The following is a 57,671-nucleotide window of genomic DNA, read 5'->3' on the forward strand; positions in this document are numbered from 1 at the left end:
TCGTAATTTGAGAGTCGTAATTTGAGAGTCGTAATTTGAGAGTCGTAATTTGAGAGTCGTAATTTGAGAGTCGTAATTTGAGAGTCGTAATTTGAGAGTCGTAATTTGAATGCGATTTTTGTTGTTAAGTTTGTTTTTTTATTTGATAATCAGTATACTAGTCCTCGTAAACTATTATATTGGAACATTATGAAAACACATAGGAATTTAGATGTTTGGAATAAATCAATACAATTAGTCACGGATATATATATGGTTACGAAGGCTTTTCCTCGGGAGGAGGTATATGGTTTGACCAATCAAATAAGGAGATCGGCTATATCAATTCCATCAAATATCTCAGAAGGATCAGCTAGGAAAGGATCTAAAGAATATATTCAATTTTTGTATATAGCCTTAGGTAGTAAAAATGAGTTGGAGACACAGGTTATTATTGCTTTTAATCTTGATTTTATTTCATTAGAGCAGCAAGAGGATCTGCTGTTTAAAATCGAAAATATTGGAAAAATGTTGAGTGGGTTGATAAAATATGTAAAAAGTAAGGAGCTTTAATCTTTCCTGACTTTCGATTACCAACTTACGACTCACGATTTTCGAAAAAAAAACCCGCAAAAAGCGGGTTTTTATATTAAGTAAGATAAAGCAGATTTGACAAACGTTTATTTTATTTTCGTGATGATAGCTGAAAAAGCTTCAGGGTGGTTCATAGCTAAATCTGCAAGAACTTTACGGTTCAATTCGATGTTGTTAGCTTTTACTTTCCCCATGAATTGTGAATAGCTTAAACCGTGAAGTCTAGCTCCAGCGTTTATACGCATAATCCACAATGCACGAAAGTTTCTCTTTTTTTGTTTTCTATCACGGTAAGCGTAAACCATGGCTTTTTCAACCGCGTTTTTAGCTACTGTCCAAACGTTTTTACGTCTTCCAAAGAAACCTTTGGCTTGCTTCAATATTCTTTTTCTTCGTGCTCTTGAAGCAACTGAATTTACTGATCTTGGCATATTTTAAATGTATTTTTGTAGTGGGCGGTTTTTTTCAAACACTTCTAAAGTTTTCTTTGCGCCACTCCAGGGTTATTAAATGATGTTAACCGTAAACAACGATTAGATTAATCTCAATTGTTGTTTAATGCTTTTCATATCTGATTGGTGAACCAAACCAGAATGTGTTAAAGCTAATTTACGCTTTTTAGATTTTTTAGTCAAAATGTGACTTTTAAAAGCATGTTTTCTCTTAATCTTTCCAGAACCAGTCACTTGAAAGCGTTTCTTGGCACTAGATTTAGTTTTCATTTTAGGCATTTTGTTCCTAGGTATTTGTGTTTATCTTACTTAATTATTTTGAAAATCCCGAATCGGAATTTTATTTTTTCTTTTTAGGAGCGATGAACATAGTCATTCTTTTTCCTTCCAGAACCGGCATGGATTCAACCTTACCAAATTCCTCCAAATCTTGTGCTAATCTCAGCAATAGAATTTGTCCTTGATCTTTATAGATGATAGAACGTCCTTTAAAGAATACGAATGCTTTTAATTTAGATCCCTCTTTAAGGAATTTAACCGCATTTTTCTTTTTAAATTCATAATCATGTTCATCAGTCTGAGGTCCAAAACGAATCTCTTTTACCGTAATCTGTGTAGATTTGGCTTTAAGCATTTTGTCCCGTTTCTTTTGCTCATAAAGAAATTTTTTGTAATCTATAATCTTACAAACGGGAGGCGCTGCATTGGGTGAAATTTCAACCAAGTCCAATTCTTGTTGCTCAGCCATCTGTAATGCTTGAGATGTTTTGTAAACACCTAATTCAACATTCTCTCCGACAAGTCGAACTTCAGGGACTCTAATTGCACTGTTAATACGATGCAAGTCTTTCTTTTCTACTCGGGGTTTCATCCCTCTATTATTTCTTATTGCTATGGCCTTATAATTTTAGTGCTTGTTTGACAAGCTGGTTATACTTTATTTAAAACGGTTGAACAGAACGGTTTACTTCATCTTTTACAAGTTGAATAAATTCTTCTATTTTCATCGTCTGATTTGACTTTCCATCATCTCCGTGTCTACGCACAGAAACCGTTCCATTTCGCTCTTCTTCTTCTCCTACAATCAGCATAAACGGGTACTTTTGAACTTCTGCCTCTCTAATCTTTCTACCAATCGTTTCATTTCGGTGATCGTTCAGGGCGCGAATTTCGTCATTTTCTAGCAAATCTAAAACTTTTTTAGCATATATTTCATATTTCTCACTCAAAGACAGTATGATAGCCTGATTCGGCATCAACCAAAGTGGGAAATTTCCTGCTGTATGCTCTAAAAGAATAGCGATAAAACGTTCCATTGAACCAAAAGGGGCTCTGTGAATCATCACCGGACGGTGCAATTCATTGTCAGACCCTTTGTAAGTCAAGTCAAAACGCTCCGGTAAATTGTAATCCACCTGAATGGTTCCCAATTGCCAGTTTCTTCCCAAGGCATCCTTAACCATAAAGTCTAACTTAGGACCGTAGAAGGCAGCTTCGCCTGTTTCAATCACATAATTTAAACCTTTGTCTTTGGCGGCATTGATAATCGCTTGTTCCGCTTTTTCCCAGTTTTCTAAAGAACCGATATACTTATCTGGTGTGTTCAAATCACGTACAGATACTTGTGCTGTAAAGTTCTCGAAGCCCAAAGAGCTGAAAACGTATAAAACCAAGTCTATTACTTTTTTGAACTCTTCGTCCAATTGATCTGGAGTACAGAAAATATGGGCATCATCTTGAGTGAAGCCTCTCACACGGGTTAAACCGTGTAATTCACCAGATTGCTCGTATCTATAAACGGTACCAAATTCAGCATATCTCTTTGGTAGGTCTTTATACGACCAAGGTTTGGTATTGTAAATCTCACAGTGGTGAGGACAGTTCATCGGTTTTAATAAAAACTCTTCTCCTTCTACAGGAGTGTGGATCGGTTGGAAGCTGTCGGCACCGTATTTGGCGTAATGGCCAGAGGTAACATACAATTCCTTTTGTCCGATATGTGGTGTTACTACTTGTTCGTAACCCGCTTTTTTCTGAGCTTTTCTCAAGAATTGTTCCAGACGATCGCGCAAAGCAGCTCCTTTAGGTAACCACAACGGTAAACCTTGACCTACTTTTTGTGAAAAAGCAAACAATTCTAATTCTTTACCTAGTTTTCGGTGATCGCGTTTTTTAGCTTCCTCTAATAGGGCTAAATACTCTGTTAAGTCTTTTTGTTTTGGAAATGAAATCCCGTAAACACGTGTTAACTGTTTGTTTTTCTCATCACCTCTCCAGTAAGCCCCAGCAATGGAAAGTACTTTAAAAGCTTTGATGATTCCCGTGTTTGGAATATGACCTCCACGACATAAATCTGTAAAAGTAGCATGGTCACAGAAGGTAATTGTACCGTCTGCTAAATTTTCGATCAACTCAACCTTGTAAGGGTTTTCTTCTTTTTTATAAAAATCTAATGCTTCTGCTTTAGTAGCAGAGCGCATAGTGAATTCGTGTTTTCCTCTAGCGATTTCGAGTACCTTATCTTCAATTTTTTTGAAATCGGCATCGGTTACTTTGTTGTCTCCAAAATCTACATCATAGTAGAATCCATTTTCAATGGCGGGTCCGATGGTTAATTTGATACCTGGATACAATTCCTGTAAGGCTTGTGCCATAACGTGAGAAGTAGAATGCCAAAAAGCTTTTTTACCCTCAACATCATTCCAGCTAAATAAAACTAAACTACCGTCGGTCGTCAGTGGTGTGGTCGTTTCGATGGTGGTACCATTGAAGTTTGCAGAAATGATATTTCTGGCTAAACCTTCGCTTATACTTTGTGCAACATCAAAAGGAGTGCTTCCTGAAGAAAACTCCTTCACTGAACCGTCTGGTAATGTAATTTTTATCATAATTAACTTTAAAATAATATAAGGTGCAAATATACTGTTTTTACTCTATCCGTACAACTTTATAGCGCAGCAAGATCGTTGATTTAGCGTCAAAAATAAGTATTTTCTACCTTTGTAGGTGTTATCGATTTAATTTTCTAAAAGAAAACTTAAAAAAACGGTCAAATTCAAGGCTGTTTTGTTTTTAAATTGTTATTTTACGACCTAATTTTACAGGGCTTTGAACGAATTTTCTATTATAATTTACGATAGGTCTCATTTTGAGGAATGGAATAATTTTATTGCCAAGGCAAAAAATGCAACTTTTTTGTTTCATCGGGATTTTATGGAGTATCATCAGGATCGATTCACCGATTATTCATTGATGGTTTATAAGAAGGATATTTTAGTGGCTGTTTTACCTGCTACGGTTGAAAAAGACGTGTTGACCTCGCATGCAGGCTTGACTTATGGCGGTTTGATTTGTGCGTCAAACATCAGGTCTCAGACTTTTTTTGAAGCTTTTGCGACGGTGTTAGAATTTCTGGAACAGCGTCAGATCAGCAATCTGGAAATAAAGGTAATACCGGTAATGTATAATACTGATTTCGCCGATGAACTCGAGTATATTTCTTTTGTGACTGAAGCGACTTTAAGGCGTCGTGATTTGTTGTCGGTAATCGATTTGGCAAAACCGACCAGTTTTGGAAGTAATAAAAAGTCTGAAATAAAGAAGGCGATCAAGAATCATTTGACCGTGTTGGAAACGGACGATATGAGTGATTTTTGGGAGCAAGTATTAGTTCCGAATTTGGAGCGTAAATATCACAAATCACCTGTTCATACTTTGGAGGAGATTCAAATATTGAAAGGTTTTTTTCCGAATCAAATTCGGCAGTTTAACGTGTACGCTGATCGGATTATCGGCGGAGCTATGGTTTTTGAAACGGAAACTACAGCACATGTTCAATACATTGCTGGAGTGGATGGCTATAATAATTTGGGAGGACTGGATTTACTCCATGCGCATTTGATCGAAAACGTATTTGCCGGTAAGCAATTTTTTGACTTCGGTATTAGTAATGAGGAAGAGGGGCGAAAGCTGAACAAGGGTTTATTGTACTGGAAGGAAGGGTTTGGTGCTAGAGCTGTGGTTCAAAATTTTTATAGAATTAAAACTACAAACCATTTAAAATTGAAACAGCTATGGATTTAATTCCGTTTTTAAACTTACAAAAGATCAATCAGCCTTTTGAAGTAGCTTTTTTGGATAAGACGAAGCAGCTTTTTGAAAAAGGATGGTTTGTGCTTGGTGATGAAGTCATGAGTTTTGAACATGACTTTGCCAAGTATTGTCGGGTACCTTTTTGTGTGGGAGTGGGAAATGGCTTGGATGCCTTAATGTTGATTTTCAGGGCTTATATAGCTATGGGGAAACTGCATAAGGGAGACGAGGTTATTGTTCCTGCGAATACGTATATAGCTAGTATTTTGGCTTTGATTCACAACGATTTAGTTCCAGTGTTGGCAGAACCGGATTTGGATACCTATAATTTGTCTTTAGAATCTGTTAAGGAGAAGATAACCGATAAAACCAGGGCTATTTTAATGGTGCATCTTTATGGGCAGATTTCTGAAGCTCAGGAGATGGTTGATTTTGCACGTGAAAATCATTTGCTTTTAATCGAAGATGCTGCCCAAGCACACGGAGCTGTTTTTGGAGAACACTTTGCGGGATCAATTGGCGATGCTGCTGGATTTAGTTTTTATCCCGGTAAAAACCTTGGAGCCTTAGGAGATGCGGGTTGTGTAACGACTCACGATGCGCTACTTGCCGAAAAAATTAGAATTTTAAGGAATTATGGTTCAGAAATTAAATATCAAAATAAATTATTGGGTTTTAACTCGCGTTTAGACGAGATTCAAGCAGCTTTTTTAAATATTAAGCTACCTTTTTTAAACCAACACAACCACGAACGTCAAATCATCGCTCACCGATATTTGACAGAAATCGATAATTACAAGATTATTTTACCCAAAGTAGTCGATAGAAAAGCGCATGTTTTTCATCTGTTTGTAGTGCGGGTTTCTGATCGAATTGCATTTCAGAATTTTTTATTGAAAAACGACATACAGACCCTGATACATTACCCTATACCGCCGCATCATCAAAAAGCGATGGCTTCCTATCGAAAAATGCATTTACCCGTGACGGAGCTTATCCATCAAGAAGTGGTTAGTATACCGATGAGTCCGGTGTTGACAGAGCAAGAAGTGAGTCACATTATCGATGTTATAAACAGTTACTAACTATTGAATGCTTTTAGAAAAATAATATCCAGCAAGCTTTTTCAGGTGAGTATTTTAAATAATATCAACTTGTTGATTCGCATGTTGACCGGTATAATAACCGCCAAATTAATTGCGGTTTATGTTGGGCCCGCCGGAATGGCTTTGATGGGGAATTTTCGGAATTTCCTAACTTCTCTTGAGTCGGTATCTACCTTGGGATTTCAAAATGGAATCGTCAAGTATATTTCGGAATACCGGACGGATGAACAGAAAAAGTCTCAGTTCATAGCGGTTTTGGTGGTAGCTATTGCGATTTTCTCGCTGTTGATTAGTGGGGTTTCTTTTGTTTTTCGGCAACGGTTAAGCGATTATATCTTTGATGAAGGATTGTCCTTTTCGTTTTTATTTGTTGTTTTGGCCTGTGTTTTTCCCATTCAAGCATTTAATATTGTTTTTATATCCATCATCAACGGTTTAGAGCGTTATAGAACCTTGATGACGATCAATATCGTTGGCAATTTATTGGGGTTTGCTATAAGTGCTTTGTTGGTGTATTATTGGACTTTAAACGGGGCGTTGTTGGCACTGATGTTAGCACCTGCTTTTGTAGGGTTGATTTCCTTTGTCGGTATTCGGAAGGATTTAATAAATAGTCTAAAAATAGACCGCAGATCGTTTAACTTTCAACTGCTGAAACCTTTATTTGTCTATTCGATCATGGCGTTGTTTACGGGTTTTGTAGCACCGCTGGTGTCTTTTTATATACGAACATACCTCATTGATCATCAAGGTATCGATGCAGCGGGTTATTGGGAAGCAACCAATAGGATATCCAATTTTTATATGATGTTTATAAATTCGCTGATTGCGGTATATTTTTTACCCAAATTGTCTTTGGGGAATCGCGAAATTATTAGAAAAGAAATCAAGTACTACTTCATTTGGATATTGCCGATCTTCGCATTGGGTTTATTGATGATATATCAATTTCGAACTGCGGTAATCACGCTGTTGATGTCTGAGGAATTTTTAGCGGTATCGTATATCTTATCCTGGCAATTACTGGGAGACTTTTTCAAAGCGGTCTCGTTGATTTTTGGTATACTGTTTTATGCTAAAAGGATAGTCATTGCTTATCTGATTACGGAAAGCTTATCGTTTCTGACTTTGGTAATGTCGAGTGTTTTTCTGATTGATCATTATGGTATTGAAGGAGCTACGATGGCGCACGCCTGTACTTATTTTATTTATTTAGGACTTTTGATCTTTTATTTTAGGAAAAAGATTTAGTTCTTTAGCTATTGATTGCAGTAGGTGTGGCGGTTATTGTAGATATTGAAAATCGCCCAGATAGCTGTGTTGTTTAATAAATTAGTTTTTAAATCATGAATATTCGCATTATAGATCTTCCGAAAATCGAAGATCCACGGGGGAATCTTTCGGTTATCGAAAAGGATATTATCCCCTTTATGATTAAACGGGTCTATTATTTGTACGATGTTCCATCAGGAGCGGAACGGGGAGGGCATGCGCATATAGAGCAAAGTGCCTTTTTAGTTGCGCTTTCTGGCAGTTTTGATGTAATTCTTCACGACGGGATCATGGAGCAGACTGTTACTTTAAATCGCCCAAATAAGGGCTTATTGATACCTCATGGAGTTTGGCGTGAACTAAAGAACTTTTCGTCGGGTTCGGTGTGCTTGGTCGTATCTTCGGACGAATTTGATGAAGCGGATTATATACGCGATTTTGATTTGTTTTTAAAATCCAAGTAAGGACGCGGACTTGTTGTTTGTGAAGAATTTTTGGAGTATGTCCGTTGTAGTTATTTTATTTATTAATGTTTTATAATTGTCCATTTCATTGTGTTATTAGGAATTAAACCTTAAATTTGAAATAGGATTTTGAATAATCAGAAATTTTTAATTAAAACATTTGGTATGGCTACAGAATTAATTAAAGCAAAAGAACTTTATAAAATTGACCCAGTTTTTGGGCAACTATCGTTTGATGATCACGAAGAAATTGTGTTTTGTTACGATAAGGATAGTGGATTAAAAGCTATAATAGGGGTTCATAATACGGTATTAGGTCCAGCTTTGGGTGGAACCAGAATGTGGAATTATGCTAACGAATGGGAGGCATTAAATGATGTGCTGCGATTGTCTCGCGGTATGACCTACAAGTCCGCCATAACCGGTTTGGATTTAGGAGGAGGAAAAGCAGTTATTATCGGAGATTCCAAAAAGGATAAAACTCCTGAAATGATTAAGAAATTCGGAGAATATGTAAACTCTCTGGGTGGGAAATACATCACGGCAGAGGATGTCGGTTCAACTACTCAGGATATGGATATGATACGTGATGTCACTCCCTATGTCACTGGGATTTCGGAGTCTAGAGGTGGATCTGGAAACCCTTCGCCAGTTACGGCTTACGGTGTGTTTATGGGACTTAAAGCTGCGACTAAACATCAATTCGGCAGTGATGCACTGCAAGGTAAAAAAGTATTGGTACAAGGTATAGGACATGTGGGAGAAACCCTAGTGGATTACCTGACTAAAGAAGGAGCGGTAGTTCAAATTATCGACATTAATGAAGCTAGAGTAAAAGAGGTCAGCGAAAAGTATGGCGCTAAAATCTTTACGGGTGCTGATATTTACAGTGCAGATGTGGACATCTACTCGCCGTGTGCGTTGGGTGCAACAATCAACGACGATACCGTTATTAAAATCAAGGCTAAGGTGATTGCTGGTGCAGCAAACAACCAATTGGCCAATGATAAGGTACACGGTCAGATTTTAAAAGATCGCGGCATTTCTTATGCTCCTGATTTTTTGATTAATGCCGGTGGAATTATCAATGTTTACGGTGAAATCGTAGGATATGGAAAAGAAGAAGCGATGCGTAGAACTGAAAACATTTACCACACTACTTTAGAAATCTTCTTATACGCAGAAAAGAATAATATAACCACGCAACAGGCCGCTATGAAAATAGCTCAGGATCGAATCGATGCGAGAAAAAAGGAAGCGAAAAAATAAAATAGATAATATTTTTTATTAGGAAAAGCACCATTGATAGCAATGGTGCTTTTTTATTAAATAGTTTTAACGATACGGGATATTCAGAAAGCAAAATGAGTTTATTTTTAATATTTTATTTATAATTTAAGTGTTTTTGTTATTGTAATGCTGTTTTTTAGATTGTTTTTTTAGTTTATTTTTAGTAAAAACAAGTATTTTTAATGATTTATTATTTTAATTACTTTGAGCTCATTGATCAGTTTATATAATTAAATCGTTTTTTAGTAAAAATATATTTCCAGTTTAAAAAAAACTTGTAAAGCGTTATATTTAAAGGTATTAACTTTAAAATTATGTTTTATGAAAATCAAGATTTTATTATTAGCCGTGTTTACCAACACTGTTTTGTTTGGGCAAAATCAGCCTTTAATCAATAATACATTTCCAAGTGCAGGAAATGTCGGGATTGGTACCCTTATGCCGACGGCAAAATTGGATGTCTTAGGTAATATCAAGACTGTAAATATGGAGGTGCAGGGTGACTTCAATAATAATCGGGCGTATTTGTCTATTGGCTCTTTATTGGGATCTTATGGTCGACGCACATTTAATTACTACCATAGGCCTAAATCTTGGACGAATGAAGGTTTGAATTCATTTGCAGCATTTGAGCTAGCTGATGAAAATAACGTAAATCGATTTAGGTTAGATATGGTGAGTAATAGTCATACAGCTATTGTTCTGAGACATCGGGATGGCAGTGAGGCGATAAAACTGTCTGAAGGGACTAGCTTTGGCGATTACATCCATATGCCAAATAGTAATTCTCGTATTGTGATCGGAGGATGGGGAAGTGATTTTCCAGGAAATAATCTGATTGTTCGCAGTGGTGATACCAGATTAGAAGAAAATGTGTATGTCGGTAAAAGCATGGGCATTGGAACTAATAATTTCTTCGATGGTTCTACACTATATAAATTATCGGTGAAGGGGAAAATTCGCGCAGAAGAGGTTAAGGTGTATACTACTTGGGCCGATTATGTTTTTGACGATGCTTACTTTCTAAAACCCTTAGAGGAAGTGGAAATTTTTATTAAGAAAAACGGACACCTTCCCAATGTGCCATCGGGTGCTGTCATAGAAGAAGAAGGATTAAACTTAGGAGAGATTTCTAAAATCCAGCAGGAAAAGATAGAAGAACTGACCTTGTATATTATTGAGTTAAACAAGGAATTGAAACAGCTTCGTAAAGATGTTGATTCTAAATCAGTGAAGCTATGAGATGGGAAAAATTACTATTAATGGGGGTTTTTCTATTGACTTTTTTTGAAGGTTATAGTCAATCCTATATGGTTTATGAGGAAATACAGCGCCGTAAATCCGCAGTTGATATTAGATCATTTGAGCAACCTTTTTTAGTAGCTAGAGATGCAAGGCATTTAGTAACCGAATTTAAAAAAGTACTTTTCGATACGGAAGATTTGCAATTGTATGAATACCAAACCACAGACTTGCTTAATAAGGAAATACTAGGTATTGTAAAGTTTAAAATTGCTTATCGCAAGCAAATATTTGATATAGAGGTTTTTGAAATGTCAGACGGATTAGATGATTTGGTAGTAATAAATGGAAATGGTGATGAAGTGAAAGTAGATCTTAAAGTAAAGGTATTTCGGGGAATCTTGGCAAATGAGGAGAAAAGTTTAGTTTCGCTGACTTTTTTTGAAGACCAAGTTAGTGGATTTATCTCTTCTCCAACTTATGGAGACTATAATATAGAAAAACTATCAAATAACTCGCTAATTGCTATTTACCCAGTAGATAATATCAGTGTAATAAATGATTTTAAATGTGGTGTAGTCGAAGAGTCCGTTCATAATAAAGTTCCTGCCACTGACGACATTTCTGCTCGTGATTCAAATAAATGTGTCAACTTATATTTTGAAACGCGATTCGATATATTCCAAGACTGGAAAAGTATATCTAAAGTAGTTGAATATGTAGTTGTTTTATATACCCAAACGGAATCTTTATTTTATAACGATGGGATTAGGACAAAACTTTCCACTATTAGAGTTTGGGATGTTCAAGATCCGTATGGTATAGGGTTTCAAACCACGTCCGATTTGTTGACTCGATTTAATGCTATTCGAACTGTTTATAATGGTGATCTAGCACAGCTCTTAACCTATGAAACATCGGGAGGTAGGGCTTTTGTGGGTGGTTTATGCCAGTCGTATAGTCATAGCGTTTCTGGTGTGCGTAAGAATACAGCCGTTTTTCCTAATTATAGTTGGAATACAATTGTTATTTCACATGAGTTTGGACACCTTCTCGGATCAGAACATACCCATGGATGTTATTGGGGTTTTAGTGGTAAGGATGTTATTGATGGTTGTGGACAAACAGCTGATATCATACAATATAATGAAAATTGTGGAGAGGCAGGGTATAATTATATCGGGCTGCTACCTCCTAAAGGTGGGGGAACAATTATGAGTTATTGCCATGTTTTAGGCAATGTCGGAATAAGTTTAAATAATGGATTCGGATGGCAACCGGGTAATGTAATCCGTAATAAGGTATACTCGTCACCTTGTTTGAGATCTTGTAATAATTGTCCGGAGAACCTAACCATTACGAAAAGAGTTAATCAGGGGCAACAAGATTTTTCTAAAGCTGGAGTCTTAACTGCAAGAAATATTGTTGCTGGAACTGCTGTGTACACGGCTTCTGATTACGTAGTGTTAACACCGGGTTTTCACGCAAGAGAAGGGTCTGTATTTCAAGCCTACATAATGGATTGCAATACTAGTACTTCTAGTGCATTCAAGGAGGTTGTGTTTGATGAAGGTACTTTAAGCCAACAAGTAGAATCTAAAAAACTAATTTTATATCCGAATCCTACAACAGGCACTTTTTATGTCACTTATCCTTTTGAAGAGCGCTATAGTTACTATATTGAAATATATGATATTAAAGGAAAAAAAGTTTTAGAACAAAAACTGAATAAAGACAATAATAAAGTATTTTTAAATCAATCTTTTAAGGGGGTGTATTCTATTCGTTTTTATGAAAATGACAAGGTAATTATCGATAAGATTATTCTGAAATAACTATTAAAAGACCAACTCGTAGAGTTGGTTTTTTTTTAATTTAAATCTCTTGATATCTACTGGATTTTATTTGTTAATTTGATGCGATTAAGAAAAATGTAAATAGGGTGATGAAAGTTTTTTAAATTTAAAATATGGGGAATAGGATCGCTGTTTTAATACCTTGTTATAATGAGGAAAGTACCATTGAAATCGTTATACAAGATTTTCAAAAACACCTTCCAGAGGCTTCTATATACGTTTGTAATAACAATTCAAGTGATCTTACTGGGGTTGTTGCAGAGACGTTAGGAGTTAAAGTTTTGTTTGAAGCCAAACAGGGGAAAGGTTATGCTGTATCAAGACTATTTAATAGTATTGAGGCAGATTTTTATGTTTTGGTAGATGGAGATGATACCTATCCCGCGGAAAGTGCGAGACAAATGATTTCTATTTTAGAAAAATCAAATGCAAATATGGTTGTTGGTGATCGCTTATCCAATTGTTCCTATAAATATCAAAACAAAAGAAAATTCCACAATTTTGGAAACTCATTGATGAATCGGCTAATCAACACTTTTTTTAAATCTAATATAAAAGATATATTAAGTGGATACAGGGTCTTTGATCGGGCATTTGTTCAAAATTACGCCTCTTTTGCTAAGGGGTTTGAAATTGAAACAGATTTAACCTTGTTTGCTTTAAATTATGATTTAGAGGTAAAGGAAGTTCCCATCGATTATCGAGATCGCCCAGAGGGTAGCTTTTCCAAATTAAACACTTATAGTGATGGAATCAGAGTAATATTTACTTTTTTCAATTTGTATAGACTTTATAAGCCGCTCTCCTTCTTTTCAATAATAGCTTTGTTTTTGTTGGTTATAGGTTGTGTTTTAGGTAGTTTCCCTGTATATGAATACATCCAATTTCGTTTTGTTTATAAAGTTCCTACTGCAATTTTAGCTCTTGGTTTAGTTATAATGGCTGCATTGCTCTTCTGTTGTGGTTTAATCTTAGATTTAATTACAAATATCGATAGAAAAAACATGAAATTAAAAATGAAGAAATATGCTTTTAAATTTTAGAAACTACTCTTTTTTTACTGCGGTCTTCATTTTATTTACTGTGGTGTTTTACACGAATTTTTTTGGTCGCCTAGATGGTGATTTTAAGAATTTTCAACGGGATTCAGAATCATTAATTATCGGAAGATTAGCATTGTCAGAAAGAGAAGGTGTGTTTTATGAAAACGGTCTACCAGGGTGTTACAAGGATTATCTCACAGATCAATATCGTATTTTCGAAGATGGAATTTACGCAGATAAAGAAGATTTTGATACCTATAATAGCCAGAATGGAGGACAGGGAATCCTCTTTTCTATTTTGAATAAAATATCCCCATTTTCTAATTCCGAAAATCTGGTTGGGTTTTATATGATTACAGCTACTTTATTAGCGCTGTTCTTTACTTTATTTCTGTTTTGGGTGAGAAGCAAGTATGGTTTTTTAACGGTCTTAATTAGTCTCTGCCTACTGTTGTTGTCGGATTGGATTATTGTTTTTAGTAGAAATCTCTGGTGGAGTTTATGGTCTTTTTATCTGCCGTTTATTTTTATGTTGTTATTCCTAAACAAAAGAATATTTCGATTGACTCAAAACATCAGTTATTCGAAACAAATCTACCTATGGTCCTTTCTTTTGGTTTTTATTAAATGTCTGATTACAGGATTTGAGTATATTACTACGACTTTGATTATGTCTATAACTCCCTTTGTCTATTATGCACTTTTGGATAGATGGTCGTTAAAAATTTTTATAAATAGATTATTATTTTCATCCATGGGTTTTTTAACGGGTATACTTGGATCCGTTTGTCTGCTTATTTTTCAATTGATTGGAAAGAAAAATTTAGAAGCAGCTAATGGATTTATTTATTTAAAAGATACGTTTTTTAGGAGAACATACGCTAATTCGAGCAGTTTCTCAACACCTTATAAAGAGTCGTTAGACAGTTCGGTTTGGGCAGTTTTAGATCAGTATTTATCGGGTAATGCTTTTATCTTCAATAAAGCAAATGATTCCATTGCGATTAGTTTTTTAGAGGTTATTTTCGTTTTTGCGGGCTTTTCTTTATTGTTTTTGATTCTGTTATTTTTTAACAGGTTAAATAGTAGTCAAAAGACTAAAGGTCTGGCTTTAATGTATACGATGTGGTTTACAATTTCAGCCCCATTGTCCTGGTTCGTAATTTTCAAAAGCCACTCTTATATTCATACTCACATGAATTTTATTGTATGGTACATGCCTTTTATGTTATTGGGTTTTGTTTGGATTGGGTATGTAATTTCTTGTATAATATCTGGTTTTTTACGAAAGGTCAAACTGTATAAAAATAAGGCATTAACGACATAGCGTTAAGAGATGTAGTTTAGTTTTTAATAGGAGGAGCTTGATTAATAAGAGGTATTCCCCTTTTTTTGTATTTTGGTGTAATTCGTAATGAATTCGTTTTAATAAAGCAGTATCTTCCGTTTTAGATTGATTTAACTTTAGGGCTTTTTTGAGAATATAATAGGTAGAAATACTTAATTTATGCGCAAACAAATCCTTCTTTGCAAAACTAGCTCCGAGTGAGTTTTTTAAGTAGCGCTTTTTTACCCAAATTTCATCGGTATAATAGATTTTATAAGTGCGTGATGCTCTTATCCAGTAGTCTAGATCTTCATAAAACAAAGTCTCATCGTAGCCGTCTAGTTTTTCAAATATTTTTCTATTGTGTAAAGCCGTGACAGAACATATACTTGAACCGCCTGCTAATATTTCACTATAAATATTACCGGAATTTCTTTTTTTTAATACTTTTTTGTTGGAATCAACAGGAAAAAAGTAGGATATAAAATCCCCCTTCTGATCTATATTAATAGCATTGGCATATATAAATGCCGTATGATCTAAATCGGTCTGTAGAATATTGGAGATCTGTGATTTTACGGTGTTTTCAAATAGAAGATCATCACAAGCTAAATCTATTAAGAAAGATCCTTTGGATTTATGGACAGCTAAGTTGAAGCTTTTGGTATTGCCAAGATTACGATCATTTTTAATAAATAAAACATTAGGGTTTTTTATTAACCAACGTTCGATTACTTTTACGGAGTTATCAGTGCTAAAATCATCAACGATTATAATTTCAATATTTTTATAACTTTGTGCTAATACGGAATTTAATGTCTCGAGGACGTAATCTTGTTGATTATAACACAGGCAGATAACAGTAACCCAAGGAAGAGCTTGCATAAAAAACGGTATTTGCTCAAAATTAGAGAAAAGATCATGAAATTACAAAATAAATATAAGATTGCCTTGGTCGGTTTTCGCTTAAGTGGTGGCGGTTCTGATCGAGTGATGGCGAATCTTTCAGTTTATTTTGATCAAATGGGAATCGAAATTCACATTGCTACGGTTATAGATCAACTGGGTTATGAATATAAGGGAGAGGTTTTTTCGACATCTTCCTTAAAAAGGAATCGAAATGGCTTAATAGGAAAATTTAATAGGGTAGTAGGATTATATCAATTTTTTAGAAATAATAAGTTTGACTATATTATAGATTTTCGATTTCGTACCAAAGGAATACAAGAATGGATTATTGCTAAATACCTCTATAACGCTCCTGCTATTTTTACTATTCACAGTTCAAAAACAGATGAGTATATTCCTCAAACAAAATGGCTAGCGCAAAGTATGTACGCTGGAGCATATCGAATTGTTGCAATAACTAATGCGATTAATGACAAAGTCTTTCAAGAACAGCAACTGGCCAATTTATCTACCATTTATAATCCCGTCGATTTTGTTTCAATCGATCGTTTGATGATGGAACCAATCGATTTAGATTTTCAATATATTATTGCCGTGGGGCAGTTGGAAAATCCCATCAAACAATTTGATCATCTGATAGAAGCTTATTCTAATTCCTGTCTAAAAGATAGGCAAGTGCATTTAGTAATTTGTGGTAGTGGTCATGGGGTGTCAAAACTAGAAGATCAAGTTAGACGGTATAATTTGGAGCACTTTGTGCACTTTATCGGTTATCAATCCAATCCCTATAAGTATATGGAAAAGGCTAAATTTCTGGTATTGTGTAGTCAATTTGAAGGATTGCCGATGGTTTTGATTGAAAGTTTAGCGTGCCATACTCCAGTGGTTTCATATGATTGTGAAACAGGACCTCGTGAGATAATTATTCCCGAAGAAAATGGTATTCTAGTAGAAAATCAAAATAAAATCATGTTACAGCAAGCTTTGGATCGCTTTGTAAATGATCGTGAATTATATAATCATTGTAAGCGAACTGCCCGGGAATCTGTAAAAATATTTGAATTGGAGGCTGTGGGAAAACAATGGATTAATTTAATGAACTTAAAATGAAAATAGTCTATTTATCTACCAAAATATCCGATTCTGGGGGAACTGCTAAAATAACATCTTTAAAAGCGAATAATTTCATTGAAAAATGGGGTTTTGAAGTGTCTATTATTAGTACAAATGATGAGACCGAAACGCCTTTTTATTCGTTTGATTCACGGATTAAATTTTATTTCTTAAAAAGTAAAATGACCAATTTATTCGCTTTAATTCCGTTCTATAAACGAGTGCAAAAAATCATCAATGAAATAAATCCGAATGTAGTCATTGTCAACGATAACGGTTTTAAAGCTTACTTTTCTACACTTTTTTTGTTAGGTCGTCCCTTATGGTTTGAAATTCATGGATCAAGAGCGTTTTTATATAAAAATAAAAATAATCGCGTAAAAAACTTTTTTATTACTTGGATTTCTGATCGATTGTATACAAAATTTGATCGCATCATCTTGTTGAATGAAGAAAGCAAAACAGAGTGGCACCATGCAGTGGTGGATGTAATTCCTAATTTCATTGAATCCACTAGTGAATTATCTATGGAATGTGATTCTAAAGAAATTATTGCTATTGGTCGAGTCTCTGCTGAAAAAGGATACGATCGAATGCTAACCATCTTCGAAAAAATATCTTCAGATTATCCGGATTGGAGTTTACATATTTATGGAAAATATGAAGATCAATTGCTGCTTGAAGGTCTATTGGCTCGAAATGCTAAACAAGTTTTCTTTCATGGTGAAACAAGTAACATTTCTAAAAATATTAGAAATTCTGCATTTATGATACATACTGCCTACAAGGAGGGTATGCCCATGGCTTTGTTAGAGGTTTTAAACAATGGTAGAACCGTGGTGGTCTTTGATGTTCCTTTTGGGATTAATGAAATTGTGAGAGATCAGTATAACGGTTTTTTAATTGTCGATGGAAATTTAGCTGAATTTGAAGAAAAAATTAGACTATTGATTCGAGATGAGAAACTTCGTGCAAGTTTAGAAGATAGAGCGAAAAAGTCTTTAGTAGATTACCAACTGGAACCAATACTTGCAAAGTGGAAGAGGTTATTTGATGCGTTGTAGAGAGCAGAAATAGCCCAATTTATAAAGGTCATACAAAAATAAAGAAGGAGTGTCGGATAATAGATTTTTTTCAAAATACCGTTGGCTTTTTGAAAATAACCAACTGCTGCTTTGTGTCAGGTAAAGATTATCTAAAATTCCATATGTCCTTAGTAGAGAAGTGTCTTGCTTAGTGATCTGCTTTTCCATTAGAAGACCATTTAAAGTTTGAAGAGCCTGTTGCGTTTTGTTTAAAAAAGCGAGGGAAGACTCTACTTTTAGATGAAATACGGAGTTTTCGATATGATAAACTTCGATCTTTCGTTTTTGAAGGTTTTTAAAAAAAATAAAATCTTCATAACCGTATTCCTTAATATCTCGATCAAATCGAAGGTCTTTTAAGGTTTTCTTGTTGAAAAATATATTGGAACACAAGGAATAGTTATAAGGTCTTTTTTGACGAATAGCTGTAGGTATGGCTTCTCTTGATTGACCATAGATCCAACGTAAACTCTTGCTTTTAGCTTGATCTGCTTGTTGATAGCGAAGTCCTCCTGATAATATCTTTTCTTGGTGATACAGTATACCATCTAAATATTTCTTTACAAAATCTTTTGAAACAGGTAGGGTATCACAATCTAAAAGCAGATTATAATCATATATGGATTTCTCTATTAGAAAATTCCTAGAATTACTCAATCCCATGTTCTTAACTTGTATGTGGTAGTAGCAATTTGATAGTGATTCAATTTTGCTGTAGGGATACGGAACCGTTGAGGCATCATCAGAACAGATAATTTCAAAATTAATACCCAATTGTACACATTCTTGATGTAATCTATCGACTAAGGGATAGACATCATAATTGTAGGTTGGAATTAAAATTGACAACATATTTTAAACCGTTCGTTGAACTACTTCAAATAATTTTCCATCTTCACATTTTAAAGTTTTAGCTGGATACTTTAACAGCAAAGCATAATCGTGGGTTGCCATAATAATGGTTCGTCCGTTTTGATTAATTTTCTGTAGTACTTCCATGACTTCAACGCTGGTTTGGGGATCTAAATTACCAGTAGGTTCGTCTGCTAAAATCAAGTCCGGATCGTTGAGAAGTGCACGGGCTATGGCTACACGTTGTTGCTCACCACCGGAAATTTGGTGGGGCATTTTTCGAGCATGTGATAACATACCTACGCGATCTAAAACCTCTTCGATTCTGCGGTGCATCGCTTCTTTTTCTACCCAGCCCGTCGCTTTTAATACAAACAACAAATTGTTGTAGATATTTCGATCGGGAAGAAGTTTGAAATCTTGAAATACGATGCCGAGTTTTCTCCTTAAAAAAGGAATATCGTTTTCTCTAAGTGTTACTAAGTCGTAGTCTACAATAGTCCCTGTACCTTCTTGTAATTTCAAATCGGCATAAAGCGTTTTCATAAAACTACTTTTACCAGCTCCGGTTTTACCGATCAGGTAAATGAATTCTCCTTTTTGAACTTCGAGGTTTATCTGAGACAATACAGCGAAATCATCTTGGTAAATTGTGGCATTTTGAAGTGATAAAACAGCTAGTGACATAGGATTCTTAGTTTGAGTGGTAAATGTAGGAAGTAAAATCGTTTAAATCAAGATTTTTTTGACTGTAAATTGGGAATAAGACAATTTGCCTCTATGATGATTCACCGATGGATAAAAGGGCGAAAAAGTACCATAATATATTGCTAATTACGAACGTTAATAAGCTAAAATATGATATATTTGAATTTTAAAATAAAATAAAAATGCGAAAAATTAATAGGTTATTCTATTTGTCATTATCTCTGGGAAGTGTCGTGGCTAGTGCACAGCAAAGTGCCGTATATACTGGTGAACTTTCCGATTTTAATCATGCCGTAGCATTATATAAAGAAGAACAATATTTAGCCGCTCAAATTTTATTTGATAAAATTAAAGTAGCTCAGAATAATCAGGAAAATGAGTTAGAAGCAGAATGTGCTTACTATATAGCCAATTGTGCCATCCGCTTAGAACAAGATGGAGCAGAGGATAAAATTGATTTATTTGTTAAGAATTATCCAACGAGTGCCAAGCAAAATCAAGCGTATGTTGAAGTAACTAAGTTTTATTTCGACAAGGGCGATTATGCACAATCTTTGCGTTTTGCTCAAAAAGTAAAGGAAAATGCGATGAGTGAACGCGATTTAGATCGTTTTTACTTTCAAAAGGGATATGGTAACTTTTTTGTCAAAAATAAAAAAGAGGCTCAAAAATACTTTACAAAAGTAAAGGAGAGTAAAGAATACGGTGAACAAGCGGTCTATTATTTGGGCTATATCGCCTATGATTCCGATAACTACGAAGATGCTAATCAACTGTTTGAACAAGTAGAGAGCAAAGAGAAGTACAAAGAGAAAATGGGTTATTTTCAGGCGGATATGAGCTTTAAGTCAGGTAATTTTGACAAGGCCATTAAGCAAGGGGTCGAGCAAATGGGGAAGGCTACTGAGGCTGAAAAATCAGAACTTTCCAAAATAATCGGTGAGAGTTATTTCAACCTAAATCAGTTTGATAAGGCTTTGCCATATCTGTTGGATTACAAAGGAAAAAATGGAAGATGGAGCAATACCGACTTCTATCAATTGGGATATGCTTATTATAAATCAAAGGATTACGAGAAAGCTATTGAACAGTTTAATAAAATAATCGGTGGAAATGATGGTGTAGCTCAAAATGCATATTATCATTTGGGGGAGAGTTATCTGCACACCGACAAAAAACCACAAGCCTTAAATGCCTTCAAAAATGCATCTGAAATGAATTTTGAACCTAAAATTCAACAAGACGCCTATTTGAACTATGCCAAACTCAGTTATGAAATAGGAAACCCCTATCAGAGTGTACCTGGGGTTATCACGGCATTTTTGGCCAAGTATCCCACTTCCCCTTTTAAGGATGAATTGGAGTCCTTATTGATCGATTCCTATATCACTTCAAAAAACTATAAAGAGGCTTTAGTTTTATTGGAAAACAACAAGAGCATCCAAAACAAGTTGGCGTATCAAAAAGTTACGTTTTATAGAGGCTTAGAATTTTATTCAGACAGCCAGTACAAGGAGGCCTTAGACTTATTCAATAAATCGATAAGTGAAAAGCAAGATGCTAAATTTACTGCACGAGCACAATATTGGAAAGGGGAAACAGAATTTAATAGCCAGCAATTTGCAAAGGCATTAGAATCGTATGATGCTTTTCTCTCCTATTCAGAAGCGTCAAAAACACCTGAATATTTGAATATCGAGTACAGTAAAGCCTATGCATACTTTAAACTAAAACAATATGAACCCGCTGCCGCTGCGTTTCAAAAATTTGTAAACGTGTCAAAAGCAGACGTTTCTAGAAAGAACGATGCCTATGTTCGATTGGGCGATTGCAATTTCGTTTTAGGTAAATATTGGCCTGCCATGGAGGCTTACAATAAAGTGATTGAAAGTAATACTGCTGATGTGGAATACGCTACCTTTCAAAAGGCGATGTCTTATGGATTTGTAGACAGGAATGATCGAAAAATAGAAGATTTGAATGCCTTTGTAAAAAAGTATCCAAAATCCAATTTCGCCGATGATGCCTTATACGAAATAGGGAATACTTATATAACCACTAATCAGGCACAGAAGGGAGTTCAAACTTTGGATCAACTGATTAAGAGTTACCCGACTAGTTCCTTTGTATCCAGAGCCATATTACGTCAGGGACTGGTGTATTACAACAGCAACGAGAACGACAAAGCCTTAGCAAAATTCAAAAAAGTAGTAGCGGACTATCCGAATACGCCTGAAGCTAATGAAGCGGTTTCTAATGCGCGATTGATCTATGTAGATAACGGACAAGTAGAAGAATATGCTACTTGGGTGAAGAACTTAGATTTTGTAGAAGTTTCCAATTCAGATTTAGATAACGATTCGTATGAGGCGGCTGAAAAGCAATACCTACAGAATAATACAGCACAGGCCACTAAAGGATTTGCTTCTTATCTAGCTAATTTCCCTAATGGAGCTCATGCGTTAAAGGCGAATTTCTATTTAGGAGAAATATTTTATGCCGCTAAAGATGTATCGACTTCAATACCACATTTCGAATATGTAGCATCAAAAGCCAGAAATGCATTTTCAGAGCCGGCTTTAGCTCGATTGGGTGAAATTTATTTAGCTCAGAAAGAATCGACTAAAGCAGTAGAAGTTTTAAAGAAATTAGAAACGCTTTCGGACTATCAACAGAACACGCTTTTTGCACAATCCAATTTGATGAAAGTGTATTACGATCAGAAAAATGATGCACAGGCTGTTGTATATGCTGAAAAGATTTTAAACAATCCAAAGGCCGATGCAAAAGTGAAAAGTGATGCTCAAGTTATTATTGCACGAGCAGCTATTCACGCCAATGACGATGCAAAAGCCAAAGCAGCTTATGTTAAAGTAGCGGCCATTGCAAAAGGAGAGCTAGCGGCAGAAGCCTTGTATTACGATGCTTATTTTAAAAATAAAGAAGGCAAATTTGAAAGCTCTAATACGGCAGTTCAAAAATTGGCTAAAGACTATTCCGGTTATAAATATTATGGAGCCAAAGGCTTGGTGTTGATGGCTAAGAACTTTTATGCCTTAAAGGATAGTTACCAGGCAACCTATATATTAGAGAGTGTCGTTAAGAATTTTAGCGATTATCCAGATTTGGTTTCCGAGGCGCAAAATGAACTGAATACAATCAAGAAAGAAGAGTCTAAGCGAAATTCTTCCGTTTCTAAATAATTCTTCAAAACAAATAATTGAACGATGAACAAAACACATTTATATAGTTTATCTGCTGTTGCTATACTATTGTCAAGTACAGCTGTGGCTCAAGATAAAAGCAAAAATAAAAAGGACGAGAATATAGGAACGGAAGTAGTCAATGTGGTGCGTCCCTATGAGGCGACGATATCGGATGCTTTTAAAGTGCGTGAAACGCCGAATCTGAGCGACGAAGACAATGCCCAAAAGAAAAACATTAATTATTCGATTAATTCTTTTCCTGTAGCTTCTACGTTTGTTCCTGAAAAAGGTAAAGCAGCAGACGTCGAAAAAGATCCGCGATTAGCGGCATTTAACAACTACGCCTTATTTGGATTAGGGAATTATCTCAACCTAAGAGGGGAGTTGTTTTTGACCAAAAAAATCAGTGAAACGGATTATTTGGCTGGTATGGTTAATTTTTTCTCTTCAGAGGGGGGAATCAAAGATCAAATTCTCGATGACTATTTCTCTAAGGCAGCTATTGACCTTACTTATGGAAGTAAAAGAGAAAAATTCAATTGGAATATTGATTTGGGATTTCAAAATCAAGTAACTAATTGGTATGGTCTTCCTGTGAAAGATTTGGATTTTACGAATTTTGATGCCAGTGGAATAGACGAAGAACAACAATATAAATCGGTTTTTGTGGGAGGGAAAATGGAGTTTAACAACAGTCCATTAGCTTCCATAGATTTAAAATACAAATATTTTTGGGATGCTTTTGACAGCAAAGAAAATAGATTCTATATCAAACCAAAAATTGAAACGGCTTTAGGAGAGCAAGACATAACGGTCAATTTAGTTATGGATTATGTCAGTACTGATTACGAAGTTTTTCAAACGAAGTACAAAGAGACCAACCGCCAAATGAATTTTGGAGTCGAGCCAAGTATTGCGTTTCAGGACGAAACCTATTCCTTACAATTGGGAGCGGGATTGTTTTTTAACGACTCGCAGTTAAAAGGTAAAAAAGACAATGCCTTTTATATTTACCCACAGGTCAAGGCGTCATTCAATTTAGTTGATAATCTTTTGATCGCTTATACCGGTGCAGAAGGAGGCTTAAAACAAAATAGCTATGCTGATTTTGTTGCGGAAAATCCATTTATTACTCCGGGTAATGCGATATTACCAACTAGTGAGCAATACAATATTTATTTGGGATTAAAAGGTAAGTTAGACAATACCATTTCGTACAACATTAGAGGATCTTATAAGAGTGAAGATGATAAGGCATTTTTTATGAGTAGTGCTTATTCGGGCGGAACCACTGCTTTGGGTTATCAATACGGTAACTCTTTCGATTTAACCTACAGTAATTTAAAAACCTTGAGTTTCTTTGGGGAATTGCGTTTTGACTTTGAGAAAAACGTTACCATGGGGGTTAATGGGACTTTTAGTCACTATACTACTGATTTGACTGAAGCATGGAATATGCCTACTGCAAAAGTGGGTGCAGATATACAGATCGAAATAACCGATAAGTGGTTTGCGGGTACTGAAGTTTATTTTGTAGGAGAAAGAAAAGATCTTTTTAGAAATGGAACTGTAGTTGACCCAACTGATCCCGGTTTTATTTCGAACCCGGTGATTAAAACCTTGGAAAGTTATGTGGATTGGAATTTGAAATTGGGTTATAGACCAAGTAAACATTGGACCCTATTTTTAAACGGTAATAATCTATTAAATAAGAATTACGAGAGCTGGAATAATTTTAAAGTTCAAGGAGTTCAAGTTATGGGTGGAGCCATGTATAAATTTGATATGTAAATCAGGGATTAACGGATAGGATCTGTTTCTCATATTTAATTAAAAATATTTTAAAAAGCAGTAAGTAGTTTTTTCTACGTACTGCTTTTTTTGCGTTAAAGATCTAATTTAACTCAATGTTATTTTGTTTAAGTTGTTGTAATATAGATAATTAAGTGTTAATTTTTTTTAAAAATTTTGTGATACAATATGGAATAGGTTATATTAGGGTAGCTATAATAAAACGAAAGGAGTTGTTGGTATGTAGGTTAGATAAAAAAAATAGAATCATTTTTAAGCGATTTCAGGAAATTCATAAGTTGTAGAGGCTTTTTGAATCGTTCCTAACGCTGATCAGTAAAAGAGTTACTAGTGCGTTTTAGGTGCGAAATAATTACATTATTTCGGGTTCCAAGGAGTCTCCCATGTTGGAATTTGAACCGGGTTCATTCAGAGAATCGAAGAGCTGCTTTGTTGATCCCAATTAGCAGTGTGTGCTGTGTGCTACAGTACAAGTCTTAACAGGGTTGTATTCCATTGTAGTAGTGTAAATTTAATTAGTTGAAGGCGGCCAGGATATTAGGAGGTATATATATAAGCCGATAAATCTTGGGTTTGCAGAGCTGTTGGTTGTTAGTTGATTTCTATTTACTCGGCGTACTCAAGAAAGGAAATAGGTTTTCCGTAAAGGTCTTTCCAGATAAATCATAAGAATATTCGTAGGCCTCAATTGTGTAGCGACCAAGCTGTGTTTTAGAAAATTATTTCGGCCACTAATATTGTCTTTCATTGTAAATATAATGCGACGTTTTGAGCATTTTTTGAACAATTAAGTGTTTTAAATGGCTAAATGTTGGAAAATAGCACGGATTTAATTTATTTTTTTTCAGGTATTAAACCGTTTTTGCCTGCTTTTTTAGAAAGAAATCTAAATAAATTCAGTTTATTAGTCGCGAATTTGTATTTTGATAAAAAAAAGTCTCTTAATGCGATTTTATTAAATTTTTTATATCTTTCAATAAAATTTTTTGTGTAAGATTGCTGTACAGTAATTGCAGTTATTTTTTCTGATTTTTAAAGCAACGGCAGATCGTTTTATAGGGATTTTCGCTTTTCGGAAAAAATAATGGAAAGGGATTGTGGTTCGCAGGTCTTAACAAGCTGTAAATTCAGTGATTTTTATAATTAAAAAACAGAAAAACAACTTTGTAACAATAGTGATTCCAAATGGAATCAAGAAAAAACTTAACAAAATGAATATTAAAGAGAAACTCCTTCAAACGCATCTTGAAATCATTACGGATAAAATCGACGCATTTCAAGACATGATTTCCCAAATGGCGTCAGATGCTCAAAATGACGCCAAAAGTTCTGCTGGTGATAAACATGAAACGGCTTTATCGATGATGCATCTAGAACAAGAGAAATTAAGTAAAAAGGTTGCTGAAGCTATTGAAACTAGGGCATATCTCTCTAAAATTGATGGAAGCCGTATTTCCGATACCGTTGGATTGGGGAGTTTTTTAAGAATTAATTCAATTTACCTTTATATTTCAGCGGCCTTGCCGAAATTGGTCATCGATGATATGTCTATACTTTGTATTTCAGCAGATGCGCCATTAGCTGTGGCTTTGATCGGAAAGAAGTTGAATGATACTATTGTATTTAATGGCTCAGAATTTTTGATCAATCATCTGGAATAAATAACGCGATCTTATGCGAGCAATTGGGATTGTTGTAAAACCTGTTCCAGTTCGCTTTATCGTATAACTTTTGTTGATTATCGGTGTAATTTTGACTTCAACTTTCGATATTTTAATAAGATATATCCCTCTTTTTTAGCAATAGAAAAGGGGGATATTATTTTTTATACATGTTAAATTAAACTTAAAAATTCATGTTTCTGTAATTAAATGATTTTTCGCAAAAAGAGTATTTTAATTTTTATATTCCATTAGCGTGAATTATTGCGCGAATCAATTTTTAAAAATTAGTTCCAATTGTATTTTTATAGAAATTTAACGCCATTCTATAAACACAGCAAGCCAATGGTTTTATAACTGTAGTTTTTAGTTGAAAAACGGTGCTATACCGGCTATTTTTAGGCGAAACGTTTTTAAAAATAAAAACTTTGGATTGGATGGGAAGCCTGTGATTTGACTATTTATTGAGCGAATAAACAACTGTATAATTAGGTAAAAAAAATAAAAATATTCGCAAAGAATGTTCAAACTTAGGCTTTGATTTTATTGATAAAATGCTGAAAATATTGTATATTTGCTCGTTACACATAAAAATACGATTTTTAGAATATTGATTATGAGCGAAGAAATAAATAAGAATAGTTATTCTGCAGACAGTATTCAAGCACTGGAAGGAATGGAGCACGTAAGAATGCGCCCATCCATGTATATTGGTGATGTTGGACCGCGTGGATTACACCATTTGGTTTATGAAGTTGTAGATAACTCAATTGATGAGGCTTTGGCCGGACATTGTGATTTGATCCATGTCATAATCAACGAAGATAACTCGGTTACAGTTGAAGATAACGGTCGTGGTATTCCAGTTGATATGCACAAAAAAGAGGGTGTATCCGCTTTAGAGGTGGTTATGACTAAGATTGGTGCAGGAGGAAAATTTGACAAAGATTCTTATAAAGTTTCGGGAGGACTTCACGGTGTAGGGGTATCCTGTGTGAATGCTCTTTCAGAACATTTGAAAGCTACAGTTTATAGAAATGGTAAAGTATACGAGCAAGAATATTCAAAGGGTAAGCCGCTTTTTCCTGTTAAACAAGTAGGTGAGGCTGAGAAAAACGGTACCATGGTTACGTTTAGACCGGATAGTACTATTTTTACTCAAACTTTAGAGTTTTCTTACGATACTTTAGCTGCTCGTTTAAGAGAGTTGTCTTTCTTAAACAAAGGCTTGACCATTACTTTATTGGATAGAAGAGAAACGGATAAAGAAGGGAATTTTGTAGGTGAAACTTTTCATTCAAAAGAGGGATTAAAGGAATTTATCCGATTTTTAGACGGCAATCGCGTGCCTATTATTGGTGATGTGATCAGTATGGAAACCGATAAAGGCGATGTACCTGTTGAAGTGGCTTTGATTTACAACGATACCTATTCTGAAAATATATTTTCGTATGTAAACAATATCAACACACATGAAGGAGGAACGCATTTACAAGGGTTCCGTAGTGGGTTGACTAGAACTTTAAAGAAATATGCCGATGCTTCAGGATTGCTTGATAAATTAAAATTTGAGATTACCGGTGATGACTTTAGAGAGGGCTTAACGGCGATTATCTCTGTAAAGGTTATGGAGCCTCAATTTGAAGGGCAGACCAAAACTAAATTGGGTAACCGTGAGGTGGTTTCGCCAGTGAGTCAAGCTGTTGCAGAGATGTTAGAGAATTATTTGGAAGAAAATCCAAACGACGCTAAGATCATTGTGCAAAAAGTAATTCTGGCTGCTCAAGCGCGTCATGCTGCTAAGAAAGCCAGAGAGATGGTGCAGCGTAAGACGGTCATGACTGGTGGTGGATTACCGGGAAAACTATCCGATTGTTCAGAACAAGATCCAGCGAAATGTGAAGTGTTCTTAGTCGAGGGTGACTCGGCAGGTGGAACTGCCAAACAAGGACGTGATCGTAATTTCCAAGCGATTTTACCGCTTAGAGGTAAGATTTTGAATGTCGAGAAAGCGATGATTCACAAAGTGTTTGAAAACGAAGAGATTAAAAATATATTTACAGCTCTAGGGGTTACTATCGGTACAGAAGAAGATAGTAAGGCCTTGAACTTAGAAAAATTGCGTTACCATAAAGTAGTGATTATGTGTGATGCCGATGTGGACGGAAGCCACATCGCTACTTTGATTTTGACTTTCTTCTTTAGATATATGAGAAGTTTGATCGAAAACGGACACGTTTATATCGCTACACCGCCTTTATATTTAGTTAAAAAAGGACAGAAGAAAGAATATGCTTGGACGGATGATGAACGTAATGAGATTTCTGAGAAAATGGGTTCTGGATTTACAATCCAACGATATAAAGGTCTTGGAGAGATGAATGCAGAGCAACTTTGGGATACGACGATGAATCCGGAACACAGAACGATGCGAAAGGTAACTATTGATAGTTTGACAGAAGCTGATCGCGTGTTTTCGATGTTGATGGGTGATGAAGTACCACCCCGAAGAGAGTTTATTGAGAAGAATGCGGTTTACGCAAAAATTGATGCATAAAAAAAGGCCAATCTTATTAAGATTGGCCTTTTTTAATTTTAATTTACTATATTAGACAGTAGATTAAAACCAAAAATAATATTTATGAAAGTAACGATAGTTGGAGCTGGAAATGTAGGTGCATCATGTGCCGATGTCATTTCTTATAGAGGAATAGCTAGTGAAGTAGTTTTGTTAGATAGAAAGCCTGGATTTGCAGAAGGTAAAGCTATGGATATTATGCAATGCGCCGCAACTACGGGTTTTAGTACTCGTGTGATTGGGGTTACAGATGATTACACCCAAACGGCAAATAGTGATGTAGTAGTTATTACCTCAGGGGTTCCACGTAAACCGGGTATGACTCGCGAAGAATTGATAGGAATCAATGCAGATATTGTAAAAAGCGTTTCGGAAAACTTGCTAAAACACTCTCCTAAGGCTGTTTTAGTGGTGGTGTCTAATCCTATGGATACAATGACCTATTTGGCTTTAAAGGCTACAAAATTGCCTAAAAACAAGGTTATAGGTATGGGTGGTGCATTGGATAGTTCTCGATTTAAGTATTACTTGTCCAAAGCATTGAATAAACCTATTGGTGATGTACAGGGAATGGTTATCGGTGGGCATGGAGATACCACGATGATTCCATTGACTCGCTTGGCTTCTTATGTAGGTAATCCGGTTAGTGATTTTCTATCGGAGGAAGTTCTGAGTACAGTTGCAGCAGACACCATGGTCGGCGGAGCTACATTGACCGGTTTATTAGGAACATCAGCTTGGTATGCTCCTGGAGCATCAGTAGCGTTTTTAGTAGACAGTATCTTACATGATCGACGCCGTATGATCCCGTGTTCCGTTTGGTTGGAAGGCGAGTACGGGCAATCCGAAATCTGCTTGGGAGTACCTTGTATTATAGGTAAAAATGGCGTAGAGGAAATTGTTAAATTGGAATTAAATGCCGACGAACAAGCTAAATTTGATAAAAGTGCGGAGGCCATCCGAACGATGAATTTAGATTTAAGAAATATTTTAGAATAATAATAGCTTTATTTTATAGAAAAAACTACCCTAAAGGGTGGTTTTTTTTTGGATATTAATCAGAAATAAATTGCTTAATCATTGTGTATATCATATATTTGCTCGTTTTTAAAAATTAGAAATAATTAATTTTAGTAATAATGCAGAATAAAGGACTCGTTAAATTTTTTGCAATAATATTTGCATTGGTAAGTATTTACCAACTTTCATTCACATTTGTTACTGGTCATTTTGAGAAAAAAGCAAAAAGCTTTGCTGGAGGGAATTCAGAAAAGGAAATGCAATATCTTGATTCAATCGGTAATGATAAGGTCTTCCTAGGACATACTTTTAATGAAGTGAGAGCCAAACAAATCAATAAAGGTCTCGACTTAGAAGGAGGTATCAATGTGACACTTCAAATTTCTATCAAAGACATTTTGAAAGGATTGGCAAATCATTCAAAAAATGCTGTTTTTAATAAAGCTTTAACAGAAGCTGATGCAAACAGAGAAGGAAACCAAACTTATTTAAATGCTTTTTACGCTGCTTTTGACAAAGAGTCTAAAGGTTCCGTGAAATTGTCTTCACCAGAGATCTTTGCCAACCGTAATTTAAGTGAAATTACGATTGACATGACAGACAATCAAGTAAAAACAGTACTTGATCGTAAAGTTAAAGAATCTATTGAAAGTGCATATAGAGTTTTTAGAGAGCGTATTGACAAGTTTGGTGTAGCTCAGCCTAATATTCAGATGATGGGAGATTCTGGAAGAATATTAGTGGAGTTGCCAGGTGCTAAAGATGTAGATAGAATTAAAAATCTATTGCAAAGTACTGCCCAATTAGAATTTTGGGAAACTTACAAAGTAGATGAAATGGGAAGCTTCCTGATGGCGGCTAACGAAGTTTTAAAAACTACTGAAAAGTCAAAAGTTGAAACTCCAGCTGTAGAGAAAGATTCTACAAAAACGGAGGGTTCAGATATCGATAAATTGTTAACTGGAGTATCTAAGGATTCTACAGCTAAAAAAGAAGTAAATCCACTATTGGATTATATGGTTATGGGAAGTCAAGCTGGAAGTCCAATCTTAGGATTTTTCCAAACTAAAGACACCATGAAAATCAATGCGTATTTAAAACGTGCTGATATTCGTTCTCTTTTAACTGCTGACCAACGTTATGCTCGTTTTACTTGGGGTAAACCTAATAGAAAAACTCCAGATTTAGTAGAGCTTTATGCGCTTAAAACAAACAGAGATGGAGTTCCTCCATTGAGTGGTAGTGTGATTACTTCTGCTAAAGATGAATTTGATCAATTTGGTCGCCCATCTGTTTCTATGCAAATGAGCCCTAAAGGTGCTAAAGCTTGGGAAGCATTAACTGGAAAAGCATTTACTGAGCAATCTAATATTGCTATCGTTCTGGATAATATGGTGTATTCTGCACCGGGAGTAACTACAGGAGCTATTTCTGGAGGGAATTCAGTAATCACTGGTGATTTTACCGTTTCTGATACGAAAGATTTAGCCAATATCTTAAGAGCAGGTAAACTTCCAGCTTCTGCGGATATTGTACAATCCGAAATTGTTGGTCCATCTTTGGGACAAGCTGCTATTGATGCAGGTATGATGTCTTCAATCTTAGGTTTGTTGATGGTGACCATGTGGATGGTATTCTATTACGGTAAAGCGGGTTGGTATGCCAACGTTGCTTTAATTTTGAACTTGTTGTTCTTATTTGGTATCCTTTCTAGTTTAGGTGCTGTATTGACATTGCCTGGTATTGCTGGTATCGTTTTAACCATGGGTACTGCGGTAGATGCGAATATCATTATCTTCGAAAGAGCTAAAGAAGGCTTGCGTCAAGGTAAATCATTAGTAGAATCGATTAAAGAATCTTACAGCTGGACTGGTGCTATGCGTTCAATCATTGATGCCAACGTAACACACATTCTAACTGGTTTGATCTTATTCGTATTCGGTTCAGGACCGATTAAAGGTTTTGCTACAACTTTATTGATTGGTATCGTTACTTCTTTATTTACTTCTATTTTCATCGCGAGAATGTTTATGGATAAAGATGCTGAAAAAGGTAGAAAATTAAATTTCTGTACTTCGATCACTAAAAATTGGTTTACCAATTTCAACTTTGATTTCTTAGGAGTTAAAAAATATACCTATGGTCTATCTGCTGTAATTGTAATTGTAAGTGTTGCATCATTCTTTGTAAATGGTTTTGATCAAGGAACGGATTTTGTTGGAGGTAGAACTTTCCAAGTTAAATTTGAAAAACCGGTTGAAGCCAGTCAAGTTTCTGAGGAGTTAGGTGAGATATTTGGAGTTAACGTTGAAGCTAAAGTTTTTGGAAACAAGAGCCAGTTGAAATTAACGACAAAATATAGAGTAGACGATGAAGGTGCTCAAGTAGATCAAGAAGTAAACGAAAAACTTTACAACGGATTGAAAAAGTATTTCAATGGAATTACTTATGAAGAATTTGTTAATGCTACTGAGGGTAAATCAGTAGGTATTATACAAGCTTCTAAAATTGGCCCAAGTATGGCTAAGGATGTGAAAACAAATGCATATTGGGCAGTAATTGGTTCGATGGTAGTGGTATTCTTATACCTATTGATTTCATTCCGTAAATGGCAGTATTCATTGGGAGCTATTGTTTCTGTTGCGCATGATATCGTATTTGTATTGGGTATGTACTCTTTACTATACAAATTTATGCCGTTCCACATGGAAATTGATCAGCATTTTATCGCTGCAATTCTTACGGTAATCGGTTATTCGATGAATGATACGGTAATTGTATTTGACAGGGTAAGAGAGTTTATCGGTGGTAAGACAAAAGGTAATTTTAACCAAATTGTTAACGACTCCGTAAATACTACTTTATCAAGAACAATTAATACTTCATTGACGTTAATCATGGTATTGTTTATCATGTTTATCTTTGGTGGTGATTCTATTAGAGGATTTATCTTCGCGATGTTGGTAGGTATTATTGTTGGTACATATTCGTCATTGTTCTTGGCGACACCAGTATTAGTAGATACCATGCCGAAAAAGGATAAAGAAGAAATCGAAAGATTACACAGAGAAAGTCTTGAAGAGGTTTCTTAAATAGAAAATCATTTTAAAGCTTATAAAAAAGGCGTCTAATTTATTTTAGACGCCTTTTTAGTTTTAAAAAAATCCAAAAGGTTGGTTGTTTCAGTGTATTTTTTTAAATTAGTGAAATCAATGAAAGGTATTGAATCGATTCTCTAATGAGAAAACAGTGAAATAGATTAAATCGCGCAGGGTTTATGTCTGTCGAGGAGTGTCCTTGCAGAGGGAAACTTTTGGGCTCAAAATCAATTCAAAATATTTAATAAGCACTTCATGTAAACGGAACTAAAAATTTAGTACTTTTACTTAAATTTATTAAGGCTTAGAATTGAATAAAATTTCATATTTTAGTATAATAAATTTGCAGACTTATAAAAACGGTTATTCGAAGTCTGTTCCTTTAAATTCATAAAATGGACACATACCCCCAGATTATGACATTGTTCCTAGTAGCGGGCAATGTCACCGAAGAGATTTCAGCAGGTAAATTACTGTTGACGCTTTTTCTAGTATTTTTAAACGGTTTTTTCGTAGCAGCAGAATTTGCTATTGTTAAAGTACGTTCGTCACAAATTCAAGCCAATCAAGATATTAATGCCAAAGTAGCAGAAGTAGCTAAAAGTATCGTCGATAACCTCGATGCTTATTTAGCGGCTACACAGCTGGGTATTACCTTAGCATCTCTAGGATTAGGGTGGGTCGGAGAAAGTTCTCTTACGCCTGTCATTATGGGAGCCTTCGGATTGTTTGGATTAGAAGGTGAACAATGGGCAGAAATTGCTAGAAGTGTGTCTTTCCCTATAGCTTTCCTTATTATTACCATATTGCACATCGTTTTTGGAGAATTAGCGCCAAAATCTATTGCTATACATTTTCCTGCCAAAACAACCTTTGCGTTGGCTTGGCCTTTAAAAATATTCTATTTTATTTTTAGACCGGTTATTTGGTTGATGAATGGATTGGCCAATGCTATACTTAGAATGATTGGTATTAAGCCGATACACGGTAGTGATATTCACTCAGAAGAAGAACTTAAGATGATTATCACTCAAAGTCAGGAGGGTGGAGCTATTGAAGAGACCGAGCGCCTTTTGATTCAAAATGTTTTTGATTTTGACGACAGAAGGGTACTTAATATACAGACTTTACGTAAAAATGTTTCAGCAATAGAAATCAAAACTTCAGTAAAAGAGGCGATTGATTATGCTATTAATGAAGGATATTCGCGTTATCCTGTATACGAAGATTCTTTGGACAACATCAAAGGTATCGTATATACTAAAGATTTGATTAAAAAATTACTGAGCACACCAGAAGATACCAGTATCGAATCACTATTGCGTCAACCGATATTTATTTCGGAGGGGGCATTGATTAAAAACGTCCTGAAACAGTTTCAGAAAAAGCACGTCCAAATGGCTGTGGTAACCAATGAAGTTGGAGAGTTTTCTGGAATTATCAGTATGGAGGATATTTTAGAGGAATTGGTTGGTGAAATTCAAGATGAGTATGACAACGAGGAACCTATAGTAACTCGGGTATCTGAGGGGGTTTATAACGTAAATGCGCATTATAACTTATCTGATATCAATCGTATGTTGCCTTATAAGTTTGAAGAAGGAGAGCATTACGATACTTTAGCAGGTTTGATTGCACAAGTGTACTACGATACTGAGTTAAAGGAAAATGACTCTATCGATTTGGATTGTTACAGCGGTACCATTCTTAAAATGTATCGTAACTCTGTTGAGAAAGTTCAGCTGTCGTTACACCTTGACCTAGAAAATACCGATGTTGTAGAACCAGAAGACGAGCATTAGACGTAAAGTCGTAACAGATCTAGACTGTTTGCCTTACGAAAGCTTCGATTTGTATGAAGTCAGTTTACACGGATTGATCGTTGTAATAGTAAATGCTTAGTGTGCTTATCAAAACTAATATATTGTTAGTAAAGTAGCGATACGGTATTTACCTATACTATTAAAAAAACAAAAGGCTTGTCATCAGACAAGCCTTTTATTTTTGATATACCCATCGTTGGGTATAAATAAGAATAGATAAAAAAAAGTCCAACTTATCGTTGGACTTTTTTATTATAAACCGAATGCTTTTTTAATATCGTCTACACGATCTAATTTTTCCCAAGTAAACAATTCTACTTCCAACTCTTTTATCTCGCCGCTTGGGCTTTTAAAGGATTTGGTTACCGTCTGTGGTTTTCTGCCCATATGACCATAAGCAGCAGTTTCGCTATATATAGGATTTCTTAGCTTTAAGTTTTTCTCTATAAAATAGGGACGTAGGTCAAATAACTCTGTTATTTTAGCTGCGATAGCTCCGTCGTTTATCGCTAGTTTAGATGTTCCATAAGTGCTGATGTATACTCCCATAGGTCGGGCAACACCGATTGCGTAGGATACTTGCACCAAAACTTCGTCTGCTACACCTGCAGCAACGAGATTTTTAGCTATATGACGAGTAGCATAAGCGGCACTACGGTCTACTTTACTCGGGTCTTTTCCAGAAAATGCACCACCACCGTGTGCGCCTTTACCGCCATAAGTATCTACAATGATTTTTCTTCCTGTCAAACCAGTGTCTCCATGAGGTCCTCCGATTACAAAAACACCAGTAGGATTGATCAAGTATTCTACATCTTGAAACAAATGTAAATATTGTGGATGTTTGGCTAGTAATCTAGGGATTAATATATCGCGAAGATCACTTTCAATGCGTTGTTGCATGGCCAATTCCGCTGCTACTTTAGCTTCTTTACTGTCGTTTGCAGGTTTGATAAAATCGTCGTGTTGCGTTGAAATTACAATAGTAACCACTCTACTCGGTGTATTGTCGTCGTTGTATTCTAAGGTAACCTGGCTTTTTGCGTCAGGTCTTAGGTATGCAATTTCAGTCGCCTCCCTGCGTATTGTAGCAAGTTCTTGTAAAATTTTATGGGATAAGTCAAGGGCTAAAGGCATTAAGTCTTCGGTTTCGTTGGTTGCATAACCAAACATCATTCCTTGATCTCCTGCACCTTGCTCTTCTTTAGAAGCGCGATCAACACCTTGATTGATGTCGTCGGATTGTTCGTGTATAGCTGATAGGATTCCACATGAATTCGCGTCAAACATATACTCACTTTTGGTATATCCGATCTTTCGGATTACGTCTCTTGCGATGTTTTGAACATCTAAATATACTTTGGATTTAACTTCTCCTGCTAAAATTACCTGTCCCGTAGTTACTAGAGTTTCACAAGCTACCTTAGATTCAGGGTCAAAAGCTAAAAAGTTGTCGATTAAAGCGTCAGAAATTTGATCTGCGATTTTGTCAGGATGTCCTTCACTAACAGATTCTGACGTAAAGTAATAAGCCATAACGTTTAATTTTTTTAAAATTAATAGAGAAAAATGGCTAAAGGAGATTTTCTGCTTTAGCATTTTTTTACCGAGGTTGCAATCAGTTCAAATTTTTCCTCCCAATGTGAGTGCAAATTTACTAAACATATTTTGATTTTATCGCTTCTTATCTAGAATTTATAGTTGTGTTAACGCTTGGAGTCGGAATTGCTAATGCAGGAGTTGTGGTTTGGGGTTTACAGCTTGGTACAAAAAGAAACTCGTGCTGAAGTCTCAATTTGGGAATCGATCGAGGAGCGAATGCTGTAGAACTAGTTTTCAATAAAAGCCATTAAAAAGGACTGTTAATCTTTTTTTTCCTAAATTTGCAGTCATTAATATAGGGAACCACTAAAATTTATAGTGTTCCAAACTCACTGAATATGCGATTACACAATTCTAAAGATCAAGCCTCACTGACTCCACAATTGGCTTTGAGCTTTTTAAAAGAGGGAAATCAACGATTTGTGGAAAATCTTAAAGCCCACAGCAATTTGTTGGAACAGGTCAATGAGACCAAGGAAACACAATTTCCCTTTGCCATTATTTTAAGTTGTATCGATAGTAGAACCTCGGCAGAATTGATCTTTGATCAAGGCTTGGGTGATATTTTTAGTGCGCGTATAGCGGGAAATGTATTGAATGATGATATTATCGGTTCGATGGAATTTGCTTGTAAATTGGCGGGATCTAAACTGATTGTTGTTTTAGGACACTCCAATTGCGGTGCTATTAAAGGCGCTTGTCACGGTACTGAATTAGGTCATTTAACAGGGCTTTTGTCAAAAGTTCAAACGGCGATAGACGCTGTGGTTCACGATAAACCTACGGCAGATTTAACTGCTCAATCTACGATAGATCAAGTTTCTTTTGAAAACGTTATCTTCACCTTAGATCACGTTTTAGAACGCAGTGAGGTGTTGAAAAACATGTTTGACCAAGGCGAGATCGGTTTGGTTGGGGCGTTTTATAAAGTAGAAACAGGAGAAGTAGAATTTGTTAAGGAGCTTTTTGCGATATAATTAAAATAAGAAATTTTGGAACATACCGATTTATATAAGAAGATTCTAGAAAATAATAAGGAATGGGTAGAGCAAAAGTTGGCTATCAACCCGAATTATTTTAAAAGATTATCCGAGAAACAAACGCCTCCAATCTTGTGGATTGGTTGTTCAGACAGTCGTGTACCCGCTAATGAGATTATCGGCGCCGAACCCGGCGATGTTTTTGTACATAGGAATATTGCCAACATGGTAATCCATTCCGATATGAATATGTTGAGTGTATTGGATTATGCGGTAAACATACTGAAGGTAAAAAACATCATTGTTTGTGGTCATTACGGATGTGGTGGTGTGCAAGCTGCGATGAAAAATGATTCTGTAGGTATTATCGATAACTGGATCAGACACATTAAAACCGTTTACCGTTTACACAATAGAGAACTGGATGCTATTCAAGATGAGACAGAGCGTTTTAATCGTTTTGTTGAACTCAATGTAAAAGAGCAGGTGTTTGATTTGGGTAAAACATCCATTGTTCAAGCAGCGTGGAAAAGCGGGCAAGAATTAAGTATACACGGTTGGGCCTACGGTTTAAATTCTGGATATGTAACAGATTTAGAGGTTAATCTGACCAGTAATCAAGAATTGGATGAAGTGTATCAGCTAAAGTTCAATAACTAGTTTTAGAGGTTCTCATTAAACGAAGAAGGCAGCAATTGCGGAATAAACTTCAGTATAATTGGTAATACCAAACTGCCGCCAGGCAATAAAAATATAGTTAAAGAAGGAATGGTCTTACAAATTTCTAACAGTTGTTTTTTGACCATTTTTTTCTCTTGACTATTGAGTTCTCTTTTGGTGGAGTCCAACAAGAGATTCATCAAATGACCGTTTTTGTAAATTTCTTTAATCAGTCGCTTTTTGTTTCTAATCAGCAGTAGTTCTACATTGCTACTCGTTGTTTTTACTAAATTATTAAACAGATTAGACGATTTAAAGAAATAATAATCAAACTGATGTTTTTCTAAAAAGGCATAAAAATGTTTTTGGCTTTTAATAAAGTAGGTCGACTCCAAAGTTAAATTATAGGAATTTAGAAAATCCAAGTTGAGTTCTTTAACTCTTTTGGAATCGTTGTCCCAGCTATTGATAACGATAAAATCAGATAGAAACTTTTTTTCCATTTCTCTAAAATGGGTGATTTTTGCCTTTGTCGACTCCGGATTTGCTGTATTGTTGCTTTTGGTAGGGGTTAGTGTTTTTTGTAAATACTTGATCAGTAAAATATCATTTTCGTTTTTATCGACTTTTTGGTTTTTAATTTCCAAAACGATATTGATCAGCAGTTCTATAAAGTGATTGGAAAATTCTTTTGGATTTTCACGGGTCACCAAATAGCGATCAAAGGCTAAAAGATCTGCTAGCAGCAAAATATTATTTAAGATAAAACCGTGATTTTTTACCGGACTAAAAAGATTCACACTCCAACGGTATTTAAAAACGCGTTCCAATTGATCAAAAGCGTTTTTCGAACCCAAAACCCGTTCCACATAGGTTTTTTTACGAGGAGTCAAAAGCTGGTAGAAGTCTAAAAGCTCGCTGACAAACTTGTGGTGGTTGTATATTTTTCGTCTGTAGTAATAGGCTTTTTCAAGCATTTGTAACATGCAAATTTTAGACAGTTCTTCTTGTGTTAAGGCGAGATTTAATGCCGAATTACCAAAGATATTTGCGTCGATATATCCGTATGCGAAACCGATCTCACGAGCTTTTCGATATACTTTTTCAAGGTTGGAATCCTTGAAAATATGATAGTCATGATTTTTTTCAAAATACTTTTTGATCCAGCCCGTGGTTGAAGGATTCATAGTTTAATGGGGGTTTATTAAAGCACCAATTTATTGCTTTTTAATGATTTTACATAGCATTTCATTATTAATTTACTTTGTGTTATTCGCTTTTTTATTGTGATTATGTATTAAATAATAGAATGAAATGACAGTCGTATACAGTAAATTGTTACTTTTATGCCGAAATAATAAAATATTTAAAATGACAAATACCAATTGGATAGCAAAAGTGCTGTTGAGTTTATCGATATTGAGTTCGTTTGGTTTTAATTCTTGCAAAAAAGATCAAAGCACTTCAGGTGCTGCGGATTTGGAACTGCAAAGCAAAGCGACAGCTAATAAGGCGCCCTATATAGAAAACATTGCGGAACTCTTGCAACAGGAATCGGGTTATTATGCTTTTCAGCTTGGAATCAATCAGCTTGCGATTAAGAAATCCACCAATCCAGAAATAATTGCTTTGGCAAAAACCATAGAGAAAGATTATTTAGAGTCTCAGGATGATTTAATGACCTATGCGAAAGCACAAAGTGTATCCATAGCCGAAGTGCTTCCTGCTGATAAGAAGAAATCGGTAGAACGCTTGGGAAAAGAAGGGGCGAAGAATTTTGATCAGAAGTATGTGAAACTTATTATGAAAGAACATAATGACGCTATAGATCGTTGGTTTAGGGTGTATCAGGAAACCAAAGATAGCGAACTGAAACTATGGTCTTACAAAACCCTGGATATGTTGAGGAATCACTTGGCTGAGGCCATTCGAATTCAACACAGTTTAAAATAAAAAAGCTGAATACCGATTTTATCGGGTATTGATTGTTGTCTGGGTTTTAAATGACTTTAATCCAATCAACCATTGGGTTTAGTTAAATCAGGGCAGCGGTTCTAAAAGAGTTTCATTAAAATTCTTTTGAATTTGCGCCATAGAATAAAAGAGGCTGCCCTAGTAGGCAGCCTCTCTCTATATATATATAACAAATACAACTGTATTTACCATTTAAAATTTTTCTCAATAGCTTTGATCATTTCTCCGGCTATATCTTTATTGGTAGCTCCTTCAATACCTTCTAGTCCCGGTGAGGAGTTCACCTCAAGGAGTAGGGGGCCTTTTGAAGAACGGATGATGTCTACACCTGCTACTTTTAAATTCATTGCCTTAGCGGCCTTAATAGCGATCTTTTTTTCTTCAGCAGTAACCTTGATGATCGATGCTGTTCCGCCCAAGTGGATATTGGCTCTAAATTCTCCAGGTAAGGCTTCTCTTTGAATTGCAGCAACCACTTTACCGTCGATTACAAAACAACGAATATCTTTACCGTTAGCTTCCTTGATAAATTCTTGAACTAAGATATTGGCATTTAAACTCTTAAAGGCATTGATAACGCTTTCTGCTGCTTTTTTGGTTTCTGCCAGTACGACACCTTTTCCTTGAGTTCCTTCTAAGAGTTTTACAATTAGAGGAGAGCCGCCAACCATTTTGATCAAATCGTTGGTGTCTAAGGGTGAATTGGCAAAACCGGTCGTAGGAATATCAACGCCATTATTGAGTAACAATTGTAGGGAATACAATTTATCACGCGATTGTGTAATGGCAGCGGCGTTGTTTAAACTAAAAACCTTTAGCGATTCGAAATGACGAGTCAAAGCACAGCCATAATAAGTCATGCTAGGTCTGATACGAGGAATTACTGCATCAAAATCATTCAATACTCTTCCGCCTCTATAGTGAATCTCGGGCTGATTAGCATCGAGTTTCATATAACAGTATTTTAAATTGAGAAAATGCATTTCATGTCCTCGGGCTTCACCGGCTTCCATGATGCGTTTGTTGCTGTATAAATCGGGATTACTGGCTAATAAACCTATTCGTAAACCCTTTTTTTCAGTGACATTGGTATAATAGTATTCCTTGATCTTTTCTGGGGTAGGTTGACCTAATAAAAAGTGTTTTTCAGGATCGACCAACACACGTCCACTCATCGCTTCACGACCGAGTAACATACGATATCCCATCGAATCCCGGTTGGTTAAGGTAAGTTCAATTTCCCATTGTGTACCGCCCAAATCAAGCTCTGTTTGTATCACATAGCGCAGTTCTCGATAGCCACTAGAACTTTTTACAATCCTTTTGTCGATCATTCTAGCTTCGCAATGCAAGGCCGTTTTGACGTTGTTCTGAATGGGATTGACATCAAACTTCACCCAGTTTTCCCCATTTTTTTCGAATGGAGCGATATTAACTGCATGTAGGGCAGAGGTTTTAGCTCCGGAATCTACTCGCGCTTTGATCGTGGGAATTCCGAGAGATGGGAGCGTGCACCACTCCTCACTACTTACAATAACTTTGTTTAACATTTGTCTAAATTTGTGAAACTAAATTAGTACTATTATTTAGAATAGCTAATATAAAATTTGGAAAAAAAAGCCTACTAATTAGTAGGCTTTTCCAATTGATTTATTTGAATTTTTAGCGATTCTTTATCTTCAGCCAGACTCATTTTTATCTGGTCTCCGGCGTGAATTTTTGAACTGATGATTTCTTCTGCTAGCGGATCCTCCACGTATTTTTGTATCGCTCTTTTTAACGGACGCGCACCAAATTGACGGTCAAAGCCCTTGTCGGCAATAAAATCTTTTGCTTCGGTATCCAGCTCTAAGGTGTATCCCAATTCAGCTACTCTATCGTATAGTTTTTTAATTTCGATATCGATAATGGCATGAATGTGTTCTTTCTCTAAAGCATTGAAAACGACGATGTCATCAATACGATTTATAAATTCTGGCGCGAAAGCTTTTTTCAAAGCATTTTCAATAATCGCTTTCGAATTTTCCTCTGTTTGATCTTTTTTCGATTGCGTTCCAAACCCAACTCCCTGTCCAAAATCTTTTAGCTGACGGGCTCCAACGTTGGAGGTCATGATGATAATGGTGTTTCTAAAATCAACTTTTCGGCCTAAACTGTCGGTTAAATGACCGTCGTCTAAAACTTGAAGCATCATATTAAAAACATCGGGATGTGCTTTTTCAATCTCATCGAGTAAAATAACGCAATACGGTTTTCTACGAACCTTTTCGGTCAATTGCCCGCCTTCTTCATAACCTACGTATCCCGGAGGTGCTCCAACCAAACGAGAGATCGCAAATTTCTCCATGTATTCACTCATATCGATGCGCAAAAGAGCATCTTCTGAATCAAACATCTCTTTGGCAATCACCTTGGCTAATTGGGTTTTACCAACTCCAGTCTGTCCCAAAAAGATAAAGGAACCAATCGGCTTGTTCGGGTCTTTTAATCCGGCACGGTTACGTTGAATAGCTTTGGCAATTTTGCTTACTGCTTCGTCTTGACCAATAACCTTTCCTTTTATCAATTCAGGTAATAGGGCTAATTTCTTGCTTTCTGTCTGTTCAATACGATTCAATGGAATTCCGGTAATCATCGAAACCACATCAGCTACGTTTTCTTCCGTGACTAAAATACGATTGGTTTTGGTCTCTTCTTCCCATTTTTCTTGGGCAATGGCCAAATCCTTTTCTATTCTTTTTTCATCGTCTCTTAAACGTGCAGCTTCTTCGTACTTCTGTTTTTTGACAACGTCGTTTTTCTCTTCGCGTACTAATTCTAGGTTCTTTTCTAACTCAATAATTTCTGCGGGAACATCGATGTTGGTGATGTGTACACGAGACCCAACTTCATCCATAGCATCAATAGCTTTGTCTGGTAAAAAACGATCAGACATATATCTGCTGGTCAGTTTTACACAGGCTTCAATGGCTTCTGGTGAATAAATTACGTTGTGGTGATCTTCGTATTTTCCTTTGATGTTGTTTAGAATCGTGATCGTTTCTTCGATGGTTGTAGGTTCTACAATGATCTTTTGAAAACGTCGCTCGAGAGCTCCATCCTTTTCAATATGTTGTCTAAACTCGTCTAGAGTAGTGGCACCAATACATTGGATTTCACCTCTGGCAAGAGCGGGTTTAAACATGTTTGAAGCATCTAGAGAACCGGTAGCTCCACCTGCACCAACGATGGTGTGGATTTCATCGATAAATAAAATGATGTCGGTGTTTTTTTCCAACTCATTCATCACGGCTTTCATGCGTTCTTCGAATTGGCCGCGGTATTTCGTTCCAGCAACTAAGCTGGCCAAATCCAAAGTAACGACTCTTTTATTGAAGAGAATTCTCGATACTTTTTTCTGAATAATACGCAAGGCAAGTCCCTCAGCAATAGCGGATTTACCCACTCCAGGTTCACCGATCAACAAGGGGTTGTTTTTCTTTCTACGGCTTAAAATTTGAGAAACACGTTCGATTTCTTTTTCCCTTCCAACTACGGGATCTAACTTGCCGGCTTCAGCCATTTCTGTTAAATCTCTGCCAAAATTATCCAATACCGGAGTTTTGGATTTTTTTGCCGTTTTTGAAGTAGGATTATTGAAACTTGTGTCAGCTGTACTGTCATCTTGTCCTGACTCGTCAAAAGTTTCCGCTTTTGGATAGGAGGTACTGCTACTGCCTTCTTCATTGGAAAGTATAGACGTGAATTCCTCTTTTGCGATCTCATAGTCCACCTTTAACTTGTTTAAAAGTTTGGTAGTCGGATCGTCGTTATTTTTTAAAATACATAACAATAAATGGCCGGTGCTAATGGTTTCATTCTTAAATACTTTAGCTTCTAAAAAAGTGATGCGCAAAGCGCGTTCTGCTTGGCGAGTCAGGTGAAGGTTTTTCTTGTCTGACTGCAAGTCTTTATTGGGATTGATGGGGTTTAAAACTTCTACTTTATTTCGTAAAAAATCTAAATCAATATCTAGGTTGTTTAAAATTGTAATAGCTTCTCCCTGACCATCTCTCAGGATACCTAATAATAGGTGTTCCGTACCGATAAAGTCGTGACCCAATCGTAATGCTTCTTCTTTACTATAGGTAATCACGTCTTTAACTCTTGGTGAAAAATTATCGTCCATGTATTTTAATCTTTAAATAGGGTGAATGATTGATTAACTAGGTAAATGCAAAAAGTGTACCTATATCGAATGTGACTTAGGCTAATTGACGAAAAATAATTGAAAAATAAAAATCCTGACTAAATTATTTTAAAATAAATCCGAGATTTAAAACTTTGCTAAATGCTGAAATATATCAATAAAAGTAGCATAAAAACAGTGAGAATTCGTATATTAGCACGTTTTAATATTTGACAATTTTTAATTTATATACTTATGTCTGAAGGAGAAAAGTTAATTCCCATTAACATTGAAGACGAAATGAAATCAGCTTACATTGATTATTCAATGTCAGTTATTGTATCAAGAGCGCTTCCTGATGTTAGAGATGGCTTAAAACCTGTACATCGAAGAGTATTGTTTGGAATGTATGAACTGGGAGTAATGTCCAATAGGGCTCATAAGAAATCCGCGAGAATTGTAGGAGAGGTACTTGGTAAGTATCACCCTCACGGAGATAGTTCTGTTTATGATGCGATGGTTCGTATGGCTCAAGATTGGAGTTTGCGTTATTTATTAGTTGATGGTCAAGGTAACTTTGGATCAGTCGACGGTGATAGCCCTGCAGCTATGAGGTATACCGAAGCGAGAATGAGAAAGATATCCGAAGAAATTCTAGCGGATATCGACAAGGAAACGGTAGATTTTCAATTAAACTTTGATGATACTTTAGAAGAACCTAAGGTCATGCCTACAAAAGTACCAACTTTACTGATTAACGGTGCTTCTGGTATCGCGGTGGGTATGGCAACGAATATGGCTCCACACAACTTATCGGAGGTTATCGACGGTACTTTGGCTTATATCGACAATCCGGATATCGAAATCGATGAATTGATGAATCACATCAAGGCACCAGATTTTCCAACCGGAGGTACGATTTACGGGTACGAAGGTGTTCGTGAAGCTTTTAAAACCGGGCGTGGACGTGTTATTATGCGTGCAAAAGCTAGTTTTGAAGAAGTAGATGGCCGCGAGTGTATCATCGTAACGGAGATACCGTATCAGGTTAATAAAGCGGAAATGATTAAAAAAACCGCGGAATCTGTTAATGATAAGAAAATTGAAGGTATTGCAACGATTCGTGACGAATCGGATAGAAACGGGATGCGTATCGTTTATGTACTTAAAAGAGATGCAGTTCCCAATATTGTTTTAAATACCCTATATAAATATACACAACTACAGTCGTCTTTCAGTGTTAATAATATTGCATTGGTCAATGGACGTCCGCAGATGTTGAATTTAAAAGAGTTGATTCATTACTTCGTTGAGCACCGTTTTGAAGTGGTGACACGTAGAGCGGAGTATGAATTGAGAAAAGCCCAAGAACGCGCTCATATTTTAGAGGGATTAATCATCGCGTCGGACAATATTGACGAGGTAATTGCCTTGATTCGTTCGTCTTCGAATACCGATGAAGCTCGTGCTAAATTAATCGAAAGATTTAGTTTATCCGAAATTCAAGCGCGTGCTATAGTCGAGATGCGTTTACGTCAGTTAACGGGACTAGAGCAAGATAAGCTGCGTGCAGAATATGATGAAATCATGAAATTAATTACTCATTTACAAGAGTTGTTAGCTAGTAAAGAGCTAAGAATGAACTTGATTAAAGAGGAATTAGCTGAAATAAAAACCAAATATGGTGATGCTCGTCGTTCTGTGATAGAGTATGCAGGTGGTGATGTGAGTATTGAAGATTTGATTGCCGATGAGCAAGTAGTGATTACGATCTCACATGCTGGATATATCAAGAGAACCTCACTTTCAGAATACAAAACACAAAATAGAGGAGGAGTTGGACAAAAATCTGCAGGTACAAGAGATTTAGATTTCTTAGAACATATGTATGTGGCAACCAATCACCAGTATATGTTGTTCTTTACACAAAAAGGAAAATGTTTCTGGATGCGTGTTTACGAAATTCCAGAGGGAACCAAAACCAGTAAAGGACGTGCTATTCAGAATTTGATCAATATTGAGAATGACGACAAGGTAAAAGCCTTTATTTGTACTCAAGATTTAAAAGATGAGGAATATATCAACAGTCACTATGTGATTATGGCCACAAAACAGGGTCAGGTTAAGAAAACGCCGTTGGAACAATATTCTCGTCCAAGATTAAATGGAATTAATGCCATTACGATTAAAGAAGATGACGAATTGTTAGAAGCAAAGCTGACAGATGGGAAAAGCAAGGTTTTAATTGCTGTGAAGTCTGGTAAGATGGTTCGTTTTGATGAAGAGAAAACACGTCCAATGGGTCGTACAGCATCAGGAGTTAGAGGAATTACTTTGGCACATGATAAAGACGAAGTAATTGGTATGGTTTCTGTAAGTGATTTAGATAGTGAGATCCTGGTGGTTTCTGAAAATGGATACGGTAAACGTTCTTCATTAGATGAATATCGCGAAACCAATCGTGGTGGAAAAGGGGTAAAAACCATGAACATCACCGATAAAACAGGTTTATTGGTTTCGATTAATTCTGTAACAGATCAAGATGATTTGATGATTATCAATAAATCGGGATTGACTATTAGAATGAGAATATCTGACTTGAGAATTATGGGTAGAGCCACTCAAGGAGTTCGTTTAATCAACATCAAAGGAAGTGATTCTATCGCGGCGGTAGCTAAGGTGATGCCAGAAGATGAGATTGAATTGTTAGAAGGAGAAGACGGGGTTTTAGTGCCGATGGATTCGCTAGACGACGAGCAAGACGAATTGGATAATGACGTAGAGGGCACGGAAGATCAAGAAGAAGAACAATAAAAATAAAAATTTAAAAAGTATAGTTATGAATAGAAGATATGCTTATGCATTTTCTGCTCTTATGATTTCTGGGCTTGCAATGGCTCAAAAAAGTGAATTAAAAGATGCAGAGCGCGCTATTAAAAAAGGCGATGTTCAAGAAACTCAAGCTGCCTTATCAAAAGTTGAAGCAGTATTAACTAATGCCAATGATGCTCAAAAAGCACAGTACTATTTCCTAAAGGGAAACTTTGCTTACGAACAAGTTAAGAAAAAAGTAGATTTAGATAAAAATATTGATGAAGTAGTTGCTTCATATACTAAGCTTATCGAGCTTGAAAAAGCATCTAAAACTGCTAAATATACCAAACAAGCTCAAGAAGAGTTAAAAGCTGTCGGACAAGTTGTAGTTAATAAAGCTATCGAAGATAATAATGCCAAACGTTATAGTGAGGCTACGAAGCGTTTTAATAAAGCGTATGAGTTGAATCCTATGGATACGATTTATCTTTACTATGCAGCGTCTACAGCGGTTAATTCTAAGGATTATAATGGGGCGATCAATAATTATAAAAAATTGATCGACTTAGGATTTACTGGACAGGAGTCTTATTACACGGCTGTTGAAAAAACTTCCGGAGAAGTACAAAGTTTTGGTAAAGATGCCAAAATGAGAGATTTGATGATCAAACAAGGAACTCATAAAGAGCCTAAATTTGTCAAAGAAACTTCTAAAAGACCAGAGATCATTAAAAACATGGCTTTGATTTATTATCAAGAAGGTAAGTTTGATGAAGCGGAGAAAGCTATTGCAGAGGCGCGTAAATCAGATCCAAATGATATGAATTTATTGTTGACGCAAATGGATTTGTATTTGAAGTCAAACAATATGGGTAAATATGAGGAATTGGCTAAAGAAGCTTTGGCTAAAAATCCGAATGACGACGTGTTGTTATACAATTTAGGTGTTACTAGTTATCAAGCGAAAAAATACGATGACGCTAAGAAGTATTACGAAAAAGCGATCGCGATTAATCCAAGATCTGAAAATGCTTATTTAAACTTGGCTATTCTTAAATTAATGCCGGATGAAGGTCTGACTAACAAAATGAATAGTTTGGGAATGTCTGCTCAAGACAATAAGAAATATGAGGAATTAAAGAAAGAGAAGGATAGAATTTACAAAAGTGCTATTCCTGACTTAAAACAAGTGCTTTCGATTAATCCAAACAATGAAGAAGCGATTGGTACTTTAAGAGGTATCTATAAAGCTTTGGAGATGAAAAATGAATTAAAAGCTTTGGAATCCAAATAATTTTGATGTTATATAAGAAAAAAGCCGTCGTAAATGACGGCTTTTTTTTGGACTAATTTGTCGTTGGACATTGGAATTGATAGAATCCCATTCAAAAAGATTGCTATTATTTGCAATTATGAAGGCTCACAACGGCTTTTTTGCCCAATATTGTCCTTCTTGTGATTTACTACGACTTCTTTTAAAAAGAACGTATATACTCCATTTGATAGTTACAGTTTTTGGGAGGTGTATGGCTTATAAAATGCTTTTGAAGTGTGTATTTATTTGGAAAACAGCTCTAAAAAAAAGAGGCTATCCTTTTGGACAGCCTCTTTACTTTATATAATTTCGACTCACGACTCACGACTCACGACTCACGACTCACGAATTACGAATTACGACTCACGAATTACGACTCACGAATTAAAGTTCTTTAATGCGTTTGAGTTTCTCAGTCCATACTTTGTATTCTTCCTTGTGTTTTTCGATGTTTTTGTTAACTTCTCTAACAAATGGATTATCGGGTTTGGCATTGGAAATAAACTGTATGTTGTTTTCCAATTGGAATATTTCTGATTTCAATTCCTCCATTTTTCTTTGAATAAAAATGGTTTCATTTTGGATCTTTTTCTGATCGTTAGAGCCAACAAGTTGGTCCATACGGTTGTTGAATTTAACCGTTTCCGTTTCTTTTTTGCTCAAGCTCAACTTATCGAATAAAACATCTAGTATTTTGTTGAATTTTCCTTCTACAAAACTTTTGCTTTGAGCAACTCTACCGATGTTTTTCCAATTGTTGATATGAAGTTTGATCTCTTCTAAATCGGTTTTGTGATCACCGGATAATTGAAATTCTTTAAGCAGATCTAAGTATTCTTTCTTTTTGTTGTATGCAGCTATTTCCTCCTCATTTTCATGATTTTTGGCGGTGTGCAATTTGTCAAAATAGTGGTTACAAGCATCTTTAAACTCTTTCCAAAGGCTATCTGAGTATTTTTTAGGTACGTGTCCAGTCTTTTTCCATTCATCTTGAATGCGTTTCATCAACGGCGTAGTCGTATCAAAATCTTCGCTGTCTTTAAGAGCGTGTGCGCTTTCAATTAAAGCTTGCTTTTTCGTTAGATTTTGTTGTTGATCAATTTTTAAATCCTTGTAAAAGGTATTTTTATTGATGTTAAAATTACGAGTAGCCAGTTTGAACAAGTACCAGGTCTCTTCATTTTTCTCTGAAGGCACCTTGCCGATCGCGAAAAAGCGATTTCTCAAGGCTTCGATTTTTTTGATTTGATTTTGCCAAGCATTATGACTCGTCATTTCTTCTCTCGAGATTTGATCCATTTCGGTGATGATCTCAATTTTCTTTGCCAAATTTTCGTTTTCAGCTTCGCGAAGTTTGTCGAACAATTGCTCGCGTTTGTCGTGCATTTGTTTGGTCAAGTCGCTGAATTGCTCCCAGATTTGCTCTCTGATTTCACGGTCTACGGGTCCGATTTCTTCTTTCCAGATTCGGTGTAGGGTTTGCAGTTCTCTGAAAGCTTTGATGATATCATCTTCTAATAGAAGTTCCTCAACACGAGTGATGATTTTTTGTTTTTGCTCGAGATTGTGTTTGAAATCCATGTCACGAGATTCCCGATCCAAATGCAATTGGTCGTAAAAGCGCTCTACGTGAAAATGGTAGTTGTTCCAAACATGATTGTATTTATCGCGAGGAATAGGACCAGCATGATTCCATTTCTCTCTTAAAGTAGTCAGTTTTTTTACAGCGTCGTTTCTGTTATCCGCATCGTCAATAAGGGTTTTTAGCTCCTCAATGATTGCGATACGGTTATCTAGATTCTGATTTAAGTTTTTCTGTAATTGTTTGTAATAAGCATTTTTTCTATCGCGATACTCGTTAAATAAGGTTTCAAAGTAGTTCTTTAGAGGAAATTCATATTCAAACTCCGATGCATTATCTGGATTTTGCTCTAAAAACGCTTCTTTTTTCTCTTCGATGAAATCATTGTACTTGGAAAGAAAAGCTTTTCTCAATTCTTCAGCGTGATCCTTGATAGAAGTGATTTTTTCCAGCGAAATTAACTTTTGTAATTCTTCGGATAAGGCTTCCATACTTAGACTATCATAATCCAATTTTGGAATATAATTCGATTCACTAGCCGCATTGTCCTCACTTTCTTCCGCATTGGAAAGGATGATGGAGTTGACAGCTTGTTCTTGATCAGTAGGTACAATTTCAGGAGATGAAACTTCATTAAGTCCGTCTGCATCCCTGTGCAGGTTATCATTCTTTTCTTCTAACATCATTATAAATGCTTAATGTTTAACATTATTTTCGGAAAGATACAAAACACAACCGAGCTTGAAAAAGAAAATTTATAAAAAAATACATTTTGTACCGCAATTAAGGTCTGATTTAGTATAAAATAATTTTTTTAGCTCATTACGATCTTATTCCAAATGCTCCAAGACTTCTCTGCTTGTAATTCAAGCATCTCCAATCCGTTTTTAATCTGCGCACCGCGTTTTTGAGCCTCGCGTAAAAAGCTACTGATTTCAGGATTGTAAATCAGATCATAGGCGAGGTGTTGATCGGAGAAGAGACTGTAATCGATATCGGGTTTTTGGTCTATATCAGGAAAAGTACCTAGAGGAGTTGTATTAATAACTAGCAGATGAGACTTAAATATAGCGGGCGTTAATTGTTGGTAACTCAAAACTCCTTCTTCGGGACTGCGCGATACAAACTGCGTTTCGATTTTTAATTTTTGTAAGGCGTAATAAACCGCTTTACTCGCACCACCTGTTCCCAATATCAGCGCTTTCTCTGGTTTGTTTTTCAACAGCGGCTTTAACGATTTATAAAAACCATACCAATCGGTGTTGTATCCTTTGAGTTTGCCCTTCTTAGAAATTCGGATCGTGTTTACAGCACCAATTTCTAGCACCTTTGTCGACAGATCGTCAAGATAGGGGATGATGGACTCCTTGTAAGGAATCGTTACGTTGAGCCCTTTTAAATTAGGGTTGTCTGCGAGTATTTTTGTGAATTCAGAAATTTCGTTCAGTTCAAAGTTTTCATAGGTACTTTGTTGGTCCCCTTTCGTGGTGAATCGGCGTTTGAAATATTGTCGCGAAAAGGAATATTCGATGTTCTTACCTATTAGTCCGTATTGGTTTCTCTTTCCCATCTCTAAACTTTTTTGATGAATTTTTAATTTTGAATTTGACAGGACAAGATTACTAAAAAAACAGCTAATTAGGCCTACTAAAAACGCAAATTATTTTGGGTTTTTTGTTTGCTGAATTTAAGGCAGAAACACCGACTAAAGAAGTCTTCGTATTACGGCATTTAAGCAAATATTTTTGTTGCGGATTGGTATAGGGTTACTTTTGTGACAGGATGGGTTAAAATGGAAATTTCATCTTCTAAAAGACTTGTTGAAAAGGTTTGTAGCTTGCTGTAGTGTGTAAATAAAAAAAAACCATCCTCAGGATGGTTTTTGATTTATTAAAATGTAGGATATTTCTCAATGATATTTTGAAGCAGTGGATTTTCCCATTGAGATGGGAACAACTCTTCAATGATTGATTTTTTGTCGTAGTCGTTTTGCAATCCAATGGTCAAGTGAAAGGTGCCCTTTTCAATCTCGTTTTGCGAAAAATAAATTACCGCAAGTCGGTATGCAATTTCCGGATCATCAGGATGTTTTTCTGAGGCTTCCAACAATTTTGAAATTGCCGTTTCATACTCGCCTAGAAGGTATAAAACATCACTCCAGCTGGTCCAATCTGAAAGTTGGTCACTGCCGAGTTCGATCGCTTTTTGATATCCGATTTCCGCTTCTTCGAAATGCAAAAGACTTTTATTTAAAGCGGCATAGCGAATCCAATATTTTTCGTTTTGATCGTCGATATTGATCGCCTTTTGCAAGTGATGTAAGGCCTTTTCGTATTTCTCTTCCTTGATGAAAAAATCGGTCAATGAAATCCACCCCTTATCTAAAAGCGGATCTTCATGAACGGTCTTTTTATAATAATGCAATGCCATTTCGGAATTTCCTAGTTCCTCATGGCAATTTCCAATGCGCATCAATACATAAGAGGAAGGAGTGTCCAAATCCAACGTAATCATATAATTGTCGATCGCCTCTTGAAATCGTTTTAATTTCTCCAAGGCCTTTCCCTTTTCGAGATAAGCACCCAAAAAGTGCTCGTCAATCAAAGTTGCATATTCAAAAGCTCTAACCGATTCTTCATATCTTTTTAGCGTAAAATATTGACGGCCTAATTGATGCCAGGCGATATCACTATAAGGGTCATTTTCGATAAATTCATTTAAAAACTCAACAGCCTTGTCATTTTCAGCTAAGAAGTCAAAACAGTAAACCACATTGTACAAAGCCGATTGGTCCTCTTCATCATTTTCGAGACAATGAATAAAACTTTGTTTTGCCAATTCGATTTCATCTATAAATAGATATTCCATACCCAAAAGCGAGAATACATCTGAAAAGTCTTCGGTCAAGTCTAAAGCGACTTTTAAAAATTCTATCGCCTTCTCGTGTTGACCTTTTTTAGAATAAATATTGGCTCGTTGGATATATATTTCTTCATTAGTTGGTTCAATGGCATGCAATTCGTTTAATAAACGATCGGCCATCTCTAATTTGTCTTGAAATATCAATAACTCTACTTGTACCAATTTAAGGCCTGTCGAGTTGGGGTGTTGTTCTAGTGCTAATTTTAAGGCTTTTTTAGCCAAATTCATTTTGCCAGAATCGAGATAATGAAGGATGATATTCTCAAACTCTTCAGAATCAAAAAACAATACTTTGTTTGTTTTTAGCATCGATTCAAAACGGGAAAGGGATAAATTATATTCTTCTTCTTCGTTGCTCAAATACATAATAAATTCTTTTATGTTATCCTTAGACTAAATATACAAAATTTAGGCCGGATTATTTTTGAAAAAACTTGTTTTTTTTACAAATTAATTCTTTATTAGGAAAACTTTATAGGTTTTCGGACTGTTGTATTTCATCGAGTACCTCCAAGATGATTTGACAACCTTCTCTGATTTCGTCTTCGGAAATCGTTAACGGTGGTGTGATTCGGATTGCTTTACCGTCGAATAACAGCCAGAACAAAATTAATCCTTTATCTTGGCATTTCATAATCACTTGATTGGTAATAGCATCGCTAGCAGTCATTGGGGCGAGCATCAAGCCACGTCCACGTACTTCTACTATCAATGGATGTACGAGTAGCTCTCTAAAAAGTTTTTCCTTTTCGAGTGTTTGAGCCATGATATCCGTTTCAACCAGTTCTTGCAAAGTGGCTAAAGAAGCTGCTGCAATAACAGGATGTCCGCCAAAAGTGGTAATATGTCCAAATTTCGGATTGTCAAACAACAAATCCATATGTTGGTCATTGGCTGTAAATGCTCCAACGGGCATGCCGCCGCCCATACCTTTTCCGAGTACTAAGATATCTGGGATCACGTTATAGTTCTGAAAGCCGAAAAGTTTTCCCGTTCTTCCAAAACCCGGTTGAATTTCATCGACGATCATTAAGGCACCGACTTCATCACAACGATTTCTCACCTTCAGTAAGAAATCGTCTTTGGGCTCTATAAAACCGGCACCACCTTGGATAGATTCCAAAATAATAGCAGCGGTTTTTGTAGTGATTTTTTGTAAATCAGCTTCGTTGTTAAACGTGATAAAGTCTACATCAGGTAATAGTGGTCTAAAAGCGCGTTTGCGATCCTCACAACCCATAACACTCATAGAGCCCATGGTGTTGCCGTGGTAGGCATTGTGGCAAGAGATGAATTGACTTCTTCCCGTCACGCGTTTTGCCAATTTCAAAGCACCTTCTGTCGCTTCTGTTCCCGAGTTGACCAAATAGGTCTTGTTTAACTGTGCAGGTAAATGTTCTGCAAGTAGTTTACAAAAGGCTACCGCTGGATCTTGTATGTATTCTCCGTAAACCATAACGTGTGAATAGCGATCAAGTTGATCTTTAATCGCTTGATTGACGCGTTCGGGTTGATGACCAAGTGTACAAGCAGAAACGCCTGCTACAAAGTCTAGATATTTTTTGTTATTGGTATCGTATATATAGGAACCCTTTGCATGCGAAACTTGCATGGCTAAGGGATTTGGTGATGTCTGTGCTTGGTATTTGAAAAAATCTTTTCTCATGGTCGGCAGTATTATTTTTTGGTGTTTTTCTTTTCTTGTTTCGTTTTGCCCAAAGTTTCGGTTTGAACTTCCATCGGAACTTCTGCCTCTTTTTGTTGGGTGATGCTCTCTTTTTGAATTTTTAAGTCTAAAGCGAGTTCTGATTCGGGAAATATTTGATCGAGACTTCGTATTCGTTCTTCTCCGCGCCAATTGAAATCTCGTAGTTTACGCGCATTTTCGGGCAGGTCCGCTTCGGGATAAATTTCGCTTTTCGGTTCGACAAACAGGGTAGCGGTCTGTATTTTATTCTCTTCTAATTCTAAATTGATTTGGCTGCAAACCCCTTTATTGATTCCGATAAACTCATCTTTATCGTTATACATATAATAAATGATTTCGGCATTTTTGATCAGATCAATTTCATACATTTTATTGTCTCGAAACTTACCGTAGAGATTTTGTCCCTTGACCTGATTAAAACCCGTGCCCAAAGTATCTTGTTGTATGACAAATGCATCGACTAAGACCTTGAGCGAGTCCAACTGCTCGGTGACGGGATTGTTGATCAAGTGAATCAATTTACCGCTTAATTGACTGTCTCCATTCCAAACAACGGGTTTGCCAATCATTTGCGTGAGTCCAATTTTCTGACTGTAATGCAAAGAATCACTCTTTCCACTCATATCTGTTTTAAAAATTCGGGCATCATTAAAACCACGTATGATCCGCGCTTCCGGTTTTCCTGTAACCAAGATACGTTTGGCGTGTATATAAACCGAATCATTCTCTGTAACTGTAGTTATTAAAGCTTTTTTAGTAACAAACATCGAATCTTGTGCTCTATAAACTTCGGCATAGTGTCCGCGTATAATCATTTTATTGATCGTATCGGTTATTTTGACGTTGTTGGTAGCTGAAGAAAAATCGCGTTTTTTGTCATAATACATCGAATCGCCTTCGATGCGACGGTTGTCGTAAAGGATATGTGATTTCTTGATTAGCTTTCCAATATCTTGTTTGACATCATAAAAGCCGTTTTCTGTATAGATATAATTGTCTTTGCTCGTAATTGTTGAAGGTCCAAAAACATAAGAATGCTGAGGAACTTCGTAATAGTCTAAGTGATTTGATTTAACAACTGTTCCCTGATCAGTAGTAATGGTTACTGCATTGAAAAATTGAAACTTCTTGTCGTTTACAAAATATTTTCCTGCGTTACTGGTCAATAAGTTTCCCTCGTTGGTGATTTTTCCAAATGAATTGTAATAAACGATGTTTTGGTTTCGATCAAAGTGTAGGGTATCGGTTTCCAACATGGAGTTTGGCGAACGCATGATGACGTCTCCATTGGCATAAGCGAAGCCATTCATACCGTTGTATTCGGCATAGCGGCTGTTCATGTGGATGGTATCACCTTGGTTCATGATTACATTACCAAAGAGTTTGATGTAGTTTTCCTTCTCGAAATAATAGGCCTTATTGCAAGTGATTAATACCCCATCGTGTTCTGCATTAATGTTTCCAGTTAATATAACCGCATTGGGAATTTCCGCTTGGTTGATATCGCTGTAATCAGCATGATTAATGATGATATTTTTTTTGTTTTGTGCAGTTACAACGAAGGTGAAAAGAAGAAAAGAATATAGAAAAAATAATGGTATTGTTTTCAAATCTAGAATTTTTGTTCAAATTTAAAGAAAAAAAGTTCAGAAAAATTTAATTGGGAATTATTTATAAACAAAAAACACTTTCCGAAGAAAGTGTTTTGAGTTAATTATTTTAGAATAGTTTGTTTTCGGTCTGGACCAACAGATATGATCTTGATCGGAACTCCAACTTCACTTTCGATAAATTCGATATATTCCTTGAATTCTGCAGGAAATTGATCGTACTCAGTCATTTGAGTTAGATCGGCTTTCCATCCTTTTTTCTCTACGAAAACAGGGGTTACATTTTCAGGTTCGATATTGTAAGGTAAATGTTTGATTACTTTTCCTTGGTATTCGTAAGCCGTACAAATTTGTAGGGTTTCAAAACCGGAAAGTACATCGCCTTTCATCATATATAGTTCAGTAACACCATTTACTTGAACAGCGTATTTCAATACAACTAAATCCAACCAACCACAACGTCTAGCACGACCGGTAACGGATCCGAATTCTTTTCCGATACTGGCCATTTTCGCTCCAGTTTCATCGTTTAATTCAGTAGGGAATGGACCACTACCAACACGCGTTGTATATGCTTTGAAAATACCAAAAACTTTTTGTACTTTATTAGGAGGAACTCCTAGTCCTGTACAAGCACCAGCAGCAGTAGTATTGGAGGAAGTAACGAATGGATATGTTCCAAAATCGATATCCAACATAGAACCTTGCGCCCCTTCTGCTAAAATTGATTTACCGTCTTTTATCGCGTTGTTGATATACTCTTCACTATCGATAAATGTAAGTTTTTTCAATTGCTCAATAGCTGTGAAAAATTCTTCTTCTAATTCCGCTAGGTTATATTGTAAATCTACATCGTGAAAGGTAATCATCGATTTGTGTTTTTCCGCTAAAGCCGTATAACGCTCTTTGAAATCCGCCAATTCAATATCACCAACACGCAGTCCATTTCTTCCGGTTTTGTCCATATAAGTTGGACCAATACCCTTTAGTGTAGAACCGATTTTCGCTTTTCCTTTAGATGCTTCTGATGCAGCGTCTAACAAGCGGTGTGTAGGTAAAATTAAATGCGCCTTTCTAGAGATTAGCAATCTTGAATAGATGTCGATGTTGAATTTCTCCAAATCGGCAATTTCTTTGATGAAAACCACAGGATCGATAACGACTCCGTTTCCAATAATATTGATGGAGTTTTTGTGAAAAATTCCAGATGGAATCGTTCTTAGTACGTGTTTTATTCCGTCAAATTCTAAGGTGTGCCCAGCATTAGGACCTCCTTGAAAGCGAGCAATGATGTCGTATTTAGAAGTCAGAACGTCTACAATTTTTCCTTTTCCTTCATCGCCCCATTGCAGGCCAAGTAGTAAATCTACTGTCATTATTATGTGTGTTGTTTAGATTAGTGGTCTTGACTATTTTTCGGTCGGTTTATTTCTAGTTCCGTAGAAATAAAGAGAATGTGAATTGATTTCAACATCAAAAATTTCTTCGATCGTCTGTTTGATCGTTTGAATTCGTGGATCACAAAATTCAATAACTTCTCCAGTGTCGGTTAAGATGATATGATCGTGTTGTTTATCAAAATAGGATTTTTCGTAATGGGCTTGGTTTTGACCAAATTGATGACGGCGTACCAAACCACATTCCAATAAAAGCTCAATAGTATTGTATAGTGTTGCTCTACTAACACGATAGTTCTTGTTCTTCATTTTAATGTATAAAGATTCGATGTCGAAGTGCTCTTCGCTATCGTAAAT

At 36.0% G+C, this 57,671-nt stretch carries 42 protein-coding genes (1 of these 42 running past the window's edge); 24 read left to right on the top strand and 18 right to left on the bottom strand.

Annotated features, from left to right (window positions below; genetic code table 11):
* The first annotated feature begins 189 nt into the window (after window positions 1-189).
* Window positions 190-552, top strand: coding sequence for a four helix bundle protein (locus L1275_RS14560; RefSeq protein WP_253474946.1), 363 nt, complete (start codon window positions 190-192; stop codon window positions 550-552).
* A gap of 107 nt (window positions 553-659) precedes the next feature.
* Here the strand turns inward: L1275_RS14560 and rplT are convergent, their stop codons facing one another.
* The 4 genes from rplT to thrS all read right to left on the bottom strand — a co-directional run bounded on the left by rplT (window position 660) and on the right by thrS (window position 3,913).
* Window positions 660-1,004 (bottom strand): 50S ribosomal protein L20, encoded by a 345-nt coding sequence (gene rplT, locus L1275_RS14565; protein WP_253474949.1) that lies wholly within the window; start codon window positions 1,002-1,004, stop codon window positions 660-662.
* A 102-nt stretch (window positions 1,005-1,106) separates the two neighbouring features.
* Window positions 1,107-1,304: a 50S ribosomal protein L35 gene (gene rpmI, locus L1275_RS14570; RefSeq protein WP_253474952.1), complete on the bottom strand. Its 198-nt coding sequence runs from the start codon at window positions 1,302-1,304 to the stop codon at window positions 1,107-1,109.
* Between the two features lie 61 nt (window positions 1,305-1,365).
* Window positions 1,366-1,896: a translation initiation factor IF-3 gene (gene infC, locus L1275_RS14575; protein WP_253474955.1), complete on the bottom strand. Its 531-nt coding sequence runs from the start codon at window positions 1,894-1,896 to the stop codon at window positions 1,366-1,368.
* Window positions 1,897-1,966: 70 nt separating this feature from the next.
* Window positions 1,967-3,913, bottom strand: coding sequence for a threonine--tRNA ligase (thrS, locus tag L1275_RS14580; RefSeq protein ID WP_253474958.1), 1,947 nt, complete (start codon window positions 3,911-3,913; stop codon window positions 1,967-1,969).
* Window positions 3,914-4,133: 220 nt separating this feature from the next.
* Between thrS and L1275_RS14585 the strand changes: the two genes are divergently transcribed.
* The 9 genes from L1275_RS14585 (at window position 4,134) to L1275_RS14625 (ending at window position 14,717) form a co-directional block, all read left to right on the top strand.
* The gene (locus L1275_RS14585) at window positions 4,134-5,108 is read left to right on the top strand and encodes a GNAT family N-acetyltransferase (RefSeq protein WP_253474961.1); all 975 of its coding nucleotides are present in this window, start codon (window positions 4,134-4,136) and stop codon (window positions 5,106-5,108) included.
* Window positions 5,099-6,202, top strand: a complete 1,104-nt coding sequence (locus L1275_RS14590) for a DegT/DnrJ/EryC1/StrS aminotransferase family protein (RefSeq protein ID WP_253474964.1) — start codon at window positions 5,099-5,101, stop codon at window positions 6,200-6,202. The genes L1275_RS14585 and L1275_RS14590 overlap by 10 nt, the downstream gene beginning before the upstream one ends.
* Window positions 6,203-6,247: 45 nt before the next feature.
* A complete protein-coding gene (locus tag L1275_RS14595) occupies window positions 6,248-7,474 on the top strand; it encodes an oligosaccharide flippase family protein (protein ID WP_253474967.1) in 1,227 nt (408 codons plus the stop codon).
* 95 nt (window positions 7,475-7,569) lie between these two features.
* On the top strand, window positions 7,570-7,959 hold the full coding sequence (locus L1275_RS14600) for an FdtA/QdtA family cupin domain-containing protein (protein ID WP_253474970.1): 390 nt from the start codon (window positions 7,570-7,572) through the stop codon (window positions 7,957-7,959).
* Window positions 7,960-8,124: 165 nt separating this feature from the next.
* Complete coding sequence (locus L1275_RS14605; protein ID WP_253474989.1) at window positions 8,125-9,228, top strand: Glu/Leu/Phe/Val dehydrogenase; 1,104 nt, start codon at window positions 8,125-8,127, stop codon at window positions 9,226-9,228.
* A 342-nt stretch (window positions 9,229-9,570) separates the two neighbouring features.
* A complete protein-coding gene (locus L1275_RS14610; protein WP_253474992.1) occupies window positions 9,571-10,491 on the top strand; it encodes a hypothetical protein in 921 nt (306 codons plus the stop codon).
* Window positions 10,488-12,326 (top strand): zinc-dependent metalloprotease, encoded by a 1,839-nt coding sequence (locus L1275_RS14615; protein ID WP_253474995.1) that lies wholly within the window; start codon window positions 10,488-10,490, stop codon window positions 12,324-12,326. Before L1275_RS14610 ends, L1275_RS14615 begins: the two co-directional genes overlap by 4 nt.
* A gap of 134 nt (window positions 12,327-12,460) precedes the next feature.
* Window positions 12,461-13,390, top strand: a complete 930-nt coding sequence (locus L1275_RS14620) for a glycosyltransferase family 2 protein (protein ID WP_253474998.1) — start codon at window positions 12,461-12,463, stop codon at window positions 13,388-13,390.
* Entirely contained in the window at window positions 13,374-14,717 is a 1,344-nt protein-coding gene (locus tag L1275_RS14625) for a hypothetical protein (RefSeq protein ID WP_253475001.1), read from the top strand. Before L1275_RS14620 ends, L1275_RS14625 begins: the two co-directional genes overlap by 17 nt.
* Here L1275_RS14625 and L1275_RS14630 read toward each other — a convergent pair.
* Window positions 14,706-15,602, bottom strand: a complete 897-nt coding sequence (locus tag L1275_RS14630) for a glycosyltransferase (RefSeq protein WP_253475004.1) — start codon at window positions 15,600-15,602, stop codon at window positions 14,706-14,708. The two genes, L1275_RS14625 and L1275_RS14630, sit on opposite strands and share 12 nt — an antisense overlap.
* Window positions 15,603-15,638: 36 nt before the next feature.
* On the opposite strand from L1275_RS14630, the gene L1275_RS14635 reads away from it, so the two are divergent.
* Both L1275_RS14635 and L1275_RS14640 read left to right on the top strand, forming a co-directional pair.
* The gene (locus tag L1275_RS14635; RefSeq protein WP_253475007.1) at window positions 15,639-16,736 is read left to right on the top strand and encodes a glycosyltransferase; all 1,098 of its coding nucleotides are present in this window, start codon (window positions 15,639-15,641) and stop codon (window positions 16,734-16,736) included.
* Window positions 16,733-17,803: a glycosyltransferase gene (locus tag L1275_RS14640; protein WP_253475010.1), complete on the top strand. Its 1,071-nt coding sequence runs from the start codon at window positions 16,733-16,735 to the stop codon at window positions 17,801-17,803. The genes L1275_RS14635 and L1275_RS14640 overlap by 4 nt, the downstream gene beginning before the upstream one ends.
* On the opposite strand, the gene L1275_RS14645 is transcribed toward L1275_RS14640, so the two are convergent.
* Both L1275_RS14645 and L1275_RS14650 read right to left on the bottom strand, forming a co-directional pair.
* Window positions 17,786-18,676: a glycosyltransferase family 2 protein gene (locus tag L1275_RS14645; RefSeq protein ID WP_253475013.1), complete on the bottom strand. Its 891-nt coding sequence runs from the start codon at window positions 18,674-18,676 to the stop codon at window positions 17,786-17,788. The genes L1275_RS14640 and L1275_RS14645 overlap by 18 nt on opposite strands.
* Window positions 18,677-18,679: 3 nt before the next feature.
* Window positions 18,680-19,363: a cell division ATP-binding protein FtsE gene (locus L1275_RS14650; protein ID WP_253475016.1), complete on the bottom strand. Its 684-nt coding sequence runs from the start codon at window positions 19,361-19,363 to the stop codon at window positions 18,680-18,682.
* A 203-nt stretch (window positions 19,364-19,566) separates the two neighbouring features.
* On the opposite strand from L1275_RS14650, the gene L1275_RS14655 reads away from it, so the two are divergent.
* From L1275_RS14655 to L1275_RS14685, 7 genes are all read left to right on the top strand, one after another.
* Window positions 19,567-22,587 (top strand): tetratricopeptide repeat protein, encoded by a 3,021-nt coding sequence (locus tag L1275_RS14655; protein WP_253475019.1) that lies wholly within the window; start codon window positions 19,567-19,569, stop codon window positions 22,585-22,587.
* Window positions 22,588-22,611: 24 nt separating this feature from the next.
* Complete coding sequence (locus tag L1275_RS14660; RefSeq protein WP_253475022.1) at window positions 22,612-24,381, top strand: TonB-dependent receptor; 1,770 nt, start codon at window positions 22,612-22,614, stop codon at window positions 24,379-24,381.
* 1,232 nt (window positions 24,382-25,613) lie between these two features.
* Window positions 25,614-26,063: a GreA/GreB family elongation factor gene (locus tag L1275_RS14665; protein WP_253475024.1), complete on the top strand. Its 450-nt coding sequence runs from the start codon at window positions 25,614-25,616 to the stop codon at window positions 26,061-26,063.
* 616 nt (window positions 26,064-26,679) lie between these two features.
* Complete coding sequence (gene gyrB / locus L1275_RS14670) at window positions 26,680-28,620, top strand: DNA topoisomerase (ATP-hydrolyzing) subunit B (RefSeq protein ID WP_253475027.1); 1,941 nt, start codon at window positions 26,680-26,682, stop codon at window positions 28,618-28,620.
* An 84-nt stretch (window positions 28,621-28,704) separates the two neighbouring features.
* The gene (locus L1275_RS14675; RefSeq protein ID WP_253475030.1) at window positions 28,705-29,640 is read left to right on the top strand and encodes a malate dehydrogenase; all 936 of its coding nucleotides are present in this window, start codon (window positions 28,705-28,707) and stop codon (window positions 29,638-29,640) included.
* A gap of 140 nt (window positions 29,641-29,780) precedes the next feature.
* Window positions 29,781-32,753, top strand: coding sequence for a protein translocase subunit SecDF (gene secDF, locus L1275_RS14680; RefSeq protein WP_253475033.1), 2,973 nt, complete (start codon window positions 29,781-29,783; stop codon window positions 32,751-32,753).
* A gap of 401 nt (window positions 32,754-33,154) precedes the next feature.
* Complete coding sequence (locus L1275_RS14685) at window positions 33,155-34,561, top strand: hemolysin family protein (protein WP_253475036.1); 1,407 nt, start codon at window positions 33,155-33,157, stop codon at window positions 34,559-34,561.
* 273 nt (window positions 34,562-34,834) lie between these two features.
* Here L1275_RS14685 and metK read toward each other — a convergent pair whose 3' ends face one another.
* Window positions 34,835-36,118, bottom strand: coding sequence for a methionine adenosyltransferase (metK, locus tag L1275_RS14690; RefSeq protein WP_253475039.1), 1,284 nt, complete (start codon window positions 36,116-36,118; stop codon window positions 34,835-34,837).
* Window positions 36,119-36,522: 404 nt separating this feature from the next.
* On the opposite strand from metK, the gene L1275_RS14695 reads away from it, so the two are divergent.
* Both L1275_RS14695 and can read left to right on the top strand, forming a co-directional pair.
* Entirely contained in the window at window positions 36,523-37,161 is a 639-nt protein-coding gene (locus tag L1275_RS14695) for a carbonic anhydrase family protein (protein ID WP_253475042.1), read from the top strand.
* Window positions 37,162-37,176: 15 nt separating this feature from the next.
* On the top strand, window positions 37,177-37,824 hold the full coding sequence (gene can, locus L1275_RS14700; RefSeq protein WP_253475044.1) for a carbonate dehydratase: 648 nt from the start codon (window positions 37,177-37,179) through the stop codon (window positions 37,822-37,824).
* 2 nt (window positions 37,825-37,826) lie between these two features.
* Here the strand turns inward: can and L1275_RS14705 are convergent, their stop codons facing one another.
* Window positions 37,827-39,011: an LETM1-related biofilm-associated protein gene (locus tag L1275_RS14705; RefSeq protein WP_253475047.1), complete on the bottom strand. Its 1,185-nt coding sequence runs from the start codon at window positions 39,009-39,011 to the stop codon at window positions 37,827-37,829.
* A gap of 184 nt (window positions 39,012-39,195) precedes the next feature.
* Here L1275_RS14705 and L1275_RS14710 point away from each other — a divergent pair, with 184 nt between their 5' ends.
* On the top strand, window positions 39,196-39,777 hold the full coding sequence (locus tag L1275_RS14710; protein ID WP_253475050.1) for a DUF4142 domain-containing protein: 582 nt from the start codon (window positions 39,196-39,198) through the stop codon (window positions 39,775-39,777).
* Between the two features lie 206 nt (window positions 39,778-39,983).
* Here the strand turns inward: L1275_RS14710 and rimK are convergent, their stop codons facing one another.
* Together rimK and L1275_RS14720 are read right to left on the bottom strand one after the other, a co-directional pair.
* The gene (gene rimK / locus L1275_RS14715; protein ID WP_253475052.1) at window positions 39,984-41,348 is read right to left on the bottom strand and encodes a 30S ribosomal protein S6--L-glutamate ligase; all 1,365 of its coding nucleotides are present in this window, start codon (window positions 41,346-41,348) and stop codon (window positions 39,984-39,986) included.
* Between the two features lie 74 nt (window positions 41,349-41,422).
* Window positions 41,423-43,966 (bottom strand): ATP-dependent Clp protease ATP-binding subunit, encoded by a 2,544-nt coding sequence (locus L1275_RS14720; protein ID WP_253475055.1) that lies wholly within the window; start codon window positions 43,964-43,966, stop codon window positions 41,423-41,425.
* A 255-nt stretch (window positions 43,967-44,221) separates the two neighbouring features.
* On the opposite strand from L1275_RS14720, the gene gyrA reads away from it, so the two are divergent.
* Both gyrA and L1275_RS14730 read left to right on the top strand, forming a co-directional pair.
* Window positions 44,222-46,780 (top strand): DNA gyrase subunit A, encoded by a 2,559-nt coding sequence (gyrA, locus tag L1275_RS14725; protein WP_253475058.1) that lies wholly within the window; start codon window positions 44,222-44,224, stop codon window positions 46,778-46,780.
* A 25-nt stretch (window positions 46,781-46,805) separates the two neighbouring features.
* The gene (locus tag L1275_RS14730; RefSeq protein WP_253475061.1) at window positions 46,806-48,074 is read left to right on the top strand and encodes a tetratricopeptide repeat protein; all 1,269 of its coding nucleotides are present in this window, start codon (window positions 46,806-46,808) and stop codon (window positions 48,072-48,074) included.
* 405 nt (window positions 48,075-48,479) lie between these two features.
* On the opposite strand, the gene L1275_RS14735 is transcribed toward L1275_RS14730, so the two are convergent.
* From L1275_RS14735 to L1275_RS14765, 7 genes are all read right to left on the bottom strand, one after another.
* Window positions 48,480-50,360 (bottom strand): DUF349 domain-containing protein, encoded by a 1,881-nt coding sequence (locus L1275_RS14735; protein WP_253475136.1) that lies wholly within the window; start codon window positions 50,358-50,360, stop codon window positions 48,480-48,482.
* A gap of 131 nt (window positions 50,361-50,491) precedes the next feature.
* Window positions 50,492-51,247, bottom strand: coding sequence for a shikimate dehydrogenase (locus L1275_RS14740; RefSeq protein WP_253475064.1), 756 nt, complete (start codon window positions 51,245-51,247; stop codon window positions 50,492-50,494).
* Window positions 51,248-51,567: 320 nt separating this feature from the next.
* Complete coding sequence (locus tag L1275_RS14745; RefSeq protein WP_253475067.1) at window positions 51,568-52,965, bottom strand: tetratricopeptide repeat protein; 1,398 nt, start codon at window positions 52,963-52,965, stop codon at window positions 51,568-51,570.
* A 106-nt stretch (window positions 52,966-53,071) separates the two neighbouring features.
* Entirely contained in the window at window positions 53,072-54,265 is a 1,194-nt protein-coding gene (locus L1275_RS14750; protein WP_253475069.1) for an aspartate aminotransferase family protein, read from the bottom strand.
* Window positions 54,266-54,276: 11 nt separating this feature from the next.
* Complete coding sequence (locus tag L1275_RS14755) at window positions 54,277-55,917, bottom strand: OstA-like protein (RefSeq protein WP_253475072.1); 1,641 nt, start codon at window positions 55,915-55,917, stop codon at window positions 54,277-54,279.
* Between the two features lie 104 nt (window positions 55,918-56,021).
* Window positions 56,022-57,293, bottom strand: coding sequence for an adenylosuccinate synthase (locus tag L1275_RS14760; RefSeq protein ID WP_253475075.1), 1,272 nt, complete (start codon window positions 57,291-57,293; stop codon window positions 56,022-56,024).
* Window positions 57,294-57,326: 33 nt separating this feature from the next.
* Window positions 57,327-57,671: the 3' portion of a Fur family transcriptional regulator gene (locus L1275_RS14765; protein ID WP_253475078.1), read on the bottom strand. The gene runs 105 nt beyond the window's last position; 345 of the gene's 450 nt are visible here — the last part of the coding sequence; its start codon lies off the right edge, out of view — the gene reads right to left on this strand; it ends in the stop codon at window positions 57,327-57,329.

Source organism: Flavobacterium sp. HSC-61S13, assembly GCF_024171535.1.
GTDB lineage: Bacteria > Bacteroidota > Bacteroidia > Flavobacteriales > Flavobacteriaceae > Flavobacterium.

Excerpts from the sequence above, each read along its gene's own strand:
- L1275_RS14750 (WP_253475069.1), bottom strand. The coding sequence starts at position 54,265 with ATGAGAAAAGATTTTTTCAAATACCAAGCACAGACATCACCAAATCCC.
- L1275_RS14685 (WP_253475036.1), top strand. The coding sequence starts at position 33,155 with ATGGACACATACCCCCAGATTATGACATTGTTCCTAGTAGCGGGCAAT.
- L1275_RS14645 (WP_253475013.1), bottom strand. The coding sequence starts at position 18,676 with ATGTTGTCAATTTTAATTCCAACCTACAATTATGATGTCTATCCCTTA.
- L1275_RS14600 (WP_253474970.1), top strand. The coding sequence starts at position 7,570 with ATGAATATTCGCATTATAGATCTTCCGAAAATCGAAGATCCACGGGGG.
- L1275_RS14620 (WP_253474998.1), top strand. The coding sequence starts at position 12,461 with ATGGGGAATAGGATCGCTGTTTTAATACCTTGTTATAATGAGGAAAGT.
- rplT (WP_253474949.1), bottom strand. The coding sequence starts at position 1,004 with ATGCCAAGATCAGTAAATTCAGTTGCTTCAAGAGCACGAAGAAAAAGA.
- L1275_RS14615 (WP_253474995.1), top strand. The coding sequence starts at position 10,488 with ATGAGATGGGAAAAATTACTATTAATGGGGGTTTTTCTATTGACTTTT.
- L1275_RS14710 (WP_253475050.1), top strand. The coding sequence starts at position 39,196 with ATGACAAATACCAATTGGATAGCAAAAGTGCTGTTGAGTTTATCGATA.
- L1275_RS14560 (WP_253474946.1), top strand. The coding sequence starts at position 190 with ATGAAAACACATAGGAATTTAGATGTTTGGAATAAATCAATACAATTA.
- gyrA (WP_253475058.1), top strand. The coding sequence starts at position 44,222 with ATGTCTGAAGGAGAAAAGTTAATTCCCATTAACATTGAAGACGAAATG.
- L1275_RS14735 (WP_253475136.1), bottom strand. The coding sequence starts at position 50,360 with ATGTTAGAAGAAAAGAATGATAACCTGCACAGGGATGCAGACGGACTT.
- L1275_RS14695 (WP_253475042.1), top strand. The coding sequence starts at position 36,523 with ATGCGATTACACAATTCTAAAGATCAAGCCTCACTGACTCCACAATTG.
- L1275_RS14590 (WP_253474964.1), top strand. The coding sequence starts at position 5,099 with ATGGATTTAATTCCGTTTTTAAACTTACAAAAGATCAATCAGCCTTTT.
- metK (WP_253475039.1), bottom strand. The coding sequence starts at position 36,118 with ATGGCTTATTACTTTACGTCAGAATCTGTTAGTGAAGGACATCCTGAC.
- L1275_RS14640 (WP_253475010.1), top strand. The coding sequence starts at position 16,733 with ATGAAAATAGTCTATTTATCTACCAAAATATCCGATTCTGGGGGAACT.
- L1275_RS14660 (WP_253475022.1), top strand. The coding sequence starts at position 22,612 with ATGAACAAAACACATTTATATAGTTTATCTGCTGTTGCTATACTATTG.
- L1275_RS14630 (WP_253475004.1), bottom strand. The coding sequence starts at position 15,602 with ATGCAAGCTCTTCCTTGGGTTACTGTTATCTGCCTGTGTTATAATCAA.
- secDF (WP_253475033.1), top strand. The coding sequence starts at position 29,781 with ATGCAGAATAAAGGACTCGTTAAATTTTTTGCAATAATATTTGCATTG.
- L1275_RS14650 (WP_253475016.1), bottom strand. The coding sequence starts at position 19,363 with ATGTCACTAGCTGTTTTATCACTTCAAAATGCCACAATTTACCAAGAT.
- L1275_RS14675 (WP_253475030.1), top strand. The coding sequence starts at position 28,705 with ATGAAAGTAACGATAGTTGGAGCTGGAAATGTAGGTGCATCATGTGCC.
- L1275_RS14610 (WP_253474992.1), top strand. The coding sequence starts at position 9,571 with ATGAAAATCAAGATTTTATTATTAGCCGTGTTTACCAACACTGTTTTG.
- L1275_RS14740 (WP_253475064.1), bottom strand. The coding sequence starts at position 51,247 with ATGGGAAAGAGAAACCAATACGGACTAATAGGTAAGAACATCGAATAT.
- L1275_RS14760 (WP_253475075.1), bottom strand. The coding sequence starts at position 57,293 with ATGACAGTAGATTTACTACTTGGCCTGCAATGGGGCGATGAAGGAAAA.
- gyrB (WP_253475027.1), top strand. The coding sequence starts at position 26,680 with ATGAGCGAAGAAATAAATAAGAATAGTTATTCTGCAGACAGTATTCAA.
- rimK (WP_253475052.1), bottom strand. The coding sequence starts at position 41,348 with ATGTTAAACAAAGTTATTGTAAGTAGTGAGGAGTGGTGCACGCTCCCA.
- L1275_RS14705 (WP_253475047.1), bottom strand. The coding sequence starts at position 39,011 with ATGAATCCTTCAACCACGGGCTGGATCAAAAAGTATTTTGAAAAAAAT.
- L1275_RS14720 (WP_253475055.1), bottom strand. The coding sequence starts at position 43,966 with ATGGACGATAATTTTTCACCAAGAGTTAAAGACGTGATTACCTATAGT.
- thrS (WP_253474958.1), bottom strand. The coding sequence starts at position 3,913 with ATGATAAAAATTACATTACCAGACGGTTCAGTGAAGGAGTTTTCTTCA.
- L1275_RS14655 (WP_253475019.1), top strand. The coding sequence starts at position 19,567 with ATGCGAAAAATTAATAGGTTATTCTATTTGTCATTATCTCTGGGAAGT.
- L1275_RS14625 (WP_253475001.1), top strand. The coding sequence starts at position 13,374 with ATGCTTTTAAATTTTAGAAACTACTCTTTTTTTACTGCGGTCTTCATT.
- L1275_RS14730 (WP_253475061.1), top strand. The coding sequence starts at position 46,806 with ATGAATAGAAGATATGCTTATGCATTTTCTGCTCTTATGATTTCTGGG.
- L1275_RS14605 (WP_253474989.1), top strand. The coding sequence starts at position 8,125 with ATGGCTACAGAATTAATTAAAGCAAAAGAACTTTATAAAATTGACCCA.
- infC (WP_253474955.1), bottom strand. The coding sequence starts at position 1,896 with ATGAAACCCCGAGTAGAAAAGAAAGACTTGCATCGTATTAACAGTGCA.
- L1275_RS14635 (WP_253475007.1), top strand. The coding sequence starts at position 15,639 with ATGAAATTACAAAATAAATATAAGATTGCCTTGGTCGGTTTTCGCTTA.
- L1275_RS14745 (WP_253475067.1), bottom strand. The coding sequence starts at position 52,965 with ATGTATTTGAGCAACGAAGAAGAAGAATATAATTTATCCCTTTCCCGT.
- L1275_RS14665 (WP_253475024.1), top strand. The coding sequence starts at position 25,614 with ATGAATATTAAAGAGAAACTCCTTCAAACGCATCTTGAAATCATTACG.
- rpmI (WP_253474952.1), bottom strand. The coding sequence starts at position 1,304 with ATGCCTAAAATGAAAACTAAATCTAGTGCCAAGAAACGCTTTCAAGTG.